Annotated in this window: 54 protein-coding genes, 3 tRNA genes and 2 riboswitches (2 of these 59 running past the window's edge); of the genes, 38 read left to right on the forward strand and 19 right to left on the reverse strand. The window is 67.2% G+C overall.

Annotation, left to right across the window (positions count from 1 at the left end; translation table 11 throughout):
- A protein-coding gene (locus BLT71_RS08170) for a RidA family protein (protein ID WP_045730939.1) crosses the window boundary here: on the forward strand, positions 1–37 show its end. 344 nt of this gene lie to the left of the window's left edge; only the last 37 of its 381 coding nucleotides appear in the window; its start codon lies beyond the left edge, outside the window; the stop codon is at positions 35–37.
- A gap of 24 nt (positions 38–61) precedes the next feature.
- Here the strand turns inward: BLT71_RS08170 and BLT71_RS08175 are convergent, their stop codons facing one another.
- On the reverse strand, positions 62–724 hold the full coding sequence (locus BLT71_RS08175) for a response regulator (protein ID WP_015936559.1): 663 nt from the start codon (positions 722–724) through the stop codon (positions 62–64).
- Positions 717–2,444, reverse strand: a complete 1,728-nt coding sequence (locus BLT71_RS08180) for a sensor histidine kinase (RefSeq protein WP_172829937.1) — start codon at positions 2,442–2,444, stop codon at positions 717–719. The genes BLT71_RS08175 and BLT71_RS08180 overlap by 8 nt, the downstream gene beginning before the upstream one ends.
- Positions 2,445–2,661: 217 nt before the next feature.
- Here BLT71_RS08180 and BLT71_RS08185 point away from each other — a divergent pair, with 217 nt between their 5' ends.
- The 5 genes from BLT71_RS08185 to BLT71_RS08205 all read left to right on the forward strand — a co-directional run bounded on the left by BLT71_RS08185 (position 2,662) and on the right by BLT71_RS08205 (position 8,465).
- Positions 2,662–4,140: a CitMHS family transporter gene (locus BLT71_RS08185; protein ID WP_091719145.1), complete on the forward strand. Its 1,479-nt coding sequence runs from the start codon at positions 2,662–2,664 to the stop codon at positions 4,138–4,140.
- Positions 4,141–4,288: 148 nt separating this feature from the next.
- Positions 4,289–4,585: an Asp-tRNA(Asn)/Glu-tRNA(Gln) amidotransferase subunit GatC gene (gene gatC, locus BLT71_RS08190; RefSeq protein ID WP_091719147.1), complete on the forward strand. Its 297-nt coding sequence runs from the start codon at positions 4,289–4,291 to the stop codon at positions 4,583–4,585.
- Positions 4,586–4,588: 3 nt separating this feature from the next.
- The gene (gatA, locus tag BLT71_RS08195) at positions 4,589–6,163 is read left to right on the forward strand and encodes an Asp-tRNA(Asn)/Glu-tRNA(Gln) amidotransferase subunit GatA (protein WP_091719149.1); all 1,575 of its coding nucleotides are present in this window, start codon (positions 4,589–4,591) and stop codon (positions 6,161–6,163) included.
- Positions 6,163–7,671, forward strand: a complete 1,509-nt coding sequence (gatB, locus tag BLT71_RS08200; RefSeq protein WP_091719151.1) for an Asp-tRNA(Asn)/Glu-tRNA(Gln) amidotransferase subunit GatB — start codon at positions 6,163–6,165, stop codon at positions 7,669–7,671. The genes gatA and gatB overlap by 1 nt, the downstream gene beginning before the upstream one ends.
- 194 nt (positions 7,672–7,865) lie before the next feature.
- Positions 7,866–8,465 (forward strand): DUF5666 domain-containing protein, encoded by a 600-nt coding sequence (locus BLT71_RS08205; RefSeq protein ID WP_091723903.1) that lies wholly within the window; start codon positions 7,866–7,868, stop codon positions 8,463–8,465.
- Between the two features lie 18 nt (positions 8,466–8,483).
- On the opposite strand, the gene BLT71_RS08210 is transcribed toward BLT71_RS08205, so the two are convergent.
- Positions 8,484–9,395: a LysR family transcriptional regulator gene (locus BLT71_RS08210; RefSeq protein ID WP_091719153.1), complete on the reverse strand. Its 912-nt coding sequence runs from the start codon at positions 9,393–9,395 to the stop codon at positions 8,484–8,486.
- 132 nt (positions 9,396–9,527) lie between these two features.
- Here BLT71_RS08210 and tdh point away from each other — a divergent pair, with 132 nt between their 5' ends.
- From tdh to BLT71_RS08240, 6 genes are all read left to right on the forward strand, one after another.
- Complete coding sequence (gene tdh, locus BLT71_RS08215) at positions 9,528–10,574, forward strand: L-threonine 3-dehydrogenase (RefSeq protein WP_091719155.1); 1,047 nt, start codon at positions 9,528–9,530, stop codon at positions 10,572–10,574.
- A gap of 8 nt (positions 10,575–10,582) precedes the next feature.
- The gene (locus BLT71_RS08220; protein WP_091719157.1) at positions 10,583–11,779 is read left to right on the forward strand and encodes a glycine C-acetyltransferase; all 1,197 of its coding nucleotides are present in this window, start codon (positions 10,583–10,585) and stop codon (positions 11,777–11,779) included.
- Positions 11,780–11,833: 54 nt separating this feature from the next.
- The gene (locus tag BLT71_RS08225; RefSeq protein ID WP_091719159.1) at positions 11,834–12,943 is read left to right on the forward strand and encodes an NAD(P)/FAD-dependent oxidoreductase; all 1,110 of its coding nucleotides are present in this window, start codon (positions 11,834–11,836) and stop codon (positions 12,941–12,943) included.
- A gap of 11 nt (positions 12,944–12,954) precedes the next feature.
- Entirely contained in the window at positions 12,955–14,166 is a 1,212-nt protein-coding gene (locus BLT71_RS08230; RefSeq protein ID WP_091719161.1) for an amidohydrolase family protein, read from the forward strand.
- Positions 14,167–14,271: 105 nt separating this feature from the next.
- Entirely contained in the window at positions 14,272–15,063 is a 792-nt protein-coding gene (locus tag BLT71_RS08235) for a DeoR/GlpR family DNA-binding transcription regulator (RefSeq protein WP_091719162.1), read from the forward strand.
- Positions 15,064–15,113: 50 nt separating this feature from the next.
- Positions 15,114–15,896 carry a CPBP family intramembrane glutamic endopeptidase gene (locus tag BLT71_RS08240; RefSeq protein ID WP_091719164.1) on the forward strand — a complete coding sequence of 261 codons (783 nt, stop codon included), beginning with the start codon at positions 15,114–15,116 and terminating at the stop codon, positions 15,894–15,896.
- Positions 15,897–16,048: 152 nt separating this feature from the next.
- Here the strand turns inward: BLT71_RS08240 and BLT71_RS08245 are convergent, their stop codons facing one another.
- Positions 16,049–16,687 (reverse strand): VOC family protein, encoded by a 639-nt coding sequence (locus BLT71_RS08245; protein WP_091719165.1) that lies wholly within the window; start codon positions 16,685–16,687, stop codon positions 16,049–16,051.
- Positions 16,688–16,849: 162 nt separating this feature from the next.
- Positions 16,850–16,965: riboswitch (SAM riboswitch) on the forward strand.
- A 43-nt stretch (positions 16,966–17,008) separates the two neighbouring features.
- On the opposite strand from BLT71_RS08245, the gene BLT71_RS08250 reads away from it, so the two are divergent.
- Positions 17,009–18,331: a bifunctional o-acetylhomoserine/o-acetylserine sulfhydrylase gene (locus BLT71_RS08250; protein WP_091719167.1), complete on the forward strand. Its 1,323-nt coding sequence runs from the start codon at positions 17,009–17,011 to the stop codon at positions 18,329–18,331.
- A 148-nt stretch (positions 18,332–18,479) separates the two neighbouring features.
- Positions 18,480–18,594: riboswitch (SAM riboswitch) on the forward strand.
- Between the two features lie 12 nt (positions 18,595–18,606).
- Positions 18,607–19,722, forward strand: a complete 1,116-nt coding sequence (metX, locus tag BLT71_RS08255) for a homoserine O-acetyltransferase MetX (protein WP_091719169.1) — start codon at positions 18,607–18,609, stop codon at positions 19,720–19,722.
- Between the two features lie 140 nt (positions 19,723–19,862).
- On the opposite strand, the gene BLT71_RS08260 is transcribed toward metX, so the two are convergent.
- Both BLT71_RS08260 and BLT71_RS08265 read right to left on the reverse strand, forming a co-directional pair.
- Positions 19,863–20,450, reverse strand: coding sequence for a hypothetical protein (locus tag BLT71_RS08260; protein WP_091719171.1), 588 nt, complete (start codon positions 20,448–20,450; stop codon positions 19,863–19,865).
- Between the two features lie 106 nt (positions 20,451–20,556).
- The gene (locus BLT71_RS08265) at positions 20,557–21,426 is read right to left on the reverse strand and encodes an SGNH/GDSL hydrolase family protein (protein WP_091719173.1); all 870 of its coding nucleotides are present in this window, start codon (positions 21,424–21,426) and stop codon (positions 20,557–20,559) included.
- Positions 21,427–21,504: 78 nt separating this feature from the next.
- Here BLT71_RS08265 and BLT71_RS08270 point away from each other — a divergent pair, with 78 nt between their 5' ends.
- Positions 21,505–22,155, forward strand: a complete 651-nt coding sequence (locus tag BLT71_RS08270; protein WP_091719175.1) for an alpha/beta hydrolase — start codon at positions 21,505–21,507, stop codon at positions 22,153–22,155.
- A 24-nt stretch (positions 22,156–22,179) separates the two neighbouring features.
- On the opposite strand, the gene BLT71_RS08275 is transcribed toward BLT71_RS08270, so the two are convergent.
- Positions 22,180–22,410 carry an RNA-binding S4 domain-containing protein gene (locus tag BLT71_RS08275; protein ID WP_091719177.1) on the reverse strand — a complete coding sequence of 77 codons (231 nt, stop codon included), beginning with the start codon at positions 22,408–22,410 and terminating at the stop codon, positions 22,180–22,182.
- A 32-nt stretch (positions 22,411–22,442) separates the two neighbouring features.
- Here BLT71_RS08275 and BLT71_RS08280 point away from each other — a divergent pair, with 32 nt between their 5' ends.
- From BLT71_RS08280 to BLT71_RS08290, 3 genes are all read left to right on the forward strand, one after another.
- Positions 22,443–23,444, forward strand: a complete 1,002-nt coding sequence (locus BLT71_RS08280) for a DMT family transporter (RefSeq protein ID WP_091719179.1) — start codon at positions 22,443–22,445, stop codon at positions 23,442–23,444.
- A gap of 129 nt (positions 23,445–23,573) precedes the next feature.
- Positions 23,574–24,959 (forward strand): glycine--tRNA ligase, encoded by a 1,386-nt coding sequence (locus tag BLT71_RS08285; RefSeq protein ID WP_091719181.1) that lies wholly within the window; start codon positions 23,574–23,576, stop codon positions 24,957–24,959.
- 2 nt (positions 24,960–24,961) lie between these two features.
- Positions 24,962–26,014, forward strand: coding sequence for a GNAT family N-acetyltransferase (locus BLT71_RS08290; RefSeq protein ID WP_091719183.1), 1,053 nt, complete (start codon positions 24,962–24,964; stop codon positions 26,012–26,014).
- A 107-nt stretch (positions 26,015–26,121) separates the two neighbouring features.
- Here BLT71_RS08290 and BLT71_RS08295 read toward each other — a convergent pair whose 3' ends face one another.
- Positions 26,122–26,946 (reverse strand): lysophospholipid acyltransferase family protein, encoded by an 825-nt coding sequence (locus BLT71_RS08295; protein WP_091719185.1) that lies wholly within the window; start codon positions 26,944–26,946, stop codon positions 26,122–26,124.
- Between the two features lie 75 nt (positions 26,947–27,021).
- A complete protein-coding gene (locus BLT71_RS08300) occupies positions 27,022–27,765 on the reverse strand; it encodes an alpha/beta hydrolase (RefSeq protein ID WP_091723905.1) in 744 nt (247 codons plus the stop codon).
- 155 nt (positions 27,766–27,920) lie between these two features.
- Here BLT71_RS08300 and BLT71_RS08305 point away from each other — a divergent pair, with 155 nt between their 5' ends.
- Complete coding sequence (locus BLT71_RS08305; protein WP_091719187.1) at positions 27,921–29,315, forward strand: YibE/F family protein; 1,395 nt, start codon at positions 27,921–27,923, stop codon at positions 29,313–29,315.
- 6 nt (positions 29,316–29,321) lie between these two features.
- Here the strand turns inward: BLT71_RS08305 and BLT71_RS08310 are convergent, their stop codons facing one another.
- Positions 29,322–30,539: a globin domain-containing protein gene (locus tag BLT71_RS08310; protein WP_091719189.1), complete on the reverse strand. Its 1,218-nt coding sequence runs from the start codon at positions 30,537–30,539 to the stop codon at positions 29,322–29,324.
- 133 nt (positions 30,540–30,672) lie between these two features.
- Between BLT71_RS08310 and dusB the strand changes: the two genes are divergently transcribed.
- The 5 genes from dusB to BLT71_RS08335 all read left to right on the forward strand — a co-directional run bounded on the left by dusB (position 30,673) and on the right by BLT71_RS08335 (position 35,519).
- Complete coding sequence (gene dusB, locus BLT71_RS08315; protein WP_091719191.1) at positions 30,673–31,851, forward strand: tRNA dihydrouridine synthase DusB; 1,179 nt, start codon at positions 30,673–30,675, stop codon at positions 31,849–31,851.
- Positions 31,844–33,157 (forward strand): deoxyguanosinetriphosphate triphosphohydrolase, encoded by a 1,314-nt coding sequence (locus BLT71_RS08320; RefSeq protein ID WP_407681238.1) that lies wholly within the window; start codon positions 31,844–31,846, stop codon positions 33,155–33,157. Before dusB ends, BLT71_RS08320 begins: the two co-directional genes overlap by 8 nt.
- Positions 33,158–33,209: 52 nt before the next feature.
- On the forward strand, positions 33,210–35,144 hold the full coding sequence (dnaG, locus tag BLT71_RS08325) for a DNA primase (protein WP_091719193.1): 1,935 nt from the start codon (positions 33,210–33,212) through the stop codon (positions 35,142–35,144).
- A 93-nt stretch (positions 35,145–35,237) separates the two neighbouring features.
- Positions 35,238–35,310, forward strand: a tRNA-Asn gene (locus BLT71_RS08330).
- A gap of 136 nt (positions 35,311–35,446) precedes the next feature.
- A tRNA-Asn gene (locus BLT71_RS08335) sits at positions 35,447–35,519 on the forward strand.
- A gap of 53 nt (positions 35,520–35,572) precedes the next feature.
- Here the strand turns inward: BLT71_RS08335 and BLT71_RS08340 are convergent.
- From BLT71_RS08340 to BLT71_RS08350, 3 genes are all read right to left on the reverse strand, one after another.
- Positions 35,573–35,980 carry a hypothetical protein gene (locus BLT71_RS08340; protein ID WP_091723908.1) on the reverse strand — a complete coding sequence of 136 codons (408 nt, stop codon included), beginning with the start codon at positions 35,978–35,980 and terminating at the stop codon, positions 35,573–35,575.
- A gap of 90 nt (positions 35,981–36,070) precedes the next feature.
- Entirely contained in the window at positions 36,071–36,250 is a 180-nt protein-coding gene (locus BLT71_RS08345) for a hypothetical protein (protein WP_091719195.1), read from the reverse strand.
- A gap of 12 nt (positions 36,251–36,262) precedes the next feature.
- Positions 36,263–37,483 carry a multidrug effflux MFS transporter gene (locus BLT71_RS08350; RefSeq protein WP_091719197.1) on the reverse strand — a complete coding sequence of 407 codons (1,221 nt, stop codon included), beginning with the start codon at positions 37,481–37,483 and terminating at the stop codon, positions 36,263–36,265.
- A 178-nt stretch (positions 37,484–37,661) separates the two neighbouring features.
- Between BLT71_RS08350 and BLT71_RS08355 the strand changes: the two genes are divergently transcribed.
- From BLT71_RS08355 to BLT71_RS08380, 6 genes are all read left to right on the forward strand, one after another.
- On the forward strand, positions 37,662–38,516 hold the full coding sequence (locus BLT71_RS08355; protein ID WP_091719199.1) for a phage holin family protein: 855 nt from the start codon (positions 37,662–37,664) through the stop codon (positions 38,514–38,516).
- Between the two features lie 140 nt (positions 38,517–38,656).
- Entirely contained in the window at positions 38,657–39,280 is a 624-nt protein-coding gene (locus BLT71_RS08360) for a CDP-alcohol phosphatidyltransferase family protein (RefSeq protein ID WP_091723909.1), read from the forward strand.
- A complete protein-coding gene (locus tag BLT71_RS08365) occupies positions 39,280–40,188 on the forward strand; it encodes a DMT family transporter (RefSeq protein ID WP_091719201.1) in 909 nt (302 codons plus the stop codon). The genes BLT71_RS08360 and BLT71_RS08365 overlap by 1 nt, the downstream gene beginning before the upstream one ends.
- Positions 40,189–40,300: 112 nt before the next feature.
- Positions 40,301–41,494 (forward strand): glycosyltransferase, encoded by a 1,194-nt coding sequence (locus BLT71_RS08370; RefSeq protein ID WP_091719203.1) that lies wholly within the window; start codon positions 40,301–40,303, stop codon positions 41,492–41,494.
- A 71-nt stretch (positions 41,495–41,565) separates the two neighbouring features.
- Positions 41,566–41,639: transfer RNA gene (locus BLT71_RS08375), tRNA-Ile, on the forward strand.
- Positions 41,640–41,875: 236 nt separating this feature from the next.
- Complete coding sequence (locus tag BLT71_RS08380; protein ID WP_091719205.1) at positions 41,876–43,066, forward strand: acyl-CoA dehydrogenase family protein; 1,191 nt, start codon at positions 41,876–41,878, stop codon at positions 43,064–43,066.
- On the opposite strand, the gene BLT71_RS08385 is transcribed toward BLT71_RS08380, so the two are convergent.
- On the reverse strand, positions 43,063–43,644 hold the full coding sequence (locus BLT71_RS08385; protein ID WP_091719207.1) for a M23 family metallopeptidase: 582 nt from the start codon (positions 43,642–43,644) through the stop codon (positions 43,063–43,065). The two genes, BLT71_RS08380 and BLT71_RS08385, sit on opposite strands and share 4 nt — an antisense overlap.
- A 445-nt stretch (positions 43,645–44,089) precedes the next feature.
- On the opposite strand from BLT71_RS08385, the gene rpsB reads away from it, so the two are divergent.
- The 6 genes from rpsB (at position 44,090) to BLT71_RS08415 (ending at position 49,139) form a co-directional block, all read left to right on the forward strand.
- Positions 44,090–44,974 (forward strand): 30S ribosomal protein S2, encoded by an 885-nt coding sequence (gene rpsB / locus BLT71_RS08390; protein WP_091719209.1) that lies wholly within the window; start codon positions 44,090–44,092, stop codon positions 44,972–44,974.
- Between the two features lie 126 nt (positions 44,975–45,100).
- Entirely contained in the window at positions 45,101–45,937 is an 837-nt protein-coding gene (gene tsf / locus BLT71_RS08395; RefSeq protein ID WP_056083491.1) for a translation elongation factor Ts, read from the forward strand.
- A gap of 147 nt (positions 45,938–46,084) precedes the next feature.
- Complete coding sequence (pyrH, locus tag BLT71_RS08400; protein WP_091719211.1) at positions 46,085–46,822, forward strand: UMP kinase; 738 nt, start codon at positions 46,085–46,087, stop codon at positions 46,820–46,822.
- A gap of 124 nt (positions 46,823–46,946) precedes the next feature.
- The gene (gene frr / locus BLT71_RS08405; RefSeq protein WP_091719213.1) at positions 46,947–47,504 is read left to right on the forward strand and encodes a ribosome recycling factor; all 558 of its coding nucleotides are present in this window, start codon (positions 46,947–46,949) and stop codon (positions 47,502–47,504) included.
- Complete coding sequence (locus BLT71_RS08410) at positions 47,504–48,430, forward strand: phosphatidate cytidylyltransferase (protein WP_091719215.1); 927 nt, start codon at positions 47,504–47,506, stop codon at positions 48,428–48,430. Before frr ends, BLT71_RS08410 begins: the two co-directional genes overlap by 1 nt.
- Before the next feature lie 124 nt (positions 48,431–48,554).
- On the forward strand, positions 48,555–49,139 hold the full coding sequence (locus BLT71_RS08415) for a DivIVA domain-containing protein (RefSeq protein ID WP_091719217.1): 585 nt from the start codon (positions 48,555–48,557) through the stop codon (positions 49,137–49,139).
- An 80-nt stretch (positions 49,140–49,219) separates the two neighbouring features.
- Here the strand turns inward: BLT71_RS08415 and BLT71_RS08420 are convergent, their stop codons facing one another.
- The 5 genes from BLT71_RS08420 to BLT71_RS08440 are packed head-to-tail and all read right to left on the reverse strand — an operon-like array spanning position 49,220 to position 53,716.
- Positions 49,220–49,903, reverse strand: coding sequence for a hypothetical protein (locus BLT71_RS08420; protein WP_091723911.1), 684 nt, complete (start codon positions 49,901–49,903; stop codon positions 49,220–49,222).
- 19 nt (positions 49,904–49,922) lie between these two features.
- Positions 49,923–51,389: a sodium/solute symporter gene (locus BLT71_RS08425; RefSeq protein ID WP_091719218.1), complete on the reverse strand. Its 1,467-nt coding sequence runs from the start codon at positions 51,387–51,389 to the stop codon at positions 49,923–49,925.
- Positions 51,390–51,422: 33 nt separating this feature from the next.
- The gene (locus BLT71_RS08430) at positions 51,423–51,773 is read right to left on the reverse strand and encodes a DUF485 domain-containing protein (RefSeq protein ID WP_091719219.1); all 351 of its coding nucleotides are present in this window, start codon (positions 51,771–51,773) and stop codon (positions 51,423–51,425) included.
- The gene (locus BLT71_RS08435) at positions 51,770–52,486 is read right to left on the reverse strand and encodes a LytR/AlgR family response regulator transcription factor (RefSeq protein ID WP_015936606.1); all 717 of its coding nucleotides are present in this window, start codon (positions 52,484–52,486) and stop codon (positions 51,770–51,772) included. The genes BLT71_RS08430 and BLT71_RS08435 overlap by 4 nt, the downstream gene beginning before the upstream one ends.
- A gap of 48 nt (positions 52,487–52,534) precedes the next feature.
- Entirely contained in the window at positions 52,535–53,716 is a 1,182-nt protein-coding gene (locus BLT71_RS08440) for a sensor histidine kinase (RefSeq protein WP_091719221.1), read from the reverse strand.
- 181 nt (positions 53,717–53,897) lie between these two features.
- On the opposite strand from BLT71_RS08440, the gene BLT71_RS08445 reads away from it, so the two are divergent.
- Together BLT71_RS08445 and BLT71_RS08450 are read left to right on the forward strand one after the other, a co-directional pair.
- On the forward strand, positions 53,898–54,278 hold the full coding sequence (locus tag BLT71_RS08445; protein ID WP_045730980.1) for a DUF485 domain-containing protein: 381 nt from the start codon (positions 53,898–53,900) through the stop codon (positions 54,276–54,278).
- Positions 54,275–55,705: the 5' portion of a solute symporter family protein gene (locus BLT71_RS08450; RefSeq protein WP_091719223.1), read on the forward strand. Its footprint extends 186 nt past the window's final position; the window shows 1,431 of its 1,617 coding nt (coding positions 1–1,431); it begins with the start codon at positions 54,275–54,277; its stop codon lies off the right edge, out of view. Before BLT71_RS08445 ends, BLT71_RS08450 begins: the two co-directional genes overlap by 4 nt.

Consider the following 55,705-nt stretch of genomic DNA (forward strand, 5'->3'; position numbering starts at 1 on the left):
GGTCGAAATCGAACTGGTGGCCCAGAAAAGCGCCTGAGCTGCCCTGACTGCCGGACCGGTGTCACGCCACCGGCAGGCCGTAGCGGTGCTCCGGCCTGCCGGTGGTCCCGTACCGGAGCTGGATGTCCACGGCGCCATCGTCCGCCAGCGATGACAGGTACCGTTGCGCCGTGGCCCGCGAAACGCCCACCCGCGCCGCGACCTCCGCAGCGGAGTACTGCTGGCCCGGTTCCAGCGAATCCAGCACCGCAGCCTCGGTGGCGGAGCGCGGTTTGGCCGACGGCGTGACGTCGCCCGGGATGAGCGATCTCTTGGCCCGTTCCAGGGACTCCTGGTCCAAGGCCCCGGGCTGGGCCAGCAGCCGCCGGTACCTGGCGTAGGACCGGAGCTGCTGCGACAACGCATCTGCCGTGAACGGCTTCAGCAGGTAACCAAGGGCGCCGCGGCGGAAGGCCACCCGGACGGATGCGGTGTCTGACGCGGCGCTGAGCATCACGGTGTCCACGTCCAGCTGCTGCAGCAGGTCCAGCCCCGAAGCATCCGGCAGGTAGACGTCCAGCAGCACCAGGTCCGGCCGGAGGCTGTGGATGGCCTGCAAGGCCAGTGACGCCGTCCCCACAGGGGCCAGCGCCAGGAACCCGGCCACCGAGTCCACGTAGGCGGCGTGCAGTTTGGCGACGTGGAAGTCGTCGTCCACGATCAGCACCCGGAAGTCGTCAGCCATTCTGGTCCTTTCCTTCATCGGAAGTCTGTGCGGCAGTGCCCGCGGTGGTGTGCGGCAGGGTGGCCATGAACACCGCGCCGGGCCCGCCGCTGCTGCCGCGGTCCAGGACCGTGACGTCTCCGCCCCGGCGGCGCGCCAGTTGCCGGGCGAGGGCCAGTCCGAAGCCCTGCCCGCCGCCGTTACGGTTGTTTCTGTTCAGCGCGCCCGTGGCGGTGGTGAAGCCCTCGGCGAACACCGCTTCCGTGTCCGTTCCCTCGGCCAGCCCGTCACCCGAGTCGGCGACCACGACGTGCAGCGTCCCGCCGTTGTCGCCCGGCTCGTCCAGCACCTCAAGCTCAACCCATTTCTCCGCTGCAGCACCGGCCACGGCCGCGTTAACCGCGTTGTCGATCAGGTTGCCCAGCACCGTGGTGACATCCTGCGCCTCGGTCACCTGGCCCCGGACCAGGGTTTCCGGACCGATCCGCAGGGACACGCCCCGTTCGTCAGCCTCCACGCCCTTGGCACCCACGAAAGCCTGGAGGTAGGGGTCCTGGAGCAGCTCGGCCTGCTCCACGGGGAACTTCAGCGGTCCGGTGGCGGCCAGGGTGGCGAGGTAGTCGCGTGCCTGCCGGTGCTGGCCGATGCTCATGAACCCTGCCAGCGTGTGGAGCTGGTTGGCGAATTCGTGGCGCTGGGCGCGGAGCGCGGTGGACATGGTGCCCACGGCGTCCAGCTGCCGGGTGAGTTCCTGGAGTTCGGTGCGGTCCCTAAGCATCACCACCCATCCCAGGTCCTCGCGCCCGTGCAGGGCCTTGCGGGCATTGGCCACCAGCACCCGCCCGCCGGCCACCAGCTCCACGGCATCGGCGGCTGGCCGGTCCGGGCTGGTCAGGGAGGTCAACTGGTCCGGCACCGGGGCATCCTCCCAGCGTGTGCCGGCCAGGTCCGGCAGCCCGAGCATGCGCTGCGCCGCGGCGTTGAACACGCTCACCCGGCCGTCTGCGGAGACGCCAATGACACCGTCGTCCACGCCCTGGAGCACGGCCACCTGGTCGTGGACCAGCGTGCTGATCTCCTCCGGTTCCAGCCCCAGCGTGAGCCGCTGCAGCCGGCGGCGCAGCAGGAACGAGCCCAGGATGCCGGCCAGCAGGGCGCCGGCGGCGGTCAGCGCCACGGGGCCGATGTCCCGGGCGACGCTCTGGCCCACCGTTTCCATCGAGTAGCCGACGCTGATCTCGCCCACCACAGTCGAGTTGTCCGCGGCATAGACCGGGACCTTCGCTCCCGCCGATGCCCCCAGCGTTCCGGTGTTCCGGGTGGTGACTTCCTGACCGGCCAGCGCCTCGGACGGATCGGTGCTGACCTTTTCGCCGAGCCGCTGGGGATCCGGGTGGGCCAGGCGGATGCCCTCTTCGTCGGTGATCACCACGAACAGTGCCCCGGTGCGGGTGCGCGCCGCTTCGGCGGAAACCTGCAGGGGACCGGACGCCAGCTCAGACGCCGGGGGAGTGCCCTCTTCACCGCTGATGGCCAGCACATAGGCGCGCACCTCGGGATCCGAGGCCACCGTGCGTGCCAGCGTCAGGGCCTGGTTTTCCGCTTCGCTGCCCACCCGGTCATAAGTGAGCCAGGTGTGGACCGCGGCGCTGAGCAGAACCACCAAAAGCACTACGCCCAGCTGCAACAGGAGGGTCTGGGTAGAGAACCGCAGCGGGGTGCGCGGCACGGAGCGCTGCATGATCCTCCTTGACTGGCACGGGCCTGGCGGCCTTCAACTACGGCGTCTCCTACGCGGGATCTTCAGTATGGATACCGCGTGAGCACAATGAGCAAAATGCTCCCAATAAGCAGTATGCCAATCAATTGAGCCAAAGGCACGGCCGTGACGTCCGCCACCCTACAGTCTGTAGCACGCATCACAACGCTGTGGTGCCGTTCACAAGAAGGAGCCGGCTGTGCTGGTAATACTTGGATTCGCCATGATCGCGGTGTTCATGGTGCTGATCATGACGAAGAAGTTGACGCCAGTGCTGGCGCTGATCATCGTCCCCACCGCTTTTGGCCTTTTCGCAGGTGCCGGCCTCGGCATCGGGGACATGGTCCTGGACTCGATGAAGTCCATGACGTCCACCGCGGCCCTGCTGATGTTCGCCATCATCTACTTCGGCCTGATGATCGACGTCGGACTGTTCGACCCGCTGGTGAAGTTCATCCTCCGCAAGCTGGGCAACGACCCCGCCAAGGTTGTCCTGGGCACCGCCCTGCTGGCCGCCGCTGTCTCCCTGGACGGTGACGGCTCCACCACCTTCATCCTCACCACCGCGGCCATGCTGCCGATCTACCTGCGCCTGAAGATGAGCCCCGTGGTCCTCACCTGCGTCGCCGGCCTCGCCAACGGCACCATGAACATCGTCCCGTGGGGCGGTCCCACGGCCCGCGCAGCCACCGCACTGAAGATCGACGTCAACGATGTCTTCGTGCCCATGATCCCGTCGCTCATCGGCGGCATCGTTGTGGTCCTCGTCTTCGCCTGGATCCTCGGCCTGCAGGAACGCAACCGCCTCCGCAGCACCCAGCCCGAAATCTGGGGCGTACCCGATACCGCAGCAGAGTTCGACGGCGGCGCTCCCGCCGGCCCGGCCGCCGGTTCCGGCGCAGGCCGTGGACGCAAGGGCAACACCCCCGGCGGGGCAGCCCCCGCAGGCGCTTCAGTCGACGGCGGTTCCGTGGCAGTGCTCGAACGCACCGAGACGCTCGTGGACGACCACGACGCCGCCATGGCAGACACTGCACTGGACCCCAACCGCAGCACGCTGCGCCCCAAGCTGTTCTGGTTCAACCTGGGCCTGACCGTGGCCGTCATGGCCATGCTCATCGCCGACCTCGTGCCGCTGCCCTACGTCTTCATGGTGGGCTCCGCCATTGCGCTGCTGGTCAACTTCCCCAAGGTCAAGGACCAGGGCGCCCAGCTCGTGGCACACTCCTCCTCGATCGTGGCCGTGGTCAGCATGGTCATGGCAGCGTCCGTCCTCACCGGCGTGCTCACCGGCACCGGCATGGTGGAAGCCATGTCCGCCTGGCTGGTGCAGATCATCCCGTCCAGCATGGGCCCGCTCATGGCAGTCATCACCGGCCTGCTCAGCATCCCCATGACGTTCTTCATGAGCAACGACGCCTTCTACTTCGGCGTCCTGCCGGTCCTGAGCGAGACCGCCGCGCACTACGGCATCGGCGCCGCCGAAATGGCCCGGGCCTCCATCACCGGCCAGCCCTTCCACATGCAGAGCCCGCTGGTGCCGGCCATCCTGCTGCTGGTGTCCCTGGCCAAGGTGGACCTCGGCGACCACCACAAGAAGGTCCTGTGGCGCGCCGCCGTGGTGTCCCTGGTCATGCTGGGAATCGGCATGCTGACCGGAGCCATCGGGATCGGTTAGTCTGTTGCTGCCTGCGGCTGGCCCTCCGGGGCCGGCCAACGGCAGCGAAAGGTGCCCGTCTGACGCCCGCTGGGGGCCGTCAGACGGGCATCTGCGTTTCCCCACTAGAATGGATCGGAAACCAATCCGAACTTTGCAGGGGAGATCCATGGCTGCGATCAACCGTGACGATGTTGCGCACCTCGCGCGGCTCGCTCACATCGAGATGAGTGCCGAAGAGCTGGACAGGATGGCCGGAGAACTCGCCGTCATCGTTGATTCGGTCAAGTCCGTCAGCGAAGCCGCCGGAGACGACGTCCCGGCCACCTCGCACCCCATTCCGCTGACCAACGTCTTCCGCGAGGACGTTGTGGGGCACACGTTCAGCGCCGAGCAAGCGCTGTCCGGAGCTCCGGACTCGGACGACAACCGTTTCAAGGTCCCGGCAATCCTGGATGAGGCATAAACCATGACTGAACAGAGCACCGCTGCCGAGGGCCTGATCCGCCTGTCCGCAGCCGACCTTGCCGAGAAGCTCCGCGCCGGCGAGGTCACCGCCGTCGAAGCCACCCAGGCGTACCTGGACCGGATCGCCACAGTGGACGGCGGAGAACGCGGCGTCAACGCCTTCCTGCACGTCAACGCCGAGGAGGCGCTCGCCGTCGCCGCCGAAGTTGACGCCATCCGTGCCGCCGGCGGAGCGGAAGCCGAAGCACTGCACTACCTGGCCGGCGTTCCCATCGCCGTCAAGGACCTGATCGTCACCATCGGGCAGCCCACCACGGCCGGCTCGAAAATCCTCGAAGGCTGGCACAGCCCCTACGACGCCACCGTCGTGGAGCGGCTGCGGGCCGCGAAGATGCCCATCCTGGGCAAGACCAACCTGGACGAGTTCGCCATGGGGTCCTCCACCGAGCACTCGGCCTATGGACCCACCCGCAACCCCTGGGACCTGGACCGGATCCCCGGCGGTTCCGGCGGCGGTTCCGCTGCCGCCGTCGCCGCGTTCGAAGCCCCCCTGGCCCTGGGCACCGACACCGGCGGGTCCATCCGCCAGCCCGGCGCCGTCACCGGCACCGTGGGCGTCAAGCCCACCTACGGCAGCGTCTCCCGCTACGGCGCCATCGCCATGGCCTCCTCGCTGGACCAGATCGGGCCCGTCACCCGGACCGTGCTGGACTCCGCACTCCTGCACCAGGTCATCGGCGGCCACGATCCCCGCGACTCCACCTCGCTGCCCGAGCCGCTGGCCGACCTCGTGGCCGCCGCAAAGACCGGCAACGTCGAAGGCCTGCGGATCGGCATCATCAAGGAGCTGCACGGCGAGGGCTACCAGGCCGGCGTCGAAAGCCGCTTCAACGAATCCCTGGAACTGCTCAAGGAAGCCGGCGCGGAAATCGTCGAGGTCTCCTGCCCCAACTTCCAGTACGCGCTCGGTGCCTACTACCTGATCATGCCGTCCGAGGCCTCCTCCAACCTGGCCAAGTTCGACGGCGTCCGGTTCGGTTTGCGGGTCCTGCCCACCGATCCGCCGCTCACCATTGAACGGGTGATGGCCGCTACCCGCGCCGCCGGCTTCGGCGACGAGGTCAAACGCCGCATCATTCTGGGCACCTACGCCCTGAGTGCCGGTTACTACGACGCCTACTACGGTTCGGCGCAGAAGGTCCGCACGCTGGTCCAGCGCGACTTCGACGCCGCGTTTGAGCTGGCGGATGTCCTGATTTCCCCCACGGCGCCCACCACGGCGTTCAAGCTCGGCGAAAAGCTGGACGATCCGCTGGCCATGTACCTCAACGACGTCGCCACCATTCCCGCCAACCTGGCCGGAGTCCCCGGACTGTCCCTCCCGGGCGGCCTCGCGGACGAGGACGGGCTCCCCGTCGGTATCCAGCTGCTGGCCCCCGCCCGCGAGGACGCAAGGCTGTACCGCGTAGGTGCCGTGCTGGAATCGCTGCTGGAAGCCAAGTGGGGCGGACCGCTGCTTGCGCAGGCCCCCGAACTCGCCACGTCCGGCACCCTCGAAACCCAGGAGGCTAAATAATGAGCACCGACACCATCCTGAGCTTCGAAGAAGCCATGGAGAAGTACGATCCCGTCCTGGGGTTTGAGGTCCATGTGGAGCTCAACACCAAAACCAAGATGTTCTCCTCTGCCCCCAACGTGTTTGGCGACGAGCCGAACACCAATGTCAACGAGGTGGACCTCGGTCTTCCGGGCGTGCTGCCGGTGGTCAACCGGACGGCCATCGAGTCCTCCATCAAGATCGGCCTGGCGCTGAACTGCAAGATCGCCGAGTCCTGCACGTTTGCCCGGAAGCAGTACTTCTACCCGGACACCCCCAAGAACTTCCAAACGTCCCAGTACGAAGACCCCATTGCCTACGACGGCTACCTGGACATCGAACTGGCCGACGGCACTGTATTCCGTGTGGAGATCGAGCGCGCCCACATGGAAGAGGACGCCGGAAAGCTGACCCACATGGGCGGCGCCGCCGGCCGGATCCAGGGCGCCGACTTTTCCCTGGTGGACTACAACCGCTCCGGCGTGCCGTTGGTGGAAATCGTCACCAAGCCCATCGAAGGGGCCGGGTCCCGCGCACCGGAACTGGCCAAAGCCTATGTGGCAGCGGTCCGCGAGATCGTCAAGAACCTCGGTGTCTCCGATGCCCGGATGGAACGCGGCAACGTCCGCTGCGACGCCAACGTCTCGCTCCGCCCGCACGGCCGCGAACGGTTCGGCATCCGGTCCGAGACCAAAAACGTGAACTCGCTGCGCGCCGTCGAACACGCCGTCCGCTACGAGATCCAGCGCCACGCCGCCGTCCTGGACGCCGGCAACCCGGTGGTCCAGGAAACCCGGCACTGGCACGAGGACACCCGCACCACCACGTCAGGCCGGCCCAAGTCAGACGCCGACGACTACCGCTACTTTCCGGAACCGGACCTGGTCCCCGTGGTGGCGTCCCGTGAATGGGTCGAAGAGCTCCGTGCCACCCTCCCCGAGCCGCCGGCGGAGCGCCGCAAGCGCCTGCAGGCCGACTGGGGCTACTCTGACCTCGAATTCCGCGACGTGGTGAACGCCGGGGTCCTGGACGAGATCGAGGAAACCATCGCCGCCGGTGCGAGCGCCTCCGTGGCCCGCAAGTGGTGGATGGGCGAGATCGTGGGCCGCGCCAAGGCAGCCGACGTCGACCCCGGCCAGCTGGGCGTCCAGCCCGCCACCATCGTGGAACTCGCGCAGATGGTGGAAGCCGGCAAGATCAACAACAAGATGGCAGCCCAGGTGCTGGACGGCGTCCTCGCCGGGGAAGGCACCCCGGCGGAGATTGTCGAAGCGCGCGGCCTGGCCGTTGTCTCCGACGACGGACCCCTGCTGGAAGCCATCGATGCAGCCCTCGCCGCGCAGCCGGACGTCGCGGACAAGATCCGCGGCGGCAAGGTCCAGGCCATCGGCGCGATCGTTGGCGGCGTCATGAAGGCCACCCGTGGCCAGGCCGACGCGGGCCGCGTCCGCGAGCTCATCCTGGAGAAACTGGGCGTCACCGCGTAGTAGCGTCACCCCCAACTGGGTCGCAGTTATTGTCGTTTTGAGCCCTCAAAACGACATCTACTGCGACCCAGTTGGGCTTTAAGGACCCACTCGGGGGCGGCTGGAAAATACCCGTATCCACTGTCGCCGCACGGTCCTACACTGGATCCGTCGGGGCCTGCCGGGCGGCAGGCCGGGTGAAGGAAGTGGCGGACATGGGACCGAAGACCTTGAAGACACGGAAGGCACTCCTGGCGGGGGCCGTTGCCCTTTCGCTGACCGGAGCCGGCGCCGCGCTGGCATGGTCAGCAGATTCCCCCACGCCCGCGCCCGCCCAGTCCGCGTCGCCTTCCATGCCCGCTTCTCCTTCCGCGCCCGGCGGCGACGGCAAGCAGGCAAGGCCCGACAAATCAGGGCGGTCACAGTTCCAGCACGGCGAGAGCGTCGTGAAAAAGGTGGACGGAACCTTCCAGACCGTCATTGAGCAGCGCGGAACGGTGGAGGCCGTCAGCAGCACGTCGATCACCGTTAAGAGTGAGGACGGCTTCACCCAGGCCTACACGGTCAACGCGGACACGAAGGTCACCAAGAACGGCACCATCGCGGACATCGCCACCGGTGACGTGGTCCGGGTTGCGGGCGTCAGGGACGGCGACACCGCAACCGCCCAGCGGATCGCCGAGGGCGGCGGAGACCGCCCGGGTCCGGGTCCGGGCCTGGGCCGCGGCCATGGACACGGGCACGGCGGAAATGGGAACGGACACGGCAAGGGGCATGGGCAGGGCCAGGGAAACCCATCGGGCTCCGGCGCCTGATCCGCGCCCCTGCACCTGTCAGCCCTGCTTCACCAGCCCCGCCATGATGTCCTGCAGCGCCTCGCAGACCGTCATCACCGATCGCCGCTTCAGGTTTTCCGGGCGCGCAAGCAGATCGATCCGCCGCCGGGTGCTGATTCCCTTCAGCGGCCGCAGCACGATGTCCGGGTGCAGGACGGGGCCGGCGGTGTACCGGGGGAGCAGCCCGATCACGCCGCCGGCAGCCACCAATGCGGCGACGGTGGAGTAGTCGTTGATGCGGTGCACAATGGTCGGTTCCCGGCTGGACACGGCCGCGACGGCGGACAGGACATCGGAGGGGGAGTACCCGGCGTGGCTGGTCACCCAGGCCTCGCCTCCGACGTCGTCCGCTGTGACCGCCGCCTTGTCAGCGAGCGGATGCGCCGCGGGCAGGGCCACGTCCAGGGGTTCGTGCAGCAACGGCACCACCGTCACCCGCTCCGTGGGCCATCCCGGGCTGTGGTCCATCCGGTGGGCCAGCACCAGGTCATACCGGGCGGTGAGCGCGGGAAAGTCCTGCTGCGCCACGTCCTCGTCGGACAGTTCGAGCTGGGGCTGGCCCGGGCCCTCCAGGATCCGGGCCAGGGTGGCGAACACGGCCTGGCCGGCGCTGTGGAAGCCGCTGACGGTGACGCGTCCGCCGCTCGAGCCGTGGTAGCTGCCGATGGCTGCCCGGGCGTCCGCCATGGCACTGACGACGGCGGCCCCGGCGTCCGCGAGCACCTGGCCCGCGTCCGTCAGCACCAGGTTCCGCCCCTCCTTGCGCGTGAGCGGAACTTCCACGGAACGCTGCAGGAGTGCCAATTGCTGGGAGACAGCGGAAGGGGTGACCATGAGGGTGTCGGCTACCGCCTTGACGCTGCCGAGGGCTCCGAGTTCGCGCAGGATTTCAAGCTGGTGGATCTCCATCAGACAAGTCTACGCATTAGCGGTTACTACATCGTCGATTGAGAAAATTCCCGTTGTGCTAAAGCGTTGCCGGGGCTGTAATGGGGGAAGGCAGGTTCCTGCCGAGCACGTGACGAAGAAGCGAGGAAGCCGATGAAGGCTCTGTACAAGGCGGGTCCGCAGGCCGGCTTCGAATTGGTTGACCGCCCGGAACCCGAAGCAGGCCCGGCCGATGTGAAGATCCGGGTGATGACCACGGGAATCTGCGGGACCGATCTCCACATCCAGTCCTGGGACGCCTGGGCGCAGGGCATGATCGAAGCCCCGCTCATCGCCGGGCACGAGTTCTACGGTGAAGTGGTGGAGGTGGGCGCCGACGTCCGCGATGTCAGGGTGGGGGACAGGGTCTCCGGCGAGGGGCACATCGTCTGCGGCATCTGCCGCAACTGCCGGGCCGGCCGCCGCCAGATGTGCATCCACACCGTGAGCGTCGGCGTGCAGCGGGACGGTGCGTTCGCTGAGTACGTCGTCATTCCCGAGACCAACGTCTGGGTCCACCACGATCCTTCAGTCACCCCCGAACTTGGCGCCATCTTCGACCCCTTCGGCAACGCCGTGCACACCGCACTGAGCTTCCCACTGGTGGGCGAGGACGTCCTCATCACCGGTGCCGGGCCCATCGGGCTGATGGCCATCGCCGTCGCCCGCCACGCCGGAGCCCGCAAGATTGCCATCACCGACGTCTCCAGGCCCCGCCTGGAACTGGCCGCCAGGCTGGGCGCGGACCTCACCATCGACGTCTCCGCCACCCGCGTCCGGGATGCCCAGCGCGAACTGGGAATGCGCGAGGGATTCGACATCGGCATGGAAATGTCCGGCCACCCTTCGGCCCTGCCCGAAATGATCGACAACATGAACCACGGCGGCCGGATCGCCATGCTGGGCCTGCCCAGCCAGGACATCACCATCGACTGGGGCAAGGTGGTCACCCACATGCTCACGCTCAAGGGCATCTACGGCCGCGAGATGTACGAAACCTGGTACGCCATGAGCGCCATGCTGTCCTCCAACCCCGCCCTGCACGCGGGCATCTCCGCCGTGGTCACGGACACCCTCCCTGCTACAGACTGGGAGAAGGGCTTCGAGATCGCCCGCAGCGGCAGCGGCGGCAAAGTTGTCCTCGACTGGACCCGACTCTAAGGAACCCCATGTACACCTCCATCAAGGACCAGCTCCGCGACGAACTGGAAGACATCCGCACGGCCGGGCTCTTCAAGAACGAGCGCAGCATCAGCTCGCCCCAGTCCAGCCACATCACCGCAGGCAGGATCGGCGCGCCCGGCGCGGACGTCCTGAACTTCTGCGCCAACAACTACCTCGGCCTGGCGGACCACCCGGACATCATCGGCGCCGCCAAGAACGCCATGGATGAACGCGGCTTCGGCATGGCCAGCGTGCGCTTCATCTGCGGCACCCAGGACCTGCACCTGGAGCTCGAATCCCGCGTCTCGCGGTTCCTGGGCACCGAGGACACCATCCTGTTCTCCAGCTGCTTCGACGCCAACGGCGGGGTGTTCGAATCGCTCTTCGGCCCCGAGGACGCCATCATCTCCGACGCCCTTAACCACGCGTCCATCATCGACGGCATCCGCCTCTGCAAGGCCCGCCGTTACCGGTACGCCAACCAGAACATGGCCGAACTCGAGGCGCGGCTGCAGGAGGCCTCCGACGCCCGCCGCCGCATCATCGTCACCGATGGTGTGTTCTCCATGGACGGCTTCCTCGCCCCGCTCGAAGCCATCTGCGACCTCGCCGAAAAGTACGACGCCCTGGTGATGGTGGACGATTCCCATGCCGTGGGCTTCATGGGATCGACCGGGGCCGGTACGCCTGAGCACGCCGGCGTTTCCCACCGGGTGGACATCTACACCGGTACGTTCGGCAAGGCACTGGGCGGGGCCTCCGGCGGCTACGTATCCGGCCGCTCCGAAATCGTGGCGATGCTTCGGCAGAAGGCCCGCCCCTACCTCTTCTCCAACTCCCTGGCGCCGGCCATCGTGGCCGCCACCATCAAGGCGCTGGACCTGGTGGAGAACTCGGCGGACCTCCGGAGCAGGCTCTTCGAGAACGCAGCGCTCTTCCGCCGCCGGATGACCGAGGAAGGCTTCGACCTCCTGCCGGGCGAGCACGCCATTGTCCCGGTCATGTTCGGCGATGCCGTCCTGGCCGCCAAGGTGGCCGACCGGATGCTGCAGCACGGCGTCTTCGTCACCGCCTTCAGCTTCCCCGTGGTGCCGCGCGGCGCCGCGCGGATCAGGGTTCAGCTCTCGGCCGCACATTCAGCGGACGACGTCGAAACGTGCGTCGGTGCGTTCGTCGCCAGCCGCGCGGAAACAGCCGCCTAAGGGCCTCTGAATCTTCCGGGTACCGGACGGGGATATCTCTGCAAGGATGATGGCATGGCAGCTCATTACGATGTCCTGATTGTCGGCGGCGGCATTGCGGGCCTATCCCTCGCTTCGGCGCTGGCAGGGAACTGTACCGTGGCCCTGGTGGAGGCGGAGCAGGAACTGGCGTACCACACGTCCTCCCGCTCCGCCCGCCAGCTCATCCCCAGCTACGGTCCGCCGGTGGTTCAGGAGCTGACCGCCCGGACCCTGGAGCTGATGGCCGCCCGCGATGCCGAACTCCCCGAGCCCGTCCTGACCCCGCGCAGCTTCATGCTCATCGGCACTGAGGAAGAGGTGAACGCGGAGGCCAGCGGCTCCATGCGGCCCATCACCCACGCCGAAGCGCTGCAGCTGTGCCCGGCGCTGGTCCCCGGATCCTTTGCCGCCGCCGGGCTGGATAACGGATCCTTCGGCAGCAACGCGCCCCTGCTGCTGGAGGACCACCGCCGGCGGGCCGTGGAGGCCGGCGCGGACATCATCACCGGAGCCAGGGTGCATTCCGCCCAGCACCTCGGTTCGGGCTGGCAGGTGGGTGCCGGCGCCGAGGGGTTCGAAGCCGGGGTCCTGGTGAACGCGGCGGGAGCCTGGGCCGACGAACTCGCCGTTATCAGCGGCGTGGAGAAGCTGGGTCTCCAGCCGTACCGGCGCACCGCCGCGATTGCCGCCGTCGAACGCCCCCTCCCGGAGGGCAGCCCCATGGTGGCGGCAGCGGACAATTCCTTCTACTTCCGGCGCGAAGGCGACGGCGTGCTGATCTCCCCGTCGGAACACGTGCCCAGCGGGCCTGAGGATGCCCGGCCCCGGCCAGGGGACGTGGAGCGGCTGGTGGGCCGGCTGAATGCGGTGACCACGCTGGGTATCTCCGGCATCCGCAAGGCCTGGACGGGGCTGCGTACCGAGGCGGCCGACGGTGTTCCCGTAGCAGGATTCGACGCCGAGGCGCCCGGCTTCTACTGGCTGGCAGGGCAGGGCGGTTACGGCTTCCAGACGTCGGCCGCCATTGCTGAACTGGCCGCGAAGCAGATCCTGGGCAGCACAACGGGCAACCCGGCAGGCCCGGGTCCGGAATCCCGGACAGCGCAGGCGCTCGCAGCCACACGCTGGTCCATCCGGCGCTGAAGAATATAGGCATGAGCATCCTGATCACCAACATCGCCGAGCTGATGACCCAGGACCTGGAGCACCGGGTCCTGAAGGATGCCGCGGTGGTGGTCGAGGGCGAACGCATCTCCTGGATTGGGCCGGCGGCCAGTGCACCCGCTGCTGACGACGCCGTCGATGCGGGGCGGCGCGCCCTGCTGCCCGGCTGGGTGGACTCCCACACGCACCTGTTGTTCGCGGGGGACCGGACGGCGGAGTTCGAGGCACGGATGGCCGGGGAATCGTATTCGGCCGGCGGGATCGCGGTGACCGTCGGCGCCACCCGGGCCACCTCCGATTTCGATCTCACGCGGCTTGCCCTGGGCAGGGTGGCCGAGGCCGTCTCGCAGGGCACCACCTACCTGGAGACCAAGACCGGCTACGGCCTTGACGTGGAGCAGGAGGCGCGCAGCGCCCGGATTGCCTCCACCGCCGCGGACCAGGCCACGTACCTGGGTGCCCACCTGGTTCCCGCCGGCCAGGACGCTGACGCGTATACAGACCTGGTGTGCGGGCCGATGCTCTCGGCGGTCCGGCCGTATGTGCAGTGGGCGGACGTGTTCTGCGAGAAAGGCGCCTTCACCGAGGACCAGTCCCGCCGCGTCCTGCAGGCCTGCAGGGATGCCGGGCTGGGGCTGCGGGTGCACGGCAACCAGCTGGGCGAGGGCCCGGGCGTTCGGCTGGCCGTTGAAATGGGTGCCGCCAGCGTGGACCACGTCAACTACCTCGCGGGCGCCGACATCGACGCCCTGGCCGGAACCTGGACCGGCTGGGACCCGGCCACCGGGTCTGGGACGCGCGGGACTGTGGCCACCTGCCTGCCGGCGTGCGACCTGTCCACCCGTCAACCGCTGGCCCCGGCCCGTGCCCTGATGGATGCCGGCATCCAGGTGGCCCTCGCCTCCAACTGCAATCCGGGCACCTCCTACACCAGTTCCATGGCCTACTGCGTGGCCACGGCCGTGCTGCAGATGCGGCTCAGCGTGCACGAGGCTGTGCGCGCCGCCACCTATGGCGGCGCGCTGGCGCTGCACAAGGATCGCGGCACCGATGCCGACGGCCAACGCGCCGTCGGTTCCATCGCCGTCGGACACCGTGCCGACCTGCACCTGCTGAACGCCCCCTCCGCGACCCATCTCGCTTACCGCCCGGGCATGCCGTTGACGTACGCTGTGTGGCGGGCCGGTGTCCGGCAACGTTAAACAGCGGAAGCATCCACCGCATTTTGACGTTAGATGATTATTTAGGGTCTGTTATGATCATGAAACGTCATCCGGAGCGGTGGCCGTTGTACCGAGAGGCCCCGCATGACCCGCACTGACCGCCTGACCGCCATCCTCGACTTGCTTGCCAGGACCGGCCAGGTGGAAGTGGATGAGATCGTCAACACCCTCGGGGTTTCGCCCGCCACTGCACGCCGCGACCTGGACAGCCTTGCCAAGCGGCGGCTGCTGACCCGCACCCGCGGCGGCGCCACCACCGGCGCCCTCGCCTACGACCTGCCCGGCCGCTACAACCGGGACGACCATGCCGAGGCGAAGGAGCAGATTGCCCGGGCCGCGTCTGCCCTGATCCGACCCGGCGCCGTCATCGGCCTGTGCGGCGGCACCACCAGCACGGCACTGGCCCAGATCCTGGCCACCCGCGAAGACCTGAACGCTCCGTCCAACCAGTCAACGCTGACCGTTGTCACCAACGCCATCAACATCGCCGGGCAACTGGCGGTACGGCCCAATATCAAGGTGATGGTGACAGGCGGCATCCTCAACCCTCGGTCCTACGAGCTGGTGGGCCCGTACACGGACATCATCATGCAGAAGGTGGTCCTGGACATCGCCTTCATCGGCGTGAACGGCATCGACCCCGAGGTGGGCCCCACCAACACGGGGGAGGGGGAAGCCTCGGTGAACGCGCTCCTGGCCAGCCGCGCCCGGGTGTCCTATGTCATTGCCGATTCCTCCAAGGTGGGGGTGCGTGCTTTCGCCACCATGGACGGCTATGACTTCACCCGCCTGATCACGGACGCCGGCATCTCGCCGCGGGACAAGGCCGCCTTCGAGGCCAAGGGCACCGAGGTCATCGTCGCCCCCGTGCCCTGACACGGCGGGGCCATCAGCCGCGGTCCAGAAACTGCGGGCAAGATGGGTACATGCTGGTTCCCTCCCGCCGCCGCCTGGCGTTCGAAGTCTGGATTGTCCTGGGCCTGTCCCTCGGCCAGTCCGCCGTGTACTCGGTAGTGCAGCTCCTGGACAAGATGACCCGGGCACCGCTGGCCGAGGGAACCTCGACGCTCAACCGGTCCCAGAGCACCCGCGAATACTTTGACCTGACCTATCAGCTCCTGGATATCTTCTTCGCCCTCGTCCCGGTCCTGCTGGTGCTGTACTTCCTGGCGGGCTCCAGGCAGGCGGCCTCCGGGGACCTTGGAGCGGGGTCCGGATCAGCCTTCACGAAACTGGGCTTCACCTTCGCCCGTCCGGGCAAGGACCTGCTCCAGGGGGTGGGCCTGGCCGCACTCATCGGCATCCCGTCGCTGGGACTCTACGCTGCCGGACGTGCCCTTGGAATCACCACCGCCATCATCCCCAGCGCCCTGGACGCCTACTGGTGGACCGTGCCGGTGCTGATCCTCTCCGCTATCCGGCACGGGATCGTGGAGGAAGTGATCGTGGTGGGCTACCTGATGGACCGCTTCGGCAAGTTCGGGTGGAGCGTGCCGCTGTCGATTGCCGTCAGTTCGGTGCTGCGCGGCAGCTACCACCTGTACCAGGGCTTCGGTCCCTTCATCGGGAACGTGGTAATGGGCATTGTCTTCGCCTGGATCTACACCCGGACCAAACGCGTCATGCCGCTGGTCATCGCGCACGCGCTGCTGGACATCGTGGCGTTCGTGGGCTTCAGCCTGTTCGGCAAGGCCGTCGGCCTGGGGTAGGCAGGTCTCGCCGGGGGAGTGGATTCGCCGGGAAACGGATTCGGCCGCTATCAGCAGGTGACGCCGTTGTCACAAGCTGATAGCGGCCGAAGCTGGTGCGGACAGGCGTCCGCGTCTGTGGTCCGGTGTGCAACCGGACCACAGGTGGAGGGTCAGAGGGTGACGGCTCCATTGGCGGTTTCGAACGTGACGGACAGGATGCCGGGGGTGCCGTGCGGGGCCACCCATTCGACAGCCACGTCCTCCAGCGGCTTCTCCACCGGCTCGCCCAGCCATTCGGTGACCCGCGAAGCGGAGCCGGCGATGGTCAGGCAGCTCATCTTGAGGCTGCTGTCATAGGCGTTGGACGGGTGCAGCGACGGGTCGCCTTGCCACTTGAGCATGTACGGGACCTGGGGGTCGGCGATGAGTCCCAGGATGCCGATCTGCTTCCACACCAGTTCCCGGCCGTCCGGGAACTTGCGGTTGCCGTTGACGGCCGCGCGGCCCAGGCGCTCCTCGAACGGGGCGAGGTCGTCCACTTCGACGCACCAGCCCATCCAGCCGCCGCCCGCCGCGGAACGGGCCCGTACGGCCTGTCCAAAGGGAGCCTTGTCCGAGGCGGGGTGGTCAAGGACCTCCACCACTTCGAGGTACTTGTGGCCCGCGAGCGGGATGATCATATTCCGGGTTCCGAACCGGGGATGTACCCCGCCTTTCACTGCCTCAACGCCGAGGGCAGATGCAATTCGTTCGGTAGTGGCCGCGAGGCCATCGTGTTCACAGGCGTAAGAGACGTGATCCATGCGCATGCCAACATCTTGGCACTTTGTGATCGGGCTCTCAGCTTAGGGTTGCCTTACTCGAAATTTCCATTTTCTTGGGGATCAGTTTTCCGCCCTGCCGGCAGCCGCGGAGACCATGTTCGTCACAATCCTGTCCGCCGCCGCCAAGGTGTTCCTACACTGGGCGCAGGTCATGAGTGCCAGCGCCAAGCCCCGGCTCGCTGGCCGGCAACCCTCCATCCGCGGTGGGGTGCCCCGGGTGAGGACCTGGTTGTCCGGCAACGGCCGGGCGGCAAGCGCGGCCCGCGGTGCTCACAGCATGCCGGGCCCATGTCAAAGGAGCCTTGAATGTCCAACGGTTGGTCCTTCGAAACCCGCCAGATCCACGCCGGCCAGGAGCCCGATGGCGCCACCGGCGCCCGGGCCCTGCCCATCTACCAGACCACCTCGTTTGTGTTCCCCAGCGCCGAAAGCGCGGCCAACCGGTTCGCCCTGGCGGAACTGGCCCCCATCTACACCCGCATCGGCAACCCCACCCAGGAGGCCGTGGAGCAGCGCATCGCCAGCCTCGAAGGGGGACTCGGCGCCCTGCTGCTCAGCTCCGGCCAGGCCGCGGAGACCTTCGCCATCCTGAACATCGCAGAGGCGGGCGACCACATCGTGGCCAGCCCCAGCCTGTACGGCGGAACCTACAACCTGTTCGCCCACACGCTGAAGAAGTTCGGCATCACCGTGACGTTCGTGGCTGACCCGGACAACCTGGACCAGTGGCGGGACGCCGTGCAGCCCAACACCAAGCTGTTCTTCGGCGAGGTGGTCTCCAACCCGCGCCAGGACGTCCTGGACATCGAAGGCATCTCCGGGGTGGCGCACCAGGCCGGCGTGCCCCTCATCGTGGACAACACCCTCTCCACGCCGTACCTGATCCGTCCCCTGGAATGGGGCGCCGACATCGTGGTCCACTCGGCCACCAAGTACCTCGGCGGGCACGGAGCGGCGATCGCCGGCGTCATCGTCGACTCAGGCAAGTTCGATTTCAGCAAGGACCCGGAACGGTTCCCGGGCTTCAACACCCCGGACCCCACCTACAACGGCCTGGTCTACGGCAGGGACCTCGGGGAAAACGGCCTCCTCGGCGCAAACCTGTCCTACATCCTCAAGGCGCGCGTCCAGCTCCTGCGGGACCTCGGCTCGGCCGTCTCGCCGTTCAACGCCTTCCTGATCGCCCAGGGCCTGGAGACGCTGAGCCTGCGCGTGGAACGCCACGTGGCCAACGCCACCGAGGTGGCCCGCTGGCTGGAACGCCGGGACGACGTCGAATCCGTCGCCTACGCAGGCCTGCCGTCCAGCCCCTGGTACGAGCGCGGCCGCAAGTACGGGCCCAAGGGGACGGGCGCCGTCGTCGCCTTCAACCTTGCCGGGGGAGCCGAAGCGGGGCAGCGGTTCGTCGACGCCCTGGAACTGCACTCGCACGTCGCCAACATCGGCGACGTCCGGTCCCTGGTGATCCACCCTGCCTCCACCACCCACAGCCAGCTGACGCCGGAACAGCAGGCGGTAGCGGGCGTGACCCCCGGCCTGGTGCGGCTGTCGGTGGGCATCGAGCACATCGATGACATCCTGGCAGACCTTGAGGCGGGCTTCCGGGCCGCCAAGGGCGCGGCCGGCTAAGCCAAAGACGTACGACGGCGGGAGGCCGGCCAGGCGGCCGGCCTCCCTTTCCGCCGGTCAGCCGTCCGGGAAAGGCAGCGCGGACCGCCAAGTCACAACCAGTCACATGCTTGGCCATCAGCGGGGGGTGTTTCGTACACTCGAACCAGGTCATGAGTGCCAGTGACAGCCCCGGCTTGCTGGCCGGCAACCCTCCTTCCGCGGCGGGGTGCCCCGGGTGAAGACCTGGCCTGCCGGTAAACGACGGCGGGCAAGCGCGTAGAAGAGGTCTTGCCATGACGGTTACCGTCGCCCGTACAACCGCACCCGAACACGGAATTGTCCGCTATGCCTCCATCGGTGGCCTGCAGCTCGAGGGCGGTGGATTCCTGCCGGACGTCACCCTGGCGTACGAAACGTGGGGGACCCTGAACGCCGATGGCAGCAACGCCATCCTGGTGGAGCACGCCCTGACCGGCAGCACGCATGTGACCCGCGGGGACACCGACGAGGAAGGCTGGTGGGAACACCTGGCCGGGCCCGGCGCCCCCGTGGACACTGACCGCTTCTTCGTGGTCTCCATCAACATTGTGGGCGGCTGCTACGGCTCCACCGGGCCGTCCTCGCCCGGCCCCGACGGCAAGCCCTGGGGTTCCAGGTTCCCCCTGGTGACGCTCCGGGACAGCACGGAAGCTGAAGCCCGCCTGGCGGACCAGCTGGGCATCAGGAGCTGGTACGCGGTGCTGGGCGGCTCCATGGGCGGCGCCCGGGCCCTGGAATGGGCCGTCACGTTCCCCGAACGGGTGCAGCGCTGTGCCGTCATCTCGGTGGGAGCCGCCAGCACGGCCGAACAGATAGCGTTCGCCCAGGCGCAGACCCTGGCCATCCGCCAGGACCCGAACTTCAACGACGGCGACTACTACGGCGGTCCCTGCCCCGAGGACGGCCTGGCGCTCGCCCGCCGCATTGCCCACATCACCTACCGGTCGGCCGCCGAGCTGGAGTACCGCTTCGGCCGTGAAGCCCAGGCTTCGGAGTCGCCGCTGCAGGGCGGGGTCCTTGCCGGCAGGGGCCGGTACCAGGTGGAGAGCTACCTGGACCACCAGGGCAGCAAGCTGGTCCGGCGCTTCGATGCGAACAGCTATATCGCCCTCACCGAGGCGCTCATGAGCCACGACGTTTGCCGTGGCCGGGGAAGCCTGGCCGATACCCTCGCCCGGACCAGTGCCCGGTTCTTCGTGGCGGCCGTGGAATCGGACCGGCTCTACTTCCCGTCCCAGTCACACGAGCTGGCCCAGGCACTGCCTGGCGACGTCGAGGTCCACCTCATCCAGGCGCCCATCGGCCACGATGGCTTCCTGACCGAAATCGGCCAGCTGGGCGCCCAGCTCCGGGCGGAGTTCCTGGCCTAGCAGCGCGGCCCGCACATGAAACAGAGGCTTGTCCGCGGATCCGAACCCTTAAGGGGCAGGTGGCGCGAACAAGCCTCTGATTGATGATCCCGGGGACGTGATGGCGCCCGGAGGCCCTTAGAGGCTTTCTGCGGCGCAGGCTAGCCGTTCATGATTTCGCTGCGGCGGGCCATGTAGTCCTCCATGGACATTTCGCCGTTGCTGTACTTCTGGTCCAGTTCCGCGAGTTTCCGGGCCCGGAATCCCTGCGGGGCCGACGGCGGCGGGGGAGTGGCAGGTGCTGCCGGCTGTTCCGGCGCGGGGTACCCGGGCTGCTGCTGGCCGGGCTGGGGCTGGTTGTAGGGAGGCTGGCTGAACTGCTGCTCCCCGTACGGCGGCTGACCGAAGGGCTGCCCGCCCTGGCCGGGGACCGGCGGCTGGCCGTACTGGTAGGGCCCGGGCTGGGGGACGTTCGGTGCCTGCTGGCCGATCTGCCGGAACCCGCCCGAGTAGTAGTCCTGCTGGGTGTAGCCATCGCGCGGCTGTCTGCTCTGCGGCCCGGCCGATCCGGGGAACTGGCCGCCCGGGTTCTGGCTGCCGGGATATTGGCCGGCACCGGGGAACTGCTCGGGGTACCGGCCGGGAAAGCTCTGGTCGTGGTTCCGCTTGGCCACCGATTTCCGGTACATGCGCATGGCCATCGGGATCACGAACGACAGGATGATGATCCAGAAAAACAGGTTACTCACGGTGCTGCGCCTCTCGAGTGGGTCTTTCCAGCTTAACGGTCACGGACCGCATGCCGTTCCGGCGGTCACCGGCAAGCTGCCCCAGACCAGACCAGACCAGACCAGCTCAGCGCCGCACTGCGTCGGCCGTCCCCAGCGGACCTTCCCCCGAACCCAGGGGAACGCCCGGCCCAAAGGCGGGACCCGGCGTCGGACGCTTGGCTGTGATGCCGTCGCCCGAGGACTGGTGGCGCAGGCGCCGCAGCACCCACGGCACAAAGTATTCGCGCGCCCAGACGAGGTCGCCCGTGCGGGCCTCCCGCCAGGTGCTCGGCGGCAGCGGCTTGGGGTGGCGGGGTTCGAGCGTGTGCTTCACGTTCAGGGACTCGAGCACCATGGCTGCGATGGTGTGGTGCCCCAGCGGAGAAAAGTGCAGGCGGTCCTGGTCCCACATCCGGGGGTCGCTGAGCTGCCGCAGGGACCACATGTCCGCAATCACGGCGTCGTGCCGCGCTGCGACGGTCCGCAGGTTTTCGTTGTAGATGGCCACCTTGCTGCGGATCCTTCCCAGCACCGACGAGCCGGTATCGGGACCGTTGAACAGCACCACGGTGGCGCCGCCCATGGACAGGATCTGCACCACGGAATCCAGCTTTTCGGCCAGGGCGTCGGGGTCTCCGCCTGGGCGGATCAGGTCGTTGCCGCCTGCGGAGAGCGTCACCAGGTCGGGCTTGAGCTCCAGTGCCGGAGCGAGCTGCTGGTCGACGATCTGCTGGAGCAGCCGGCCGCGGACGGCCAGGTTGGCGTAGGCGAAGTCGGGCAGCGTCCGGCCCAGTTCTTCTGCCACGCGGTCGGCCCAGCCGCGGTAGCCGCCGGGGCTTGAGGGCTCGGGGTCGCCGATGCCCTCGGTAAAGGAGTCGCCCATGGCCACGTACCGGGTCCAGGGGTGGGAACCGGTGTCCGTGATGGGGCTTTGGAGGGGGCTTGCGTCAGTCACGGGTCCTATCCTGCCTTCCGCCTCGCTGCCTACGCGAACGTAGGTTGTTACTTTCGGGTAACTGTAAGAATGGAAACCATGACTGAAGCCGAAGTATTTCCTGCCCCCGTCGTCCTGTGGTCGCACCCTGAAGGCGAGCGGGACGGTAAACCCCTGCTGGTGCTCCTGCACGGATACGGCGCCAACGAGCAGGACCTGCTGAGCCTCGCGGACCTCCTGCCCGGCGGCTTCGCCGTCGCCTCCGTCCGTGCACCGATCGCGATGGGCCAGGGCTTCACCTGGTTCCCGCTGACGGCCTCGATCGACTATTCGCTGGACCGGGTCAAGAAGGCCTCCGCGTACGTCCTGGACTGGATCGACACCATCAGGGAAGGGCACCCCTCGGTGTCCCTGCTCGGCTTCTCCATGGGCATGGCCATGGCCACCACCCTCCTGCGGCAGCGTCCCGCGGACTTCGCAGCCGTCGTCGGACTTTCAGGGTTCGTGGTGGACGCCGGCGACGACCCCACGTTCAAGGACGCCGAGCTGGACGGCACCGTGCCCATGTTCTGGGGCCGGGACCAGCAAGACCCGGTGATCACGGAGGACAAGATCGACTACACCATGGGCTGGGTGCGCAAGCACGTCAAGCTCACCAAGGTGCTCTACACAGGGATGTGGCACGGCATCAACCAGCAGGAGATTGGCCACGTGGGCGAATTCCTCACCCACGAGGTCCTGAAGAAATAGGACGGACGACGACGGGCGGCGGCCTTAGGCCTCGGGCGCGACCACCCGCACGGTCTGGCCGTTCACGGTGACTGTGTCGCCGTTGTGCAGCTGGCGGCCGCGGCGGTCGTCGATCTCGCCGTTGACCTTCACCAGCCCGTTCTTGATCAGCTCCGCCGCTTCCACGCCGTCCTCCACGAGGTTGGCAAGCTTCAGCAGCTGGCCCAGCCGGATCATGGTGTCGCGGATGGGGACGTCGTCAACGGGGATGCTCATAGAGCAATAATGCCTGACGTAAGGTGGATCCAATGACCTCCCCCTCCCGCCTGCCCGTACTCGCAGGCCTGCCGCTGGCGGTGGGCGCAGGCCTTGCCATTCCCGTCCAGGGCCGGATCAACGGCGCCCTGGGTGCCCGGCTGGACGACGGCATCAGCGCCGCGGTGGTGAGCTTCAGCACAGGACTGCTGGTCATGATCCTCATCTCGCTGCTGCTGCCGCGTGGCCGGGCCGGCCTTGCCCGGATCATTCCCGCCGTCCGCAGCCGGGCGTTCCCGCCCGCCTACGTCCTGGCCGGCGGCATCGGCGCGCTGTTCGTGTTTGCCCAGACCTTCACTGTCGGCATCCTGGGCGTAGCGCTCTTTACGGTGGCCACCGTCACTGGCCAGACGGTCAGCGGCCTGCTGGTGGACCGGCTGGGCCTGGGCCCCGCCGGCAAGAAATCCGTCACCGGCATCCGCATCGTCGGCTGCATCCTCACCATCGCCGCTGTCGCCTGGGCCGTGTCCCCGCGCTTCGCCACATCCGGCTCGGGCGCGGAGTCCGGCGGCGGGGCTGCCGCGCTGCTGCTGCCCCTCCTGCTGCCCGTGGCGGCGGGCTTCCTGATGAGTTTCCAGCAGGCGATGAACGGCACCGCAACCGTGCACTACGGCACCCCGATTGCCGCCACGCTGGTCAACTTCATCGCCGGCTGCCTGGTCCTGTGGACGGTGCTGGCCATCAAGGTGGTGGTGGCAGGCCCCGGAAACCCGCTGCCGGCGGAGTGGTGGTACTACCTGGGCGGCCCCATGGGCTGTGTGTTCATTGGCCTGGGCGCCCTCCTGGTCCGGACCCTCGGCGTCCTGGTCACCGGCCTGGGCATGATCGCCGGGCAGCTGATGGGTTCGCTCGCCCTGGATGTCTTCGTGCCTGCCCCGGGCAGTGTGGTGGCCCTTCCCACCGTCCTGGGCACCATCCTGACCCTGGCGGCCATCATCCTGGCAACACTGCCGTGGCCGCGGGGCGCGCTCCGTGGACGTCGGCCGGTAGGCTAGGAAAAGCAGCTTTCACGCATCCCTTCATCCGCCCGCCAGGGCACCGGACGTGCCCCACATCCGGTGCTGTGCGTGGCCTGAAAACCGCGGACCGCACCCAGCGGCCCTGTAGAAATTGGAGTTACCCCCATGGCAGCAAAATCCGTCCTCGACCAGGTCATTTCCCTCTCCAAGCGGAGGGGCTTCGTGTTCCAGGCCGGTGAGATCTACGGAGGTTCGCGTTCAGCCTGGGACTACGGGCCCCTCGGCGCCGAACTGAAGGAAAACATCAAGCGCCAGTGGTGGCAGTCCATGGTCCGCGGCCGCGAAGATGTGGTGGGCCTGGACTCCTCGGTCATCCTCCCCAAGCAGGTCTGGGAAGCGTCAGGCCACGTTGATGTCTTCTCCGACCCCCTGGTGGAGTGCCTGTCCTGCCACAAGCGGTACCGCGCGGACCACCTCGAAGAAGAGTACGAGGAAAAGAAGGGCCGCCCGGCGGAAAACGGCCTGAAGGACATCGCCTGCGCCAACTGCGGCACCCGCGGCGAATGGACCGAACCGCAGGAATTCTCCGGCCTCCTCAAGACCTACCTGGGCCCGGTGGCCAGTGAGGAAGGGCTGCACTACCTGCGCCCGGAAACCGCGCAGGGCATCTTCGTCAACTTCAACAACGTCCTCACCACCTCGCGGAAGAAGCCGCCGTTCGGCATCGGCCAGATCGGCAAGTCCTTCCGCAACGAGATCACGCCGGGCAACTTCATCTTCCGCACCCGCGAGTTCGAACAGATGGAAATGGAGTTCTTCGTCGAGCCCGGAACTGACGAAGAGTGGCACCAGTACTGGATGAAGGAGCGCATGGCCTGGTACACCGGCCTGGGCATCCGTGAAGAAAACCTGCGGTTCTTCGAGCACCCGCTGGAAAAGCTCAGCCACTACTCCAAGGGCACCACGGACATCGAATACCGCTTCGGGTTCCAGGGCTCCGAATGGGGCGAGCTGGAAGGCGTGGCGAACCGCACGGACTTCGACCTCTCCACCCACGCCAAGGCCTCCGGAACGGACCTGAGCTACTTCAACCAGGCCACAAACGAGCGCTACACCCCGTACGTCATCGAACCCGCCGCCGGCCTGACCCGCTCCTTCATGGCATTCCTGATTGACGCATACACCGAGGACGAGGCACCCAACGCCAAAGGCGGCGTCGACGTCCGCACCGTGCTCAAGCTGGACCCGCGCCTGGCCCCGGTTAAGGCTGCGGTGCTGCCGCTGAGCCGCAACGAGGCCCTGTCCCCGAAGGCCAAGGATCTCGGCGCCCAGCTCCGCAAGAACTGGAACATCGACTTTGACGACGCCGGTGCCATCGGCCGCCGCTACCGCCGCCAGGATGAGATCGGCACCCCGTTCTGCATCACCGTGGACTTCGACACCCTCGAGGACCAGGCCGTGACCATCCGCGAACGCGACACCATGAGCCAGGAACGCGTCTCCCTGGACAAGGTGGAGGGCTACCTGGCCGCACGCCTGATCGGCGCCTAGCCATGGCCATCGGATACCGCGAATGGCGGGACGGTGACGACCTCGCCCTCCTGGAGATCTGGGGCGGCCCGGAAACCGCGCAGGCCCGGCAGTTCCGCAGCGCCCTGGCGCCGTCCTCCAACGGAACCGGCGGCGCGCCGTGGCGGCGCTGCATCGTCGCCGAAGACGTGATCGACGGCGTCGGCATCCCCGTGGCCGCCGGCGTCGTCTATGAAGCGGCGCTGCACCCGGAACGCCTGTGGAGCTACATCGAGGTGTCCCGGGACCACCGGCGCAACGGCATCGGTGCCACGCTCCTGGCCATGCTGCGCCGCGAAGCCGGGAACGCGCCGTCGGGCGTTGCCAGGCTGCGTGCCAAGGTGGAGCCCGGCACCCCCGGCGACGCCTTTGCCGGGGCCGCCGGCCTCGCGCCCATCCAGCGCTCACGCCTGGTGGTTGTGCAGCCGGGCGCGCTGAAACTGCCGGTCTTCCCGGACACGGACCATGGCGGCCGGCCGGTCAGCGGCGAGAACGCCGGCTCCGACGTGGTGATGGACCTGGCCACCGGATCGGTTGAACTGACCGACGTGGTGGGGCGGTACTACACCGCCATCCATGACTGGGATTCGCCCGGAGTGCTGTCCGTCGGCCAGGTGCAGAAACTCTTCCTGGACGAACTCACCGGGGCCCACGGCGCCATCGTCCTCCGGGCGCAGCCCGAATCGGCGTTCGGCCAGGGCGTGGCCCCCAGCAAGAAGGGCCGCATCCGGGCATTCGCCGTCAGCTACGCCGCCCCGGCAACCCCGGATGCGGCGGACGCCGGTGAGGGCCCCGGGGGCCAGGATGCTGCCGCTCCGGGAGCACCCACTGACGTGTTCGTGGGCCATGACCCTGCCCTGGCAGCCGACGATGCCGCCGAGGCCGTCCGGGACATGCTGGCCCTCATTGCGTACCAGCACCCGGTGATGCTGGAACTCGACGATTCGATGGCTGCCTTGCGCGCCGCCGTCGAACCCCTGCTGGAAAGCGGGAAGGCCCGGCTGGCCGCGGCGGAGACCCTGGTGGTCTCCGACTAGGGAAGCCCGGCCCGCAGCCCAACGCAGTAGCGCCAGCTGCCGTTTTGATCCGTCAGAACAGCAGCTGGCGCTACGTGCTTAAGGGAGTGCAGGACTGCCTGGGCCGGCTACTTCTTGCTGGGACCACGACGGCGGCCGCGGGCTTCGTCGTCGCTGTCCAGGATTTTCCGTTCGGCGTCGGTAGGAGCCCCACCGCCCAGGTGCGCAGGCATCCACCATGCCCGGAGCTCTGGCTGCAGCGGAAAGTCGGCGATGCACCGGTCGATCCCGTCCTGGAGTATGTCCCGCAGGGACGCCGTTGCCGCCTCGGCATCCACGTCCGGCGCATAGGCCAACGCGCGGCCCACATGGATCCGCACCGGTGCGCGCCAGGCCCGGCGCGGGGAGAACCCATGGCCGCGGGTCAACAGGCGGTGCGCGCCCCAGACGGACACGGGAATCACCGGCACCCCGGCTTCGGCCGCCATCCGGACCGCACCGGTCCTGCAGCCGCGCACCGTGAAGCTGCGGCTCACGCCCGCTTCCGGAAAAACGGCCAGGTACTCGCCGGCACGCAGTTTAGCAACGGCTTCGTCGTAGGCTCCGGCCCTGTCGGTGTAGCCCACCACCACATGGCCGCTGGCGCTGACCGCCGGGCCCGCGAACCAGTGGTCGGCCGCACCCTGGTGGATCAGGAACCGCAGCTGCGCCCGGGCCTGTTTCCAGAGCAGCAGTTCGGCGACGGCGAAGTCCAGGTATCCGAAGTGCGTCACGGCAAAGACCGCTCCGGTGCCGGGGACCACCGCACGGGACACCCCGTTCCGCGGCCCCGCTGGAGGCAGGTGCCCGGTTCCGGTACTGATGACCCTGATCCGGAAAGCCCACCGGAGTAACAACCCGGTGCGGACGATCAGCCGGTAGAAGCGGTCATTGGGCGCCGGTCGCCAGGGCATGGCTGCCTCCTTCCGAGGGGATAGGACTGATGGCAGGGGAGGCCCCGTCTCCAGTCCCGTTGACGTCGCTGCGGCTCACAGGGTTACGTGCACGGACCCTTCGGGCAGCAGCTGGCCGAAGGCGCGGGCCGGGCGCACGGCGGCGCCGGTGCTTTCGGCAAAAGCCTGGATGACGAATCCGGTGGCCAGGATGTGCCAGATCCTGACCTTGCGAAGCATGAAGTGGCCAACGCCCTTGAGCGAAACGTACTGCATGCTGGCCGCCTCCGCGGAGGCGCGGCGCGCGAACGCCAACGACTGCCGGGGGCTGGTCATGTGGTCAGTAGTGCCGTGCACGATCAGGACCCTGCGGCCGGCAACCCGCTCGGCCGGCGTTTCCGGGCTCAGCCATGGGGCCAGCGCCACTACTGCCTGAACCTGCGGGTGGTCTGCGGCGCAGACGGCGGTCAGGCCGCCCATGGAGTGACCCACCAGAAAGACCGGAACCCCGGGGTGGCTTTCCTCGATCTGCTGCAGCGCCCACTTCGCATCCTGCAGCGGGGACATGTCGTTGCCGTTCCACCCGCGGACGCTGTTGCGGAGGGACCAGACGGCCAGCCCGTGCTTGCGGCCCGCGCGGTGCAGGTGCCGGGCGAAGGGAACCATCCTGGCGGGACTCAGGTGGCGCGCCTCCACGGGTTCCCTGCTGCGGGCCTTGCCGCCATGCAGCACCAAAGCTACCGCCCTCGTTGGTCCGGACGCCTCCAGGACGCTGAGTACAGGCCGGTGCAGGGGAACCACGGGCCGCTGCCCGGTCTGTACCCCGCCGTTATCCTTCATGCCACGGTTGCCCACGCCGGTACCTCCAAGTCCGAATGGTCCATTTATAAACCCTACGGTGCCCCACGTAGAGTTCAACGTATGAGGTTCAACTGCTGATGGGCGCAGGACACTCCCACGCTTCCACAGATCATTCGGAGCCGACGGTCCAGGCGATGGCTGCCCGCAGGAAGGCCAACCGCATCCTCGCCGCCATCCTGATCCCCATCACGCTGCTCACCCTCGCCGGGATGGCCATGCTGTGGCCGTCCGGAAGCAAGGACGGCATCTCGCTGGCCAACCCCTACTCGACGGCACCCGGGGTGACCTTCGATACCGGGACCATCAAGAACGTGGCAACGGAAAACTGCATGCAGGGCGTGGCCACCCAGGAGCAGGGGCAGGGCGGCCGGCCGCAGCAGGGATCGGGCCAGCAGCCCCAGGGGTCCAACTGCACGTTCGCGTTCACCGAACCGGATAAGGGCGGCAGCCCCGTCAAGGTGGTCATCAACCCGGACGTTGCCACGTCGCACGGCGTGAAGCCCGGCGACCGGATCCGCTACCTCAACCTTTCCAATGCCCAGGGCGCGGCTTCCACGCAGGGCTCGCCGGCGTACATCTTCGTGGACTTCGTCCGGACCCTGCCCATCGTCCTGCTGGCCATCCTGTACGCCTTCGTGGTCATCGCCGTGGCCCGCTGGCGGGGCCTCCGCGCCCTCATTGGCCTGGTGGGCGCCTACTTCGTGCTGGCCAGCTTCATGCTGCCCGGGCTGGTGGAGGGCAAGCCGCCGCTGTTGCTGGCCCTGGTGGGATCCACGGTGATCATGATCGGGGTGCTGTATTTCGCCCACGGTTTCTCCGCCCGGACCTCCACCGCATTGCTCGGGACGATGTTCGGGCTGGCGATCACCGCCCTCCTGGCCTGGTGGGCCACCAGCGCCGCCAACCTCGCCGGGGTGGGTAACCATGACGCCACCACCCTGATCAACACGTCAGCGAACATCTCCATTTCGGGGGTGATTTTGTGCGGGCTGATCATCTCCGGGCTCGGCGTCCTCAACGATGTGACCATCACCCAGTCCTCAGCCGTTTGGGAACTCTACGAACTGGCGCCCAACAGCAGTGCACGCAAACTGTTTACGTCGGCCATGCGGATCGGCCGCGACCACATCGCCTCCACCGTCTACACCATCGCGTTTGCCTACGCCGGAGCGGCCCTGCCCATCCTCATCATCGTCATGCTGTACGACCGGCCGCTGGGGGAAACCCTCACCAGCGCCGAACTCTCCGAGGAAGTCATCCGTACCCTCGTCGGATCCATCGGCCTGGTGCTGGCCATCCCGGTGACCACCCTCATCGCCGTGCTGGTGGTCAAGGCCACCGGCATCCGGCAGGAAGCTCCCGCCGTCGTGACCCCTGCGGGCGTCAACGCCGCGACGGGCACGCCGCGGACTTCGCCGTCCGGCTTCCGCCAGCGCGCAACAGGGGAGTGGACTGACGACGGCGGGGAGTTGCCTTCCGGGGACGAAACCTTGCCCACCCGCCGGGGCCGCAGGGCTGACCGCGGCTGACGGCTCCTACTGGTAGTCGGCCAGCCAGAGGTCCGGGCCGAACACCTCGTACTGGATGTCCCTGGCCGGGACACCCAGGGCCACCAGGGCGCTGCGGACCGATTGCATGAAGGCCACCGGGCCGCAAAGGTAGTACTCGGCGTCGGAAGGCAATTCCACGTCGCGGACGTTCATGAAACCCGTGTGCACGTTGGCGTCGGCCGCGCCGCCGTCCCCGTTCAGGAACCATGCGTTGAGGGACGCGTCCGGCAGGGCCGCGATGTCCGCCGTGACCTGGTTCCGCAGCGCAAAGGTCCTGGGGGAGTCGTCCGCATGCAGGAACGCCACCTTCCGCTGCGAACCGGCTTTCACCATGTGGGACAGCATTCCGGCCATGGGGGTGATGCCGATGCCGGCGCTCGCCAGCACCACCGGGCGGTCCGTGTACTCCAGCACCACGTCGCCGAACGGGGCAGACAGGGTCACCTCGTCGCCCACGTTGACGTGGTCGTGCAGGAGGGTGGACATTTCGCCGTCCGGTGTCCCGGCCGCTGTGCCACCGCCGCGGACGCGCTTGACCGCGAACCGCCGGTGCTGGCCGTCGTCGGCCTGGGTGAGGCTGTACTGGCGGGGCTGGAGGACGCCGTCGGGCATCTCCATCCGGATGGTGACGTACTGGCCCGGCAGCGAGGGCTTGACCGCGCGTTCGTCCGTGCGCTCCACGACGAAACTGACCACGTCGTCGGTCTCCTGGATCTTCTCTGCCACCCGCCAGGTGCGCCAGATGGTCTCCGGGCCCAGCCGGACTGCGTCGTACAGCCCGCGTTCCTTGTTGATCAGCATGTTGGCCATCAGCCAGTACACCTCGTCCCAGGCCGCGGCCACGTCGGGCGTGACGGCGTCGCCCAGGACATCCACGATGGCCCACATCAGGTTGTCATGGACCACCTGGTACTGGTCCGGAGCCAGCCCCAGGGAGACGTGCTTGTGCGAGATCCGGGACAGCAAATGGTCCGGCAGGTGCGTGGGATCGTTCACCAGGAACCCGGCGAAAGCGGCCACCGAGCCTGCCAGTGCCTGCTGCTGCCGCCCGTCCGCCTGGTTGCCGCGGTTGAACAGGCCGTCCAGCAGTTCCGGATGCTCCTGGAACATATGGGTGTAAAAGCGTGACGCGATCTCCCGGATGTTTTCCCCGACGACGGGCAGCGTCGCCTTGACCACCGGCAGTGAAGTGTCTGAGAGCATCGTTACTCCTCGTGGTTAGCCAGGCCCGGCCGGACCCGTTCGGGGCCACGTTAACACCGCTGGCAGGCCGGCAACAGGACCGATCGGCACTGGTGCCGGCACCCGATTTGGCCGGATTTGCAACAATGGAACAGTGACTGTTGCAGCAACCCCACCCGTCGCCCGGCTGGAACTCCCGCCCCTGAAGCTGGGTCCCCTCACCGTGGACACGCCGGTTATCCTGGCCCCCATGGCAGGGATCACCAATTCCGCTTTCCGCCGCTTGTGCCGTGAATACGGCGGCGGCATGTACGTGGCGGAAATGGTCACGTCCCGCGCGCTGGTGGAGCGGACCCCCGAGTCCCTCCGGATCATTTCGCACGACGACGACGAAAAAGTCCGGTCCGTCCAGCTCTACGGGGTGGATCCCGGCACAGTGGGCGCGGCCGTCCGGATGCTGGTGGAAGAAAACCGCGCGGACCACATCGACCTGAACTTCGGCTGCCCCGTCCCGAAGGTCACCCGCCGCGGAGGCGGTTCCGCCCTGCCGTGGAAGATTGACCTTTTCACCGCCATCGTGCAGACCGCCGTGCGGGAAGCGTCCAAAGGCAATGTCCCGCTGACCATCAAGATGCGCAAGGGCATCGACGATGACCACCTCACGTACCTCGACGCCGGCCGGATCGCCCGCGATTCCGGTGTTGCCGCCGTCGCGCTCCACGGCCGCACCGCGGCGCAGTTCTACTCCGGCCAGGCGGACTGGTCGGCCATCGCCCGCCTCCGCGAGGCCCTGCCGGACATCCCGGTGCTGGGCAACGGTGACATCTGGTCCGCCGAAGACGCCGTGCGCATGGTCCGCGAAACCGGCGTGGACGGCGTGGTGGTGGGCCGCGGCTGCCAGGGCCGGCCGTGGCTCTTCGGAGACCTGCAGGCAGCGTTCGAAGGCAGCGACGTCCGCCACCGCCCCAACCTGCGCCAGGTGGCCGAGGGCGTCTACCGGCACGCCGAACTGATGGTGGAAACCTTCGGTGACGAGGGCAAGGCGCTGCGCGAGATCCGCAAGCACATCGCCTGGTACTTCAAGGGCTACGTGGTGGGCGGCGAACTCCGCACCCGGCTGGCGCTGGTGACCAGCCTCGAAATTCTCCGCGACACCCTTGCCGAGCTGGACCTGGACTCGCCCTACCCCGGCGGCGACGCAGAAGGCCCGCGCGGACGGGCCGGGTCACCCAAACGGCCCGCCCTGCCCAAGGACTGGCTGGATTCCCGGGCGCTGAACGATGCACAGTCGCGGGACATCGCCGCGGCAGAACTGGACGTTTCCGGTGGCTGAGGTTCCCGTAGCTGAAACTCCCGCCGGCCCCGCCCTGGCCGGAGCGTTCTCCGGCTATGGCTCCCGGGACTCCGCCCGCTGGGTGGAGGAGCCGCCCAAGAGCACCTACCGCTCGGACTTCGAACGCGACCGGGCCCGCGTGCTGCATTCATCGGCCCTGCGCCGGCTGGGGGCGAAGACCCAGGTGGTGGCGCCGGATACGGACGACTTCGTCCGGACCCGCCTCACCCACAGCCTCGAGGTGGCCCAGGTGGGCCGCGAACTGGGCCGCGCGCTGGGCTGCGACCCGGACGTGGTGGACACCGCGTGCCTGAGCCACGATCTCGGGCACCCGCCGTTCGGCCACAACGGGGAGTCCGCCCTGAACGAGGTGGCGCACGCCATTGGCGGGTTCGAAGGCAACGCCCAGACCCTGCGGCTGCTGACCCGGCTTGAACCCAAGGTGCTCACCGCCGGCGGCCATCCTGCCGGGCTGAACCTCACCCGCGCGAGCCTGGACGCGGCATCGAAATATCCCTGGTCCGCGCTCGACGCGCCGGTGATCCACGGCCGCCGCACCAGCAAATTCGGTGCCTACGAGGATGACCTCCCCATCTTCAACTGGATCCGGGAGGGTGCGCCCGAGCGGCGTTCCTGCCTGGAGGCCCAGGTGATGGACCTGGCCGACGACATCTCCTACTCCGTCCACGACGTGGAGGACGCCATTGTTGCCGGGCACTTCCAGCTGCGGTGGATGGATAACCCGGACCACCGCGCCCGCGTGGTGGGCTATGCCAAGCAGTGGTACCTGCCGCACAACGACCCCGCCGCCATCGACGCCGCACTGGCCCGGCTGGAGGCCACCGACGTCTGGGTGCGGGAAGCGGACGGCAGCCGCAAGTCCATGGCTGCCCTGAAGAACATGACCAGCCAGCTCATCGGCCGGTTCTGCCAGAGCGCCCTCGAAACGACGCGCTCGGTCTACGGGCCGGGCCGGCTCACCCGCTACAGCGCCGAGCTCATGGTTCCGGACGAGACGGTCATGGAGATCGCCGTCATGAAGGGCATGGCCACCACGTTTGTCATGACCACCGAGCACCGGCAACCCATCTATGAACGCCAGCGCGAGGTCCTGCATGCCCTGGTCACGGCCCTGAGCGCCACCGGCGACCGGAACCTGGAGCCGATGTTCGCCGCAGACTGGCGCGATGCCGGGGATGACGGTGCCCGTCTGCGCGTGGTGATCGACCAGGTGGCGTCGCTGACCGACGGGTCCGCCCTGGCCATGTACGAGCGCCTCGTGGGGAGCCTGCCCTCGCTGTGGTGAGCGGAATGATACGAGGGGCCGGGCTGTCAGCGCACGGGACTAGGATTACTCTGTGGCTGGCCTGATCAAACGTGAAGATATCGACGAAGTACGCCAGCGCACGGACATCAAGGAAGTGGTGGACGGCTACGTCACCCTCAAGGGTGCCGGGCTGGGGACGTGGAAAGGCCTGTGCCCTTTCCACGACGAGCGCTCGCCGTCGTTCACGGTCCGCCCGCAGGTAGGCAGGTACCACTGCTTCGGCTGCGGCGAGGACGGCGACGTCATCGCCTTCGTGCAGAAGCAGGACCACAGTTCCTTCCACGAGGCAGTGGAAAAACTTGCCGCCCGCATCGGCTACGAGCTGCGCTATGAGGACGGCGGCACCGGACCCAACCGCGAGGAAGTTGGAAGGCGCCAGCGGCTGCTGGACGCGCACAAGATTGCCGATGAATTCTTCCGGGCCCAGCTGCTGACCCCCGGCGCCGCCGAGGCACGGAACTTCCTCTTCGGCCGTGGATTTGACCGCGCTGCCGCCGAGCACTTTGGCTGCGGTTACGCACCGCAGGGCTGGGACGCGCTGCTCAAGCACCTCAGGGGCCGGGGATTCACCGATGCCGAGCTGAAACTGACGGGGATGTTCTCGGAAGGCAACCGGGGCATTTACGACCGCTTCCGGGGACGCCTCATCTGGCCCATCAAGGACATCGCCGGTGACACCATAGGTTTCGGCGCGCGCAAGCTCTACGAGGACGACCAAGGGCCCAAGTACCTCAACACCCCCGAGACCACGCTGTACAAGAAGTCCCAGGTCCTCTACGGCATCGACCTCGCCAAGAAAAGCATCGCCAAGGAGCGCCAGCTGGTGGTGGTGGAGGGCTACACCGACGTGATGGCCTGCCACCTTGCAGGAATTACGACGGCGGTAGCCACCTGCGGCACGGCGTTCGGCACCGAGCACATCAAGATCGCCCGGCGCCTGCTCTCCGACGACGGCACCGGGGGAGAGGTGGTCTTCTGCTTCGACGGCGACGCCGCCGGCCAGAAGGCGGCCCTGCGTGCCTTCGAGGAGGACCAGCGGTTCACGGCGCAGACCTACGTCGCTGTGGAACCCACCGGCGCCGATCCGTGCGACCTTCGCCAGACCCGTGGGGACGCAGCCGTCCAGGCCCTGATCAGCAGCCGCCGGCCGCTCTTTGAATTCGCCATCCGGGCGTCGCTGAAGCGCCACAACCTGGACACCGTGGAAGGCCGCGTCGCAGCGCTGCGGGAAGCCGCTCCGGTGGTGGGGCAGATCCGCGACGCCGGCATCAGGCCCGCCTACGCCCGCGAGCTGGCGGGATGGCTGGGCATGTCCGTCGAAGAGGCCAACAGGGCCGTGGCCGTCGCCATGAAACGCGCGTCTGGGGGCCCACAGGGGGGTGCAGGGACCGCCTCGGCACAACAGGTCGGCCACGCTGCCGGAAGGCCCGCAGAAGCCGGCGGGCCCGGCGTTGCTGCCGGACCGGCGTCGGGCGCCGTCCCGTCCTATCACCGCCCCGACCCGCGGGACCCTGTGGCCTCCATGGAGCGCCAGGCGCTGGAGGTGGCGCTGCAGGAGCCGGCGCTGCTCTCCGGGGCAGTCTGGGACCGCTTCGCCGCCGCCAGGTTTGCCACCCCGGCCTTCCAGGCCGTGCATGACGCCATGCGCGCCACCGGCCCCGGCATGGTGACCGACCCTGCGCGCTGGGTTGAGCACGTGATGCATGAGGTCCCGGAGCCTCTGCGGCCGCTGGTGTCCGAGCTGGCGGTGATGCCTTTGCCGGCGAGCACTGAGGAAGGTGTGCAGAAGTACTGCCGCGACATCCTGTCGCGCCTGTTCGAGCTGCAGATCACCCGGGTCAAGGCGGACAAGATGGGCCAGCTCCAGCGGCTCGATCCCGCTGCAGACCCTGAGGCGTTCCAGCGGCTCAACCGCGAGCTGATGATGCTCGAGATGGAGCGCAGGTCACTGCGCTCCGATGCCTGACCTGGTGGCTGGCGCGATGCCTGTCCCCATGGCGGTACCCTGCGCCGATTTCGCTTCCAGCCACGGTGTTTGCTAGGCTAATACCCGCTTCATTCCTCCTTAGCTCAATTGGCAGAGCATTCGACTGTTAATCGAAGGGTTGCTGGTTCAAGTCCAGCAGGAGGAGCTGCCAATCCCCGTTCCGGTCTTCCGGAACGGGGATTTTTTTGGCTCTTTTTCCCCTCCGGAACAGGCCGGAGGGCGCGGGATTCCGCCGATTTCACTTTTGCCGGAATCCTTTGCTAAGGTCGTACCTGCTTCATTCCTCCTTAGCTCAATTGGCAGAGCATTCGACTGTTAATCGAAGGGTTGCTGGTTCAAGTCCAGCAGGAGGAGCTTGCACGGAAAAGCCCCCGTCCTCCACTTGAGGACGGGGGCTTTTTGCCTCCTCACACAAAGTCCATTTCAACCTGCAGGAACCTCTCCGCCTCCGCTATCGCGGCCAGGAACGCTTCCTGTTCAGTGGGGGACCTGCGGGGCTGCCGGGGGCTCCATTCATGCGGGGCAGAGTGGATCCGGACGAAGCCCGCATCCGGCGGTGCGTAGAAAATGCCGAACCGCTGCACGGGCCACTCCGGAGAGGTTTCCGGCGCCACCAGCAGCGCGGCTTTGAACGCTGGGTTGAACCATTGGGCGATGGGCCTGCGGCGGTCCTCGGTGAAGAGCCCGGCGGCGTACAGGGCGGCCGACTGCTCACCCATCTGCGCGCACGCCCGGTCCCACCACAGGGGCAGGATCCGGGCATCGCATCGCTGCCATGTGGCCGGTAGCTGGGGTCGATCCTGCCAACTGGGCACGGACACATTTTATCGCGCAGCCAATTGCCCCGGTACAGCCACGCGGCTGCTGCCTCCGGCAATTGCTGCAGGCGCCGTCCCAACCGGGATTCAGCGCCGGTTCCGGCTGCCCGGGTTGACCCGGTAGAGCAGCGCCGCGCCTGCCAGTGAGCCGAGAATGATTCCCATCGCCGGGTTGCCGGCGGCGCGTCCCGCAAAGTAGCCCGCGACGGCGCCCAGCACCGCCCCGAGGAAGAGTCCCCGTCCATTCCGGTGCGGCCGGTGTTTCATGTCCTCATCATGTCAGGTGATGGCCGGGACCGTGCGGGGACGGACCACCAGCCACAGGGCTGCCATGGCCAGCAGGATGCAGACGGCCTGGACCCCTCCCATGCTGGCGCTGCTGATGCCCAGCCACCCGACCACGGGGGAGATGAGCCCGGCCATCATGAAGGTGGCGGCACCCAGCAGGGAAGCGGCGGTGCCCGCCTGCGAGGCATGGTTCGCCAACGCCAGGACCTGCACGCAGGGGAACATGAACCCGGTCCCCAGGATGTAGAACCACAGCGGCACCATCACGCCCCACAGGCCGAAGCCCAGGAGGTCGAACACCACGATCAGGAGGGCCATCAGGAACATCCAGGCCGTGGCTGCGGCGAGAATCCACTGCGGCGGGACGCGCCTGATCAGACGTGAACTGGTCTGTACGCCGGCCACGATGCCCAGCGAGTTGATGCCGAAGAGCAGCCCGTACTCCTGGGCTGAGAAGCCGAACATGCCCTGGAACAGGAACGGCGAGGCCGAGAGGTAGGTGAAGAGTCCGCCGAAGTTCAGGCCGGCCACCATCAGCAGGCCCACGAAGATCCGGTCGCTGAACAGGACCCGGTAGCGCTGCCGGGCCGTCATGCCGCTTTGCCCCCTCTTCTCAGGCGGCAGCGTTTCCCGGACCAGGACCAGCGCTGCCACGATCACCAGGGTGCCGTAGGAGGCCAGGAACACGAAGATTCCGGGCCAGGGCATCACCAGCAGCAGTTGCGATCCGATCACCGGCGCCAGGATGGGCGCCAGGCCGTTGACCAGGGCCATCCTGGAAAACATTTTCACCATGGCATAGCCGGAAAACAGGTCGCGGACCATGGCCATCGCCACCACGCCGCCGCCCGCAGCGCCCACACCCATGAGCACGCGGAAGATCCCCAGGGTGGTGATGTCCGTGGACAGCGCCGCGCCGATCGACGCGGCGATGTGCAGCGCTGTGGCCATAATCAGCGGGTTCCTGCGGCCAAACTTGTCACTGAACGGACCCACCACCAGCTGGCCGAACGCGAAGCCCAAGGTGGTTCCTGCCAGGGTGAGCTGCACCTGCGCCTCGGTAACCCCGAGGCTGGCCTCCAAGGCGGGGAAAGCCGGCAGGTACAGGTCGATCGTGAAGGGCCCCAGGGCGGTCAGGGCGCCGAGGAGGAAGATGTACAAAAGTCTGCGGCGGTGGCTGAGCAGGTCGCCCGGATTGGAAGCAGTGGTCACGGATGTCCATCCTAGGCCCGGCACCCCATGATTTGCAGCGTTGTAATCAGGGCCGCCCGGCAAGCCCCGAAGTTCGCCCTGAACCTGAATGGTAGTTTTGTGGCGGGGACTGTGCCTGTGCACATTTCCCGGGACAAACGATGCCGGATCGAGCACACAAACCAGTTAGGCGGAACCGATGAGCGGACGTCACAGCGGGCAGACCAGACCCGGATTGCGCATCACCGCGCTGCCCGGAACGGTCAAGCTCCTTGCCAGATTGGCGCCCCGCCAGATCAACGACGAGATCGCGTTCGCCAAGATCGAACTCAAGCGCAAAGGCATGCAGGTGGGCGTCGCTGCCGCCTTCTTCGCCGTTGCCCTGGTCTTCTTGGCCCTCCTGGTGGTCGGACTGATCGTTGCAGCCATCATGGGCCTGGCCACTATCATGCCCGCCTGGCTGGCGGCCCTGCTGGTCTCCGCCGCGTTCCTGCTGATCGCCCTGGTAGGCGGCCTCATCGGCCTGGCCAGGTTCAAGAAGGCCATGCCCCTGCTGCCGGAAGAAACCATCCGGGGCATCAAGCACGATATCGGCGTGGCCAAGGAAGGTTCGGCCTTCAACCCTGCCGTGCTGGACCCGGCAAGCCCTGAGGCCAAGGCCGCGAAGGCAGCCAAGGAAGAGGCCGCTGCCAAGGCGAAGGCCGAGAAGGCTGCCAAGGCCGCCGAGCACGACAAGGAATTCCCGCACGCGTCGGAGCCGGAACTGTCCCGGCGCCTGAGCCAGCGCCGCCAGCACCTCACCGAAGTCCGCGACAACCTGGGAACGGAACTGGACGTCAAGACCCAGGGCAGGTACCTGCTCGCGGTTGCCCAGGACAAGGCCCGGCAGGGCCAGGCATTGGCCGGGCGCGGGAAGGACGCAGCAGCATACAAGCTCGCTGGCCTGTCCGAATCCTCCGGCGGGCTGCAGGACCGGTGGAAGCCGCTGGCCGCACTGGCTGCCGCGGGTACTGTCCTGGTGGTCCTGCTGCGGAAGCTGATCCGCACCTACTAGGACCAAACCCGCCGGGCAGGCGCCCGGCAAGCAGCTCCATGAACATTTCGGGCCACGAGGTGGCGGGCGGCTCAGCAACCGCCGGCAGGCCACTGCCCGGCAGGGACCACGCCGCAGGGCGGCAACAGGAAGGGGGACAGGTGAAGTTCATTGGTGCCGGTTCCCGTCCGGACCGCCCCCAGGTTGACCATGACATCGTGTTCACCATCCCCAACCTCCTCACCGTGGTGCGGTTCATGGGGGTTCCGCTCTTCATCTGGCTTGTGCTGGCGCAAAAGGAATACGGCGCCGGTGTGGTGGTCCTGGCGGTCATGGCATGCACCGACTGGGTGGACGGCTACGTTGCCCGCCGGTTCGACCAGGCTTCCCGGCTGGGCCGGGTCCTGGACCCCATCGCGGACCGGCTGGCGCTCCTGGCCGTAGCCGTCACCCTGGTGATTGCCGGCGTCGTGCATTGGCTCTACCTGGCGGCGCTGGTCATTCCGGACGCCGTGCTGCTGGCGCTGACGCTCTCACTCTTCCGCGGCCACCCTGACCTCCCCGTCAGCGCGGTGGGCAAGGTGCGCACCGGGCTGCTGCTCCTCGGCACCCCCATGCTGGTGCTTTCCAGGCTGGACACCGGCTTCTCCCACGCCCTCTTCATCGCGGCCTGGATCGTGCTGGGCCTGGGTCTGGTGGGCCACTGGATTGCCGCCTACAACTATGTCTGGGCCATGCTGCGCAAGGGCAGGGCCCAGACAACGCCCGACGGCGGGATCTCCTGATGATATGGATGGCCGTCCTCCTCGCCGTGCTGGGAGCGTTCTGCCTCGCCCTGGGAGCCCAGCGCCAGGGCAGTGCCGTGAAGGCCGATACCGGGGGACTAGCCCTGAGTTCGAACGGATTCCTGCGCCTGCTGCGGAATCCCCGCTGGGTGTTCGGCCTGCTGCTCCTGTGCGCCGGGATGGCCATGAATGCGGTGGCGCTCGTGTCGGCGCCGCTGACCGTGATCCAGCCGATCGGCGCCATCGCCCTGGTGATCACCACCATCGTGAATGCGCGGGACCAGGACCTCACCATCAACCGCGCCACGGTGGTGGCCATTACTGCCTGCGTAACGGGGTCCGCACTTTTCGTCCTCCTTGCGGTCAACGTCACCCAGGAGAACCACCACGTCAGCCCCGAGGACGAGCTGACCATCGTGCTGCTTCTCGCCCTTGCGGTGGGCCTCTTCGGGACCCTGGCGGTGATGTTCCGGCACCGGATGAACGCCTTCATCTACATCCTTGGCGCCGGTGTCCTGTTCGGCTTCGTCGCGGTCCTGACCCGGATCATCGGCAAGCACCTGCTGGACCCCAACGGACTGTTCCTGCTGAACGTGCAGTGGTACTCCGTGGTGGCGATCATCGCCGCCGGTGGCCTGGGGTCCTGGTTCGTGCAGAGCGCGTACTCGTCGGGTCCGCCGGACCTGGTGATCGCCGGCCTGACAGTCATTGATCCCATGGTGGGAATCGCCATCGGCATCATCATCCTGGGTGAACTGCGCCCCGACGTCCACGCCGTCATGGCCATTGCCATGGGAACCGCCGCGCTCCTTGCTATCGTTGGGGTTATCGCCCTTTCGCGGCACCACCCCGAGGTCACCAAGCGCAAGAAGGACGCACGGAAGTCCCCGGGCCGGCCGTCCCACTAGCCCCATCCGCCCACCAGCCATCCAGCCCACGAGGCCCAGCCGCGCCGACGCCGGCGGCCAACCGTGCAGCCAGTCAACACTGTCCGCACCGTGACCATCAGGAGCCCTCCACGTGACCACGCCAGCCGACCAGCCACTGACCATCCTGATCGCCGCGGACACCTACCCGCCCCACGTGAATGGCGCCGCCCAGTTCGGCTACCGCCTCGCCAAGGGCATGACCGGCAGGGGCCACAACGTCCATGTCCTGGCCTGCCGCGACGGCAAGGGCAAAAGCTACTCCGAGTTCCGCGATGAAGCGACCGTTCACCGGCTCCGCTCGCACAGCGTGCCCACGCACGAGACGTTCCGCATCTGCCTCCCCTGGGAGATCAAGAAGGAAATCAGCCTGCTGTTCGACCAGGTCAAGCCTGATGTGGTGCACATCCAGAGCCACTACATGATTGGCGAGCACGTCCTCTACGAGGCTGTGAAGCGCGGCATCCGGATCGTCGCCACCAACCATTTCATGCCGGAAAACCTCAATCCCTTCCTGCCGTTCCCGCAGTGGTTCAAGGACATCGTGGGACGGATCTCCTGGAAGGACATGGGCAAGGTCATGGGCCAGGCGGACGTGGTCACCACGCCTACTCCGTTGGCAGCCAAGGCAATGCATGAGCACGCGTTCCTTCGCAAGGTGCTCCCGCTCTCCAACGGCATTGACTCCGCCGCCTACGAGCTGCAGCCCGGGGAAACCATTGAACCGCACGCCCACCCCACGGTGCTGTTCGCGGGCCGCCTGGCCGAGGAGAAGCACGTGGACGTGCTGATCAAGGCCATCGGCAAGACCCCGCCGGAACTGAACGTGCACCTGGAAATTGTCGGCGGTGGCGAGGTGCGGCCGGCGCTCGAAGAGCTGGTGCAGCGCCTCGGCCTGGGGGACCGTGTGAAGTTCCTGGGCCTGGCCAGCGACGCGGACCTGCGGAAGGCCTACATCCAGGCCAACCTCTTCTGCATGCCGGGAACGGCCGAGCTGCAGTCGCTGGTGACGCTCGAGGCCATGTCCGCATCCACCCCGGTGGTCCTGGCAGACGCCATGGCATTGCCGCACCTTGTCCGGGACGGGCAGAACGGCTACCTGTTCACCCCCAACGACAGCGACGACCTCGCTAAGAAGATCACCCAGATCCTGGAGCTTCCCAGTGACCAGCAGGCCGCGATGGGCCAGGCCAGCCGCCAGATGGTGGAACCGCACAGCATCCAGGGCACCCTGCAGACCTTTGAGGACCTGTACCGCGGCGCGCGGTACGAGGACATGGTGGTCTGACAGCACTCCGGCATTTGCTAGAGTGTTCCTGCCCTGCCGCCGCGCCCCGCGCGGAAGGCTTGGGGCATTTCGGGGCTATAGCTCAGCTGGTTAGAGCGCGGGACTCATAATCCTAAGGTCCTCGGTTCAAGTCCGAGTAGCCCTACTGCGCCGCGTGCAGCGGCGGCCAGAAATGCGCAACCGCGGCCGACGATCAACGTCCGGCCGCGGTTTTTGCGTTAACCCGGATTCGTGCGCCGGCCGGCACGTGGGTGCCCGCACTGCCGGGCGTCCCCATGGACCCTGTTCCCTTTCCTAACCGCAGGATCTGCGGTATGTTACTGACCAGTAACATACTGAGCCCGTCATTGGGCTAAGCACGCTGATCCCCGGAAGGCAACCATGTCCACTCCTGCTGCAGACCTCCATGACCTTCCCTACGCGGACGGCGACTTCTACGCTTTCGAACAGCTCCTCTCCGCCAAGGAGCGGGACCGCCTCGCCGAGGTCCGCGACTTCCTGGCCCGCGAGGTCCGCCCCATCGCCACGGACTGCTGGAACAGGGGGGAGTTCCCCATGGACCTCATCCCCAAGCTCGCCGAAGTGGACCTCGTCAGCCCTGTCCGGCGCCAGGGCCACTCCAACCTTTTCGCCGGGCTGGTCCATGCCGAACTGACCCGCGCCGACGCCTCCATCGCCACCTTCCTGGGGGTCCACGACGGTCTCTTCACGGGGTCCATCGAAGCGCTGGCATCCCGGGAACAGCAGGAGGAGTGGCTGCCGGACATCTACGCGCTGAAGAAGATCGGCGCGTTCGGCCTCACCGAACCGCTGGGGGGCAGCGATGTGGCAGGCGGGACCCGCACCACCGCCCGCCGGGACGGCGACACCTGGATCCTGAACGGCGCCAAGCGCTGGATCGGCAACGCCACCTTCTCCGACTGGGTGGTCATCTACGCCCGCGACGTCGCTGACAACCAGGTCAAGGGCTTCCTCGTGGACACCACCCTGCCCGGTTTCAGTGCCACCAGGATCGAAAACAAGATCTCCCTCCGGACTGTGCAGAACGCCGACATTGTCCTCGAGGACGTCGTGGTGCCGGACTTCTTCAAGCTCGCCAACGCGAACAGCTTCCGGGATGTCAACAAGGTCCTGAAGGTAACGCGGCTGGCTGTCGCGTGGCAGGCTGTGGGCCAGCAGCTGGCGGCCTTCGACGTTGCCAGAAGCTACGCCGTGGAGCGCAAGCAGTTCGGCCGTCCGCTCGCATCCTTCCAGCTCATCCAGAACCAGCTGGTGCAGATCCTGGGCAACGCCGTCAGCTCGATGGGGATGATGGTGCGGCTCGCCCAGCTCGAAGATGACGGCCTGGCCAAGGATGAGCAGTCTGCCCTGGCCAAGGCCTTCACCACCGAACGGATGCGCGAGAGCGTGGCCCTGGGGCGGAGCATCCTTGGGGGCAACGGCATCGTCACTGACTATGGCATGGCGAAGATCTTCGCCGACGCGGAGGCGATCTACTCCTACGAAGGCACAGCCGAGATCAACACCCTGGTCACCGGGCGCGCCATCACCGGTATCTCGGCCATCGTCTAGGGCGTTCCGTGCAGCGGCAGCAGGACTGAAGGCCTCAGGTCCAGGACAAACTGCAGGGGATTGACGTACTCCTCGCCTTGCCGGACGCCCCAGTGGATACAGCCGGCGGCGGGGCAGTGGCCGGGGAGGGCGGTGCCGATGACCTGCCCCTGCGTCACCGCGGCGCCGACCGCCAGGGGGCTGTCCACGGGCTCGAAGCTGCTCCGCAGGCCGGCACCGTGATCTATGGTGATCACCGGCCGGTCCACCACCACGCCCACGAAGCTGACAGTTCCGGCCGCCGGCGACACCACTTCCGCCGCCGGACCTGCCGTCTCCAGGTCCACTCCCCGGTGGCCGCTGAGCCACGGTTTGGGCGGCGGATCAAAGCTGCGCAGTACCCGCGGGCGGGGTGACAGCGGCCAGTCCCACGACGGGCGGGCAACGGAGGCGCCCACGTCTTCCGCCGCCGTCGGAAGCGCCTGGAGCGTTGCCGCCGCGGGGACCGGCCCCCGCGGACTGAGGGACAGCGGCTCGGGAATGTATGAGACCGACGCAGGAAGCAGCAGCAGTGCGGCAAGCAGGACCGGTGGTTTCATGTGCCCAGCATGCGCCCGTCAAAACCGCGCGGTCACGGGCCTCCCGCGCCTATGTGGAAAAGCCCCGAAGGCACCCGCCGCGCGTCCCGTGGGCGGTGGTCCCTGTAGTACTATTGACGGAGCAGTTTGCTGCGCCCTCAACGCGTCCGCCCCGGCAGTCCACCTTTTCGGTGATGCTGCCTGTCCAGGTTGCGTCGGCACAACTCATTCAGGAGTGTGGGGGAGCGGCCGGCTGACTACGCGCATCCAGCCCTCCAACGGCATGGCCCCGGCCACACCAATGGAGGATCGCGCCTCCTGCGGTCCGTCCAACAGTACGGATGGGAAGCGCGATGGATGCCAGGAGCACGGCCCAATCCGGGCCACGCTAATCAACCGTCAACTATTGGCAGGGTAAGAAGCCTCGCGGCTATCTCATGAATGACCTGCCGGAAGGAGCGTCGGCATGCCCGTCGTAACTATGCGCCAGCTGCTTGACAGCGGCGTCCACTTTGGACACCAGACCCGCCGTTGGAACCCGAAGATGAAGCGCTTCATCTTCACCGAGCGCAACGGCATCTACATCATTGACCTTCAGCAGTCGCTGTCCTACATCGACCGCGCCTACGAGTTCGTGAAGGCCACCGTTGCCCACGGCGGCACCGTACTCTTCGTCGGCACCAAGAAGCAGGCCCAGGAAGCAATCGCTGAGCAGGCCACCCGCGTGGGCCAGCCCTACGTGAACCAGCGCTGGCTCGGCGGCATGCTGACCAACTTCCAGACGGTCGCCAAGCGTATCCAGCGTATGAAGGAACTCGAAGAGATCGACTTCGACGACGTTGCTGGTTCCGCTTACACCAAGAAGGAATTGCTGCTCCTCAAGCGCGAGCTCACCAAGCTCGAGTCCAACCTGGGCGGTATCCGCAACCTGACCAAGGCACCTTCCGTGCTCTGGATCGTGGACACCAAGAAGGAACACCTCGCCGTTGACGAGGCCAAGAAGCTGAACATCCCGGTTGTGGCCATCCTGGACACCAACTGCGATCCCGACGAAGTCGATTTCCCGATCCCGGGCAACGACGACGCCATCCGCTCCGTGAACCTCCTGACCCGCGTTGTTGCCGACGCCGTCGCCGAGGGCCTGATCGCCCGCAACAACCGCGGCTCGGGCACCACCGAAGCTCCCGAAGAGCCTCTGGCTGAGTGGGAGCGCGAGCTCCTCGAAGGCAGCAAGGCCGAGGAAGCTGCTGCGGCTGCTCCGGCAGAAAACGCTGAAGCCCCGGCTGCTGCTGACGCTTCCGCCGAGGAAGCCCCGGCTGCTGCCGAGGCTCCCGCCGAAGACGCCAAGTAACACAGCTAAATCCGGATTCTCCGTGCTGTCCGCAGCCGGAGCTGCTGACAGGATGGCCGCCCGCACCGCGGGCAGCCATCCTGTCAGTCCGTACACCACAACAAATTTCTAGACAGAGGGGTTCACATGGCGAACTACACTGCCGCTGACATCAAGGCCCTGCGCGAGCGCACCGGCGCCGGCATGATGGACGTCAAGAAGGCTCTTGACGAAGCCAACGGTGATGCCGAAAAGGCCATCGAAATCATCCGCATCAAGGGCCTCAAGGGCGCCACCAAGCGCGAAGGCCGCTCCACCGCTGAGGGCCTCGTTGCCGCCAAGGTCAGCAACGGCGTCGGCGTCATGATCGAGGTCAACTGCGAGACCGACTTCGTTGCCAAGGCTGACAAGTTCATCCAGCTGGCCGACAAGGTCCTGGCCGTCGCCGTCGAGTCCGGCGCTGCCGACCTCGAAACCCTCCTCGCCACCGATGTCGACGGCAAGCCGCTGTCCGAGGTCGTCATCGAAGAAGGCGCTGTCCTGGGCGAAAAGGTCGTCGTCCGCCGCATTTCCCGCATCGAGGGTGCAACGGTTGATGCCTACCTGCACAAGACCTCGAAGGACCTCCCGGCCCAGGTCGGCGTCCTGTTCGCTGTCGACGGTGAAAGCGAAGCCGCTGCCACCGCCGCGCACGACGTCGCCGTCCACATCGCCGCCATGGCCCCGAACTACCTGACCCGCGAGGACGTTCCGTCCGACCTGGTCGAGTCCGAGCGCCGCATCGCCGAAGAGACCGCAAAGGCCGAGGGCAAGCCCGAAGCCGCCCTCACCAAGATTGTGGAAGGCCGCGTTACGGGCTTCTACAAGGGTGAGGTGCTGGTTGACCAGGCCTTCGCCAAGGACGCCAAGAAGTCCGTGGCCCAGATCCTCGAAGAGGCCGGTGTCAAGGGAACCGCGTTCGCGCGTTTCCGCGTCGGCGCCTAGTCGAACATGTAAGGGGGTGGCCACTTCGGTGGCCGCCCCTTTTGCATGCGCAGGGTTTGTGCCTGCGCTGCGCACCGGCACCGCCGGTTCCGGCCACTGGTTCCGGCAGGATAACCTTTTTTCGAACGTCACCAACCGGAAGGCACCATGGAAGCCGTCAAAACATCAATGCAGCAAGAGAAGAGCCGACGGCGGGTCCTCCTGAAGCTCTCCGGCGAGGTCTTCGGTGGCGGGAAGCTCGGTGTCGATCCCGAGACCGTCCGTAACGTCGCCAAGCAGATTGCCGCGGCCGTCCCGGACGTTGAGGTGGCCATCGTGGTGGGAGGCGGCAATTTCTTCCGCGGCGCCGAGCTGTCCCAGAGCGGCATGGACCGCTCGCGGGCGGACTACATGGGAATGCTCGGCACCGTCATGAACTGCCTCGCCCTGCAGGACTTCCTGGAGCAGGCCGGCGTGGAGACGCGCGTGCAGAGCGCCATCACCATGGGACAGGTGGCTGAGGCCTACATCCCGCGCCGCGCCATCCGCCACATGGAAAAGGGCCGCGTCGTCATCTTCGGTGCCGGTGCCGGCCTGCCGTACTTCTCCACGGACACCGTGGCTGCACAGCGCGCCCTGGAAGTCCACGCGGACGTTGTCCTCATGGCCAAGAGCGGCGTGGACGCCGTCTACACCGCGGACCCCAAGAAGGATCCCACCGCCGAACGGCTGGAGACCCTGAGCTACGACGACGCCCTGCGCCGCGACATCCGCGTAATGGACCAGACCGCCATGACCATGTGCAAGGACAATGACCTGTCCATGGTGGTGTTCGGCATGGAAGGCGAAGGCAACGTCACCCGCGCCATCCGTGGAGAGAAGCTGGGCACCCTGGTCTCCGCCTAGCTCCGGCTAGGATGTTTTCAGGACAGTTCCGCTGCCGCCCCCGGGCGGTGGCGGAAGCAGCGACAGAGAACCACGCGTGCATGGAGCCGGCGTCCCGGACCGCACCAGAACCCCAGGAGAGACCGTGATCGAAGAAACCTTGCTCGAAGCCGAAGAGAAGATGGACAAGGCCGTAGAGGTTGCCAAGGAAGACTTCGCTTCCATCCGCACCGGCCGCGCCAACCCCGGCCTGTACAACAGGGTCCTGGTGGACTACTACGGCTCGCCCACACCCCTGCAGCAGCTCGCCTCGTTCGCCATCCCTGACGCCCGCACCATCCTGGTCACCCCGTTCGACAAGACCGCACTGCGGGACATCGAACGCGCTCTGAGCGATTCCGAGGTAGGAGCCAACCCGTCCAACGACGGCAACGTCATCCGGATCACCATCCCGGAGCTGACCAAGGAACGCCGCAAGGAATACGTCAAGATCGTCAAGACCAAGGGCGAGGACGCCAAGGTGTCCATCCGCAATATCCGCCGCAAGGCCAAGGAAGCCCTGGACCGCCTGGTCAAGGACGGCGAAGCCGGCGAAGACGAGGGCACCCGGGCCGAAAAGGAGCTGGACGGCCTGACCAAGGCCCACGTGGATGGCATCGATGAGCTGCTCAAGCGCAAGGAAGCAGAGCTGCTCGAAGTCTGATGGGCCAGGCAGATCAGGCCCCCGCACCACGGGCGCGCATAAGGGGGAAGCAGCCCAGGAGCAACCCAACGCCCAAGGCCGGCCGGAACCTTCCGGCGGCCGTGGGGGTGGGCCTGGCCATGCTGCTCGCCGTGCTGGGCGGGCTGCTGTTCCTTCCGCTGGGTTTCGTGGCGGTCACCACTACGTTCGCCATCTTCGGTGTCTGGGAAATCTACCGTGCCCTGGAGGCCAACGGCACCAGGATGCCTATCGTTCCGGTAATGACCGGCACGGTGGCCATGCCGTTCGTGGCGTACTTTGGGGGCGTCGAAAGCCTGCTCTTCGCCATGCTCCTGAGCTCGGTGGCGGTGCTGCTCTGGAGATCCATCGACACCGCCGCAGGCTCGGCCAACAGTATTTTTGCCGGGGTCTTCACCCTCGGCTGGGTGCCGTTCTTCATCAGCTTCGCCGCGCTTCCGCTGCACGCCTCCGGGGGTGCGACCCCGCTGGGCCTCTGGCCGGGAGGTGCCGTTCCGGAAGGCGCCTGGCAGATCGCCGTCATGCTGCTGCTGGTGGTCTCCAATGACACGTTCGGCTACCTGGTGGGAGCATCGCTGGGCAAGCACCCCATGGCGCCCAAGATCAGCCCCAAGAAGTCCTGGGAAGGCTTTGCCGGATCAGTGGCCGGCGCCGTCCTGATCGGCGTCCTCGCCTGCCTCTTCATTCTGGACAAGCCCTGGTGGGTGGGCGTGGTCCTGGCCGTCGGCACCGTGGCCGCGTCCACAGCCGGCGACCTTGCCGAGTCCATGGTGAAACGCGAACTTGGCGTCAAGGACATGAGCAGCATCCTGCCCGGGCACGGCGGGGTCATGGACCGGCTGGACTCCATCGTGTTTGCGTCCCCGCTGGTCTACGTCCTTTACGGGTTCGTCACCGGAAGCTGGTAAACCCCTGCTTGCGGGGAAGCCCCCGCAAGCAGGGAAAAGGACGGCCCTCACAGGTCAGCATTATCCCGGCACCAATAGACTGGTGCCACAGCGCTACGGCTGAAGAGCATTGAAGGAACCAACAGTGGCATTGGATATTCATCGGCAGATCCCTGCGTCATTTGAGCGTGTGCAGCGCAGCGAATACGGGTACAACGCCAAGCAGGTGGACCAGTTCCTCCAGCGGGCACGGGTGTCGCTGGAGTCACCCCACGACGCCGAACAGCCCATCAACAGCTCAGACGTGCGGGCTGTGTCCTTCGATCCGGTCAAGGGCGGCTACTCCGCAACCGTGGTGGATGCGGCCCTGGACCGGCTGGAAGACGCCTTCGCCCGCAGGGAGCGCGATGAACTGATTGCGGCCAGCGGCGAGGAAGCCTGGCTGCGCGAAATCGGCAAGCTCTCAGGAATCCTTCGCGGACGCCTCCACCGCCCGGACGGGGAACGCTTCCGCCGGCCGGCCAAGAACAAGGTCCGCAGCTACAACACCGCCGATGTGGATAGGCTCTGCCACGAACTTGTGGCGTACCTGGAACACGACAAGCCGCTCAGCGTGGACAGCGTCCGCCGCGCCGTGTTCCGCCCGGAAACCGGACGCGACGGCTATGAAGAAGCCCAGGTGGACGCCTTCCTGGACCGCGTCATTGAACTGATGGCCGCCATCGATTAAGGCCTCGCTGGGGATGTTTCCTTAGCTGAGTGGATCTTGTCCGCCTGTGCCTATTCCGCCTGTACCTAATCCACCTGTGTCTATTCCGCCTGTGGCGGGGTAGGGGACAGCGGCGTGAACCGGCTCCAGATGTCCCGGTAGCTCCGGTAGCCGTTCACTGCCGAGACGCCCAGGAACGACAACCCGCACCCACCGCCCATCAGCAGCGCCGCAACCGTTCCGGCTCCCAAGAGGGTCAGCAGCAGCCCTGCCAGGATGGCAATCAGGGCCCCGTTCGCCATCGACATGAAGATCATGCTGCTGCCGGCCACGTGGCGGAAGTTGCCGCGGTTTCCGAAGAAGTAGTAGGTCTGGACGGAACCGGCCTCGTCATCGTGGTGGGCTGCCATCAGGTAAGGCGCCACGCCGGGATCCAGCTCGACGTAAGCTGCCCTGAGCCGGTTCATGGCGGTGACGTACATCAGATCCTCATGGGCAACGTTCATGACCCGCAACTGGGTCAGCAGTCCCATGGCCACGTCAATGAACAGCACCACCACCGCCAGCAGGACAAACGAATCCGAGAATCCGGTGGCCTGGCCCACCAGCGCGACGCTCACCAGGCCCGCCGAGGTGAACGTCAAGAACATGCTGATCCTCGTCAGCACCTCGCCCTGGGCCGTGCTCCGGGAGGCCAGCAGGCCCCAGTGCTCCGTTGCGAGCAGCTGCGCCCGCACGGACGGCGGAACCGGCTCCGCAGCCGGGTGTTCGTCCCGGGTGGACATGGCGTAATTGTCCACCCAATCAGCGTCCGGTTGCCAGCGGCCTTTCCGGGGTGTGCAGCCGGGTCATGACCCGGACCAGCGTCTTCGGCACCCGGCCTGCCGTGGCCCGGGACACCAGCACCATGACGGCGAAAGCCGTGGGAACGGACCAGGCCGCGGGCTGGGCAAGCCACGCGGGTGTGCTCGCAGCCGCCGCCAGCGAGCCGGCGATCATGGCGCCGCCGCACAGCACCCCGCCGGTCACCATGCCGGCGATGGCTCCGGCGTCGGTAAGCCCCCGCCACCAGATACCCAGCAGGAGGACGGGGCAGACGGTTGACGCGGTGAAGGCGAACACCAGCCCCACGCTGCCGGCCAGCGCCAGGGATCCCGTCATCAGCGCGAAGCCAAGCGGCACGACGGCGGACACCACGGCTGCCAAGCGGAAGCCCCCCACGCCGGCGCCCAGGACGTCCTGGCTGATGACGCCGGCCAAGGAGACCACCAGCCCGGACGTGGTGGACAGAAACGCTGCGAACGCGCCGGCCACCACCAGCGCCGAGAGCAGGTCTCCCGCGGGACCGCCGATGAGTTCACGGGGCAGCAGCAGGACCATGGCGTCAGGCTGGCCCGAACGGGCAAGGTCCGGCGCGAACATGCGGCCCACCAGGCCGTAGGCGGTGGGGAACAGGTAGAACACGGACAGCAGCCCCAGCACGATCAGGGTGGTGCGCCGCGCGGACTGCCCGTCCGGGTTGGTGTAGAACCTAACCAGGACGTGCGGCAGGCCAAGGGTCCCGAACAGCAGTGCCACGAGCAGCGAAACGTTGTTGTACCACCCCGCCGGGGCAAGGCCGGTGGGGTTTTCGGACGGCAGCGCCAGGGCGGGTGTCCCGGTGCCGGCAAGCATGAAGACAATGAAGAGGATGGGTACCGCCAGTGCTGTCAGCTTCAGCCAGTACTGGAATGCCTGGACGAACGTGATGGACCGCATTCCGCCCGCCACCACGGTCAGGCAGACCACCACCACCACCGCCACCGACCCCACCCATGACGGCAGCCCGGTGGTGATCCGGATGGTCAGGGCTGCCCCGTGCAGCTGCGGAACGATGTACAGCCAGCCCACCAGCACCACCACGAGGCTGGTGACTTTGCGGACCGCCCGGGAGTCGAGCCTGGCCTCCGTGAAGTCCGGAATGGTGTACGCCCCGGAACGCCGGAGGGGTGCAGCGACGAAGAGCAGAAGCATCAGGTACCCGGCCGTATAACCCACAGGGAACCACAGGGCGTCCGTCCCGGAGAGCAGCAGCAGGCCGGCGACGCCCAGGAAGCTGGCGGCCGACAGGTACTCGCCGCCGATGGCGGACGCGTTCCACCATGGCCGAACGGTCCGGGACGCCACAAAGAAATCGCCGGTGGTCCGCGAGATACGCAGGCCGTAGAACCCGATGACGGCGGTGGCCACGGACACCACGGCGACGGCAGCGGCGGCAACCCCCGGATTCACGCCAGGCTCCGCTTCACCGCGTACCCACGGGGATCACGGGTCACCGGCCAGATCCCGGTAGCGGGCCTCGTTGCGGGCAGCCGTCCTGGTGTACAGCCAGGCGCTGAGGCCGATGACCGGGTAAATGCCTGCGCCCAGCAGGATCCAATCGAACGGGATGCCGGCAATCGTCGTGTCGGCCAGGCCGGGGACGGCGGCGAGCAGGAGGGGGAAAGCGCCGAGGATTACCAGGAACCCGCCGGCCACCACCAGGGCCAGGCGCAGCTGCGACCTGATGAGGGACCGCACGAACACCTGGCCCACATCTGACTCCTGCGCCGCTTCGCGGGATTCCGTGACGGGGCGCGCGGCCGTGGCGGGGGCCGTCACCCGTACCCTGGTCATGCGTTCGGCCTGATCCGGTTTGCCTGCAGCCGCTCCCGCACGGTGGGCAGGTGACGGCGGCTGATGGGCAGCCCGGCACCTGCCACGGTGACCCGGGGGCCGTCTGCCGCAAGCTTCATGGAGGAGATGTGCTTCAGGGCCACCAGGTATGAGCGGTGCGTCCGGATGAAGCCGGCATCGGCCCACTGCTGTTCCAGGTCGGCCAGCGGAACCCTGATCAGGTAGCTGGCGTCGGCGGTGTGGAGCCGCGCGTAGTCTCCCTGCGCCTGGACGTACGTGACGTCGTCGCGCCTGATCATCCTGGTGGTACCGCCCTGGTCCACGGTGATCATCTCCGGTGCGCCGCCGCCGTCGCGCAGTTCGCTGATCCGGCCCACGGAGCGTGCCAGCCGCTCGGCCCTGATGGGTTTGAGGAGGTAGTCGACCGCGGCCAGTTCAAAGGCCGCCAGGGCGTGGTCCTCGTCAGCGGTGACGAAGACCACTGCAGGCGGATGGCTGCCGGCGGCAATGGCGCGGGCGATCTCCAGCCCCGAGACGGCAGGCATGTGGATGTCCAGGAAGACCGCGTCCACCTGCGCGGACGCCAGGGCGCGGAGGGCTTCGCTGCCGGAGGTTGCCCGCAGGACCTTGCCGATCCGCTCGTCCCGGCCCAGCAGGAAGGCGAGTTCTTCCACGGCCGGCAGCTCATCATCAACGACGAGGACGTTAATCATGCTCCTAGGGTAGCTTTCCGCGGGCGCGCAGCAGGCCAGCACCGGGAATCAGGCGTCGTGGCCGGGCTGCGATTTGGGCACCTTCATGGTGATGAGGGTCCCTTCGCCCGGTGCGGTTTCGATGACCAGCCCGTGGGCGTCGCCGTACACCTGGCGGAGGCGGGCATCAACGTTCCGCAGGCCCACGTGCTCGCCGTCGATATGTCCTGCGAGCATCGACTGCAGCTGCTCCGGGTCCATCCCCACGCCGTCGTCCTCGATGGTCACCTGCGCGTAGGCGCCGGCGTCGTCAGCCGTGATGGTGATGTGCCCGGGCCCCTCCTTAGCTTCGAGGCCGTGCCGGACGGCGTTCTCCACCAGCGGCTGCAGGCTGAGGAACGGGATGACGGTACTCAGGACCTCTGGCGCCACCCGGAGGCTGACCTGCACGCGCTCGCCGAAGCGGGCCCGCTCCAGCAGCAGGTACCGGTCGATGCAGCGCAGTTCCTCGGCCAGGGTGGTGAAATCGCCGTGCCGGCGAAAGGAATAGCGGGTGAAATCGGCGAACTCCACCACCAGCTCGCGCGCCCGGGCAGGATCGGTGTTGATGAAGGACGCGATGGCGTTGAGCGAGTTGTAAATGAAATGCGGGCTGATCTGGGCGCGCAGTGCCCGCACCTCGGCTTCCATCAGCTGGGTCCGCGAGGCATCCAGCTCGGCCAGCTCCACCTGCACGGCCACCCAGTCCGCCACCTCGCCGGCGGCCCGTACCAAGCCGGACCCTGCCGACGAAGCGAAGGCTGCGACGGCGCCCACCACGCGTGATCCGGCCCGCACCGGTGCTATGACAGCCGCCAGGGCGCCGCCGGTCCCGTCCGGTCCCGGCGACAGAACAGCCGTCCGCCCGCCGGCCAGGACCTCAGCGGCCAGTTCCATCAGCCGCGGCTTCAGGTCCTCCGCAGCCCCGTCCCAGGCGAGCACACCCGAGGTATCCGTGATGGCCAGTGCGTCACAGCCAAGCAGCGTCCGCAGATGGCGGCTTGCCTTCGAAGCGCCGGCGGGATTGAGGCCGCGGCGCAGGTGCTGGCCTGCCTGCGATGCCGCGTGCAGGGTGTGGTAGGTGGCGCGCTCGGCGTCCGTGCCCAGGTCGCGGAAGGAGCGGAGCACCTTCAGTCCCACGCCGACGACGACGGCGATGGCCATGGCGATCACGGCCACAGCCGCAGCGGTCAGGAGGGGGGAGTCCGGCATGGGCCCAGCGTAGCCGCGGGTGCCGTTTGTCGCAGCATCCCGACCGTTGAGCGACCACAGTGCCGGAGGGGCTGGAAGTGCCTGCCGTGACGCAGCAGAGTGATTGCTGTCACACCAGCGGCGTTTCCTCATCCGGGCCTGCCGTCCAGTGTGCACCGGCATGTCTCAATGAGGAGGAACCATGGGTAACGATGCCCAAAGTCCGGACGCTGCGGCGTCCGTCGACTTTGAACAGGTCCAGTCGACCGAGCAGTTCCAGGAACTGCGCAAGCGCCACCGCAGCTTTGTTTTCCCCATGGCAGTGGCCTTCCTGCTGTGGTACTTCGCCTACGTCCTGCTCGCGGACTACGCGGTGGAGTTCATGTCCACCAAAGTCTGGGGAAACATCAACATCGGCCTGATCCTGGGCCTGCTCCAGTTCGTCTCCACCTTCGCGATCACCGGATGGTACGTCAGCTACTCCAACAGGAAGCTGGACCCCATCGCCTCTGAGATCCGGAACGAGATCGAGGGCCACGAATTCGACAAGCACGGCAACCGGGTGGGTGGAGCAAACAAATGATTACTATCGCAACCGCAGTGGACGTGGCCGCGCTCAAGGACACCACCCTGCTGAACATGGGCATCTTCGGCCTGTTCGTGGCCGTCACCATGGTGATCGTGTTCCGTGCCAGCCGGAACAACAAGACCGCCGCCGACTACTACGCAGCCGGACGCTCCTTCACGGGATCGCAGAACGGCACCGCAATCGCCGGCGACTACCTTTCCGCAGCCTCGTTCCTGGGCATCACCGGCGCCATCGCCATCAACGGGTATGACGGCTTCATGTACTCCATCGGGTTCCTGGTGGCCTGGCTTGTGGCGCTGCTCCTGGTGGCTGAACTGCTCCGCAACACCGGCAAGTTCACCATGGCCGATGTGCTGTCCTTCCGGCTCAAGCAGCGGCCCGTCCGCATCGCAGCAGCAATCTCCACCCTGGCGGTTTGCTTCTTCTACCTCCTGGCCCAGATGGCCGGTGCCGGCAGCCTGATCTCACTGCTGCTGGGCATCAGTGACTGGGGCGGACAGGCCCTGGTGATCATCGTCGTCGGCGCCCTCATGATCATGTACGTCCTGATCGGCGGCATGAAGGGGACCACGTGGGTCCAGATCATCAAAGCCATCCTGCTGATCGCCGGTGCCGCCGTCATGACCATGTGGGTCCTGGCCATCTACGGGTTCAACCTTTCGGCCCTGCTGGGCGGTGCCGTGGAAACGGCCAACAACCCCGCGGTCCTCAACCCGGGCCTGCAGTACGGCAAGAGCGAAACCTCCAAGCTGGACTTCATGTCACTTGGCCTCGCCCTGGTACTGGGCACGGCCGCCCTGCCGCACGTCCTGATGCGCTTCTACACGGTCCCCACGGCCAAAGAAGCCCGCAAGTCGGTGGTCTGGTCCATTTGGCTGATCGGCCTGTTCTACCTGTTCACCCTGGTCCTCGGCTACGGTGCTGCCGCGCTGGTGGGTGCCGACACCATCAAGTCCGCTCCCGGCGGCGTGAATGCTGCGGCTCCGCTGCTGGCGTTCTACCTCGGCGGCCCGCTGCTGCTGGGCTTCATATCCGCCGTAGCGTTTGCCACCATCCTGGCAGTGGTGGCCGGCCTGACCATCACCGCCGCCGCCTCGTTCGCCCATGACATCTACGCCAACGTGATCGCCAAGGGCAAAGCGGACGCCGCGACGGAGGTCCGGGTGGCCCGCCGCACGGTGGTGGTGATCGGCATCCTCGCCATCCTCGGCGGCATCCTGGCCAACGGGCAGAACGTTGCGTTCCTCGTGGCGCTGGCCTTCGCCGTGGCTGCCTCGGCCAACCTGCCCACCATCATCTACTCACTGTTCTGGCGCAGGTTCACCACCCAGGGCGCCGTGTGGAGCATGTACGGCGGACTCGGTGCAGCCATCATCCTGATCATCTTCTCGCCGGTGGTGTCCGGCGGGGCCACCTCGATG

Source organism: Pseudarthrobacter equi, assembly GCF_900105535.1.
Taxonomy (GTDB): domain Bacteria; phylum Actinomycetota; class Actinomycetes; order Actinomycetales; family Micrococcaceae; genus Arthrobacter; species Arthrobacter equi.

Excerpts from the sequence above, each read along its gene's own strand:
- BLT71_RS08175 (WP_015936559.1), bottom strand. The coding sequence starts at position 724 with ATGGCTGACGACTTCCGGGTGCTGATCGTGGACGACGACTTCCACGTC.
- BLT71_RS08180 (WP_172829937.1), bottom strand. The coding sequence starts at position 2,444 with ATGCAGCGCTCCGTGCCGCGCACCCCGCTGCGGTTCTCTACCCAGACC.
- gatC (WP_091719147.1), top strand. The coding sequence starts at position 4,289 with ATGGCTGCGATCAACCGTGACGATGTTGCGCACCTCGCGCGGCTCGCT.
- gatA (WP_091719149.1), top strand. The coding sequence starts at position 4,589 with ATGACTGAACAGAGCACCGCTGCCGAGGGCCTGATCCGCCTGTCCGCA.
- gatB (WP_091719151.1), top strand. The coding sequence starts at position 6,163 with ATGAGCACCGACACCATCCTGAGCTTCGAAGAAGCCATGGAGAAGTAC.
- BLT71_RS08205 (WP_091723903.1), top strand. The coding sequence starts at position 7,866 with ATGGGACCGAAGACCTTGAAGACACGGAAGGCACTCCTGGCGGGGGCC.
- BLT71_RS08210 (WP_091719153.1), bottom strand. The coding sequence starts at position 9,395 with ATGGAGATCCACCAGCTTGAAATCCTGCGCGAACTCGGAGCCCTCGGC.
- tdh (WP_091719155.1), top strand. The coding sequence starts at position 9,528 with ATGAAGGCTCTGTACAAGGCGGGTCCGCAGGCCGGCTTCGAATTGGTT.
- BLT71_RS08220 (WP_091719157.1), top strand. The coding sequence starts at position 10,583 with ATGTACACCTCCATCAAGGACCAGCTCCGCGACGAACTGGAAGACATC.
- BLT71_RS08225 (WP_091719159.1), top strand. The coding sequence starts at position 11,834 with ATGGCAGCTCATTACGATGTCCTGATTGTCGGCGGCGGCATTGCGGGC.
- BLT71_RS08230 (WP_091719161.1), top strand. The coding sequence starts at position 12,955 with ATGAGCATCCTGATCACCAACATCGCCGAGCTGATGACCCAGGACCTG.
- BLT71_RS08235 (WP_091719162.1), top strand. The coding sequence starts at position 14,272 with ATGACCCGCACTGACCGCCTGACCGCCATCCTCGACTTGCTTGCCAGG.
- BLT71_RS08240 (WP_091719164.1), top strand. The coding sequence starts at position 15,114 with ATGCTGGTTCCCTCCCGCCGCCGCCTGGCGTTCGAAGTCTGGATTGTC.
- BLT71_RS08245 (WP_091719165.1), bottom strand. The coding sequence starts at position 16,687 with ATGCGCATGGATCACGTCTCTTACGCCTGTGAACACGATGGCCTCGCG.
- BLT71_RS08250 (WP_091719167.1), top strand. The coding sequence starts at position 17,009 with ATGTCCAACGGTTGGTCCTTCGAAACCCGCCAGATCCACGCCGGCCAG.
- metX (WP_091719169.1), top strand. The coding sequence starts at position 18,607 with ATGACGGTTACCGTCGCCCGTACAACCGCACCCGAACACGGAATTGTC.
- BLT71_RS08270 (WP_091719175.1), top strand. The coding sequence starts at position 21,505 with ATGACTGAAGCCGAAGTATTTCCTGCCCCCGTCGTCCTGTGGTCGCAC.
- BLT71_RS08275 (WP_091719177.1), bottom strand. The coding sequence starts at position 22,410 with ATGAGCATCCCCGTTGACGACGTCCCCATCCGCGACACCATGATCCGG.
- BLT71_RS08280 (WP_091719179.1), top strand. The coding sequence starts at position 22,443 with ATGACCTCCCCCTCCCGCCTGCCCGTACTCGCAGGCCTGCCGCTGGCG.
- BLT71_RS08285 (WP_091719181.1), top strand. The coding sequence starts at position 23,574 with ATGGCAGCAAAATCCGTCCTCGACCAGGTCATTTCCCTCTCCAAGCGG.
- BLT71_RS08290 (WP_091719183.1), top strand. The coding sequence starts at position 24,962 with ATGGCCATCGGATACCGCGAATGGCGGGACGGTGACGACCTCGCCCTC.
- BLT71_RS08295 (WP_091719185.1), bottom strand. The coding sequence starts at position 26,946 with ATGCCCTGGCGACCGGCGCCCAATGACCGCTTCTACCGGCTGATCGTC.
- BLT71_RS08300 (WP_091723905.1), bottom strand. The coding sequence starts at position 27,765 with ATGAAGGATAACGGCGGGGTACAGACCGGGCAGCGGCCCGTGGTTCCC.
- BLT71_RS08305 (WP_091719187.1), top strand. The coding sequence starts at position 27,921 with ATGGCTGCCCGCAGGAAGGCCAACCGCATCCTCGCCGCCATCCTGATC.
- BLT71_RS08310 (WP_091719189.1), bottom strand. The coding sequence starts at position 30,539 with ATGCTCTCAGACACTTCACTGCCGGTGGTCAAGGCGACGCTGCCCGTC.
- BLT71_RS08345 (WP_091719195.1), bottom strand. The coding sequence starts at position 36,250 with ATGAAACACCGGCCGCACCGGAATGGACGGGGACTCTTCCTCGGGGCG.
- BLT71_RS08355 (WP_091719199.1), top strand. The coding sequence starts at position 37,662 with ATGAGCGGACGTCACAGCGGGCAGACCAGACCCGGATTGCGCATCACC.
- BLT71_RS08365 (WP_091719201.1), top strand. The coding sequence starts at position 39,280 with ATGATATGGATGGCCGTCCTCCTCGCCGTGCTGGGAGCGTTCTGCCTC.
- BLT71_RS08380 (WP_091719205.1), top strand. The coding sequence starts at position 41,876 with ATGTCCACTCCTGCTGCAGACCTCCATGACCTTCCCTACGCGGACGGC.
- BLT71_RS08385 (WP_091719207.1), bottom strand. The coding sequence starts at position 43,644 with ATGAAACCACCGGTCCTGCTTGCCGCACTGCTGCTGCTTCCTGCGTCG.
- rpsB (WP_091719209.1), top strand. The coding sequence starts at position 44,090 with ATGCCCGTCGTAACTATGCGCCAGCTGCTTGACAGCGGCGTCCACTTT.
- tsf (WP_056083491.1), top strand. The coding sequence starts at position 45,101 with ATGGCGAACTACACTGCCGCTGACATCAAGGCCCTGCGCGAGCGCACC.
- pyrH (WP_091719211.1), top strand. The coding sequence starts at position 46,085 with ATGGAAGCCGTCAAAACATCAATGCAGCAAGAGAAGAGCCGACGGCGG.
- BLT71_RS08410 (WP_091719215.1), top strand. The coding sequence starts at position 47,504 with ATGGGCCAGGCAGATCAGGCCCCCGCACCACGGGCGCGCATAAGGGGG.
- BLT71_RS08420 (WP_091723911.1), bottom strand. The coding sequence starts at position 49,903 with ATGTCCACCCGGGACGAACACCCGGCTGCGGAGCCGGTTCCGCCGTCC.
- BLT71_RS08430 (WP_091719219.1), bottom strand. The coding sequence starts at position 51,773 with ATGACCAGGGTACGGGTGACGGCCCCCGCCACGGCCGCGCGCCCCGTC.
- BLT71_RS08435 (WP_015936606.1), bottom strand. The coding sequence starts at position 52,486 with ATGATTAACGTCCTCGTCGTTGATGATGAGCTGCCGGCCGTGGAAGAA.
- BLT71_RS08440 (WP_091719221.1), bottom strand. The coding sequence starts at position 53,716 with ATGCCGGACTCCCCCCTCCTGACCGCTGCGGCTGTGGCCGTGATCGCC.
- BLT71_RS08445 (WP_045730980.1), top strand. The coding sequence starts at position 53,898 with ATGGGTAACGATGCCCAAAGTCCGGACGCTGCGGCGTCCGTCGACTTT.